This window comes from Porphyrobacter sp. AAP82 (assembly GCF_000331285.1).
Classification (GTDB): Bacteria; Pseudomonadota; Alphaproteobacteria; order Sphingomonadales; family Sphingomonadaceae; genus Erythrobacter.
Genome location: NZ_ANFX01000037.1, coordinates 1 through 54,712, shown reverse-complemented (window position 1 = coordinate 54,712; position 54,712 = coordinate 1). Strand labels below are relative to the sequence as shown.

At 68.0% G+C, this 54,712-nt stretch carries 59 protein-coding genes and 2 pseudogenes; 34 read left to right on the top strand and 27 right to left on the bottom strand.

Annotation, left to right across the window (positions count from 1 at the left end; translation table 11 throughout):
• Positions 1-20: 20 nt before the first annotated feature.
• The 3 genes and pseudogenes from D620_RS0112135 to rplU form a co-directional block, all read right to left on the bottom strand.
• Complete coding sequence (locus D620_RS0112135; RefSeq protein WP_017666088.1) at positions 21-557, bottom strand: GNAT family N-acetyltransferase; 537 nt, start codon at positions 555-557, stop codon at positions 21-23.
• Between the two features lie 213 nt (positions 558-770).
• Positions 771-1,040, bottom strand: coding sequence for a 50S ribosomal protein L27 (gene rpmA / locus D620_RS0112130; RefSeq protein WP_026092181.1), 270 nt, complete (start codon positions 1,038-1,040; stop codon positions 771-773).
• Positions 1,041-1,061: 21 nt separating this feature from the next.
• Positions 1,062-1,433: pseudogene (gene rplU, locus D620_RS0112125) on the bottom strand (50S ribosomal protein L21); the annotation flags it as partial.
• A 235-nt stretch (positions 1,434-1,668) separates the two neighbouring features.
• On the opposite strand from rplU, the gene D620_RS0112120 reads away from it, so the two are divergent.
• Complete coding sequence (locus tag D620_RS0112120; RefSeq protein WP_017666085.1) at positions 1,669-2,172, top strand: hypothetical protein; 504 nt, start codon at positions 1,669-1,671, stop codon at positions 2,170-2,172.
• On the top strand, positions 2,169-2,858 hold the full coding sequence (locus tag D620_RS0112115) for a Crp/Fnr family transcriptional regulator (protein ID WP_017666084.1): 690 nt from the start codon (positions 2,169-2,171) through the stop codon (positions 2,856-2,858). The genes D620_RS0112120 and D620_RS0112115 overlap by 4 nt, the downstream gene beginning before the upstream one ends.
• A 253-nt stretch (positions 2,859-3,111) precedes the next feature.
• Here D620_RS0112115 and D620_RS0112110 read toward each other — a convergent pair whose 3' ends face one another.
• The 16 genes from D620_RS0112110 to coxB all read right to left on the bottom strand — a co-directional run bounded on the left by D620_RS0112110 (position 3,112) and on the right by coxB (position 14,927).
• Positions 3,112-3,549, bottom strand: coding sequence for a hypothetical protein (locus D620_RS0112110; RefSeq protein WP_017666083.1), 438 nt, complete (start codon positions 3,547-3,549; stop codon positions 3,112-3,114).
• 70 nt (positions 3,550-3,619) lie between these two features.
• Positions 3,620-4,066: a molybdenum cofactor biosynthesis protein MoaE gene (locus D620_RS0112105; RefSeq protein WP_017666082.1), complete on the bottom strand. Its 447-nt coding sequence runs from the start codon at positions 4,064-4,066 to the stop codon at positions 3,620-3,622.
• Entirely contained in the window at positions 4,066-4,317 is a 252-nt protein-coding gene (locus tag D620_RS0112100; protein WP_017666081.1) for a MoaD/ThiS family protein, read from the bottom strand. The genes D620_RS0112105 and D620_RS0112100 overlap by 1 nt, the downstream gene beginning before the upstream one ends.
• Before the next feature lie 3 nt (positions 4,318-4,320).
• On the bottom strand, positions 4,321-5,391 hold the full coding sequence (moaA, locus tag D620_RS0112095; RefSeq protein ID WP_017666080.1) for a GTP 3',8-cyclase MoaA: 1,071 nt from the start codon (positions 5,389-5,391) through the stop codon (positions 4,321-4,323).
• Positions 5,384-5,701, bottom strand: a complete 318-nt coding sequence (locus D620_RS0112090; RefSeq protein ID WP_017666079.1) for a Rossmann fold domain-containing protein — start codon at positions 5,699-5,701, stop codon at positions 5,384-5,386. Before D620_RS0112090 ends, moaA begins: the two co-directional genes overlap by 8 nt.
• Before the next feature lie 4 nt (positions 5,702-5,705).
• Entirely contained in the window at positions 5,706-6,077 is a 372-nt protein-coding gene (locus D620_RS0112085) for a dihydroneopterin aldolase (protein WP_017666078.1), read from the bottom strand.
• A 92-nt stretch (positions 6,078-6,169) separates the two neighbouring features.
• Complete coding sequence (locus tag D620_RS0112080) at positions 6,170-7,057, bottom strand: class I SAM-dependent methyltransferase (RefSeq protein ID WP_017666077.1); 888 nt, start codon at positions 7,055-7,057, stop codon at positions 6,170-6,172.
• Positions 7,057-8,469 carry a threonine synthase gene (gene thrC, locus D620_RS0112075; RefSeq protein WP_017666076.1) on the bottom strand — a complete coding sequence of 471 codons (1,413 nt, stop codon included), beginning with the start codon at positions 8,467-8,469 and terminating at the stop codon, positions 7,057-7,059. The genes D620_RS0112080 and thrC overlap by 1 nt, the downstream gene beginning before the upstream one ends.
• A gap of 64 nt (positions 8,470-8,533) precedes the next feature.
• On the bottom strand, positions 8,534-9,136 hold the full coding sequence (locus D620_RS0112070) for an SURF1 family protein (protein WP_017666075.1): 603 nt from the start codon (positions 9,134-9,136) through the stop codon (positions 8,534-8,536).
• Positions 9,133-9,435 carry a DUF983 domain-containing protein gene (locus tag D620_RS0112065; RefSeq protein WP_017666074.1) on the bottom strand — a complete coding sequence of 101 codons (303 nt, stop codon included), beginning with the start codon at positions 9,433-9,435 and terminating at the stop codon, positions 9,133-9,135. Before D620_RS0112065 ends, D620_RS0112070 begins: the two co-directional genes overlap by 4 nt.
• 71 nt (positions 9,436-9,506) lie before the next feature.
• On the bottom strand, positions 9,507-10,376 hold the full coding sequence (locus D620_RS0112060; protein ID WP_017666073.1) for a cytochrome c oxidase subunit 3: 870 nt from the start codon (positions 10,374-10,376) through the stop codon (positions 9,507-9,509).
• Positions 10,377-10,405: 29 nt separating this feature from the next.
• Complete coding sequence (locus D620_RS0112055) at positions 10,406-11,005, bottom strand: cytochrome c oxidase assembly protein (protein WP_017666072.1); 600 nt, start codon at positions 11,003-11,005, stop codon at positions 10,406-10,408.
• Positions 11,005-11,136: a hypothetical protein gene (locus D620_RS16885; RefSeq protein ID WP_017666071.1), complete on the bottom strand. Its 132-nt coding sequence runs from the start codon at positions 11,134-11,136 to the stop codon at positions 11,005-11,007. Before D620_RS16885 ends, D620_RS0112055 begins: the two co-directional genes overlap by 1 nt.
• Entirely contained in the window at positions 11,133-12,059 is a 927-nt protein-coding gene (locus D620_RS0112045) for a heme o synthase (protein WP_017666070.1), read from the bottom strand. The genes D620_RS16885 and D620_RS0112045 overlap by 4 nt, the downstream gene beginning before the upstream one ends.
• Positions 12,060-12,156: 97 nt before the next feature.
• Complete coding sequence (gene ctaD, locus D620_RS0112040) at positions 12,157-13,869, bottom strand: cytochrome c oxidase subunit I (protein ID WP_017666069.1); 1,713 nt, start codon at positions 13,867-13,869, stop codon at positions 12,157-12,159.
• 35 nt (positions 13,870-13,904) lie between these two features.
• Positions 13,905-14,927, bottom strand: coding sequence for a cytochrome c oxidase subunit II (gene coxB / locus D620_RS0112035; protein ID WP_017666068.1), 1,023 nt, complete (start codon positions 14,925-14,927; stop codon positions 13,905-13,907).
• A 247-nt stretch (positions 14,928-15,174) separates the two neighbouring features.
• On the opposite strand from coxB, the gene pyrE reads away from it, so the two are divergent.
• The 11 genes from pyrE to D620_RS0111980 all read left to right on the top strand — a co-directional run bounded on the left by pyrE (position 15,175) and on the right by D620_RS0111980 (position 22,186).
• Positions 15,175-15,756 (top strand): orotate phosphoribosyltransferase, encoded by a 582-nt coding sequence (gene pyrE, locus D620_RS0112030; RefSeq protein WP_017666067.1) that lies wholly within the window; start codon positions 15,175-15,177, stop codon positions 15,754-15,756.
• Between the two features lie 8 nt (positions 15,757-15,764).
• Positions 15,765-16,835, top strand: a complete 1,071-nt coding sequence (locus D620_RS0112025; protein WP_017666066.1) for a serine hydrolase domain-containing protein — start codon at positions 15,765-15,767, stop codon at positions 16,833-16,835.
• Positions 16,832-17,575 carry a pyridoxine 5'-phosphate synthase gene (locus D620_RS0112020; protein WP_017666065.1) on the top strand — a complete coding sequence of 248 codons (744 nt, stop codon included), beginning with the start codon at positions 16,832-16,834 and terminating at the stop codon, positions 17,573-17,575. The genes D620_RS0112025 and D620_RS0112020 overlap by 4 nt, the downstream gene beginning before the upstream one ends.
• 10 nt (positions 17,576-17,585) lie before the next feature.
• Positions 17,586-17,870, top strand: a complete 285-nt coding sequence (locus tag D620_RS0112015; protein WP_017666064.1) for a hypothetical protein — start codon at positions 17,586-17,588, stop codon at positions 17,868-17,870.
• A 124-nt stretch (positions 17,871-17,994) separates the two neighbouring features.
• Entirely contained in the window at positions 17,995-18,399 is a 405-nt protein-coding gene (gene acpS, locus D620_RS0112010) for a holo-ACP synthase (protein ID WP_017666063.1), read from the top strand.
• A 10-nt stretch (positions 18,400-18,409) separates the two neighbouring features.
• A complete protein-coding gene (gene lepB, locus D620_RS0112005) occupies positions 18,410-19,303 on the top strand; it encodes a signal peptidase I (RefSeq protein ID WP_017666062.1) in 894 nt (297 codons plus the stop codon).
• Between the two features lie 2 nt (positions 19,304-19,305).
• Complete coding sequence (locus D620_RS0112000; RefSeq protein WP_017666061.1) at positions 19,306-20,463, top strand: DUF3089 domain-containing protein; 1,158 nt, start codon at positions 19,306-19,308, stop codon at positions 20,461-20,463.
• Complete coding sequence (gene ruvX, locus D620_RS0111995) at positions 20,460-20,933, top strand: Holliday junction resolvase RuvX (protein ID WP_026092177.1); 474 nt, start codon at positions 20,460-20,462, stop codon at positions 20,931-20,933. Before D620_RS0112000 ends, ruvX begins: the two co-directional genes overlap by 4 nt.
• Positions 20,934-21,131: a hypothetical protein gene (locus D620_RS0111990; protein ID WP_017666059.1), complete on the top strand. Its 198-nt coding sequence runs from the start codon at positions 20,934-20,936 to the stop codon at positions 21,129-21,131. It abuts the gene before it with no gap.
• A gap of 172 nt (positions 21,132-21,303) precedes the next feature.
• Positions 21,304-21,786 (top strand): PaaI family thioesterase, encoded by a 483-nt coding sequence (locus D620_RS0111985; protein ID WP_017666058.1) that lies wholly within the window; start codon positions 21,304-21,306, stop codon positions 21,784-21,786.
• Positions 21,787-21,793: 7 nt separating this feature from the next.
• Positions 21,794-22,186 carry a PaaI family thioesterase gene (locus D620_RS0111980; protein ID WP_017666057.1) on the top strand — a complete coding sequence of 131 codons (393 nt, stop codon included), beginning with the start codon at positions 21,794-21,796 and terminating at the stop codon, positions 22,184-22,186.
• 155 nt (positions 22,187-22,341) lie between these two features.
• Here D620_RS0111980 and D620_RS0111975 read toward each other — a convergent pair whose 3' ends face one another.
• On the bottom strand, positions 22,342-24,420 hold the full coding sequence (locus D620_RS0111975; RefSeq protein ID WP_017666056.1) for a transglycosylase domain-containing protein: 2,079 nt from the start codon (positions 24,418-24,420) through the stop codon (positions 22,342-22,344).
• 141 nt (positions 24,421-24,561) lie between these two features.
• Positions 24,562-25,539: a cobaltochelatase subunit CobS gene (gene cobS / locus D620_RS0111970; protein ID WP_017666055.1), complete on the bottom strand. Its 978-nt coding sequence runs from the start codon at positions 25,537-25,539 to the stop codon at positions 24,562-24,564.
• Positions 25,540-25,656: 117 nt separating this feature from the next.
• On the opposite strand from cobS, the gene D620_RS0111965 reads away from it, so the two are divergent.
• From D620_RS0111965 to D620_RS0111955, 3 genes are read left to right on the top strand one after another with little or no spacing between them, the layout of a single operon-like run.
• The gene (locus tag D620_RS0111965) at positions 25,657-26,496 is read left to right on the top strand and encodes an oxygenase MpaB family protein (protein ID WP_017666054.1); all 840 of its coding nucleotides are present in this window, start codon (positions 25,657-25,659) and stop codon (positions 26,494-26,496) included.
• A gap of 23 nt (positions 26,497-26,519) precedes the next feature.
• Entirely contained in the window at positions 26,520-27,155 is a 636-nt protein-coding gene (locus tag D620_RS0111960) for a glutathione S-transferase family protein (protein WP_017666053.1), read from the top strand.
• Positions 27,152-27,592 carry an SRPBCC domain-containing protein gene (locus D620_RS0111955; protein WP_017666052.1) on the top strand — a complete coding sequence of 147 codons (441 nt, stop codon included), beginning with the start codon at positions 27,152-27,154 and terminating at the stop codon, positions 27,590-27,592. The genes D620_RS0111960 and D620_RS0111955 overlap by 4 nt, the downstream gene beginning before the upstream one ends.
• Here D620_RS0111955 and D620_RS0111950 read toward each other — a convergent pair whose 3' ends face one another.
• Positions 27,593-28,186, bottom strand: a complete 594-nt coding sequence (locus tag D620_RS0111950; RefSeq protein WP_017666051.1) for a J domain-containing protein — start codon at positions 28,184-28,186, stop codon at positions 27,593-27,595.
• 79 nt (positions 28,187-28,265) lie between these two features.
• On the opposite strand from D620_RS0111950, the gene D620_RS0111945 reads away from it, so the two are divergent.
• The 4 genes from D620_RS0111945 to D620_RS0111930 are packed head-to-tail and all read left to right on the top strand — an operon-like array spanning position 28,266 to position 30,752.
• Positions 28,266-28,532: a BolA family protein gene (locus D620_RS0111945; RefSeq protein ID WP_017666050.1), complete on the top strand. Its 267-nt coding sequence runs from the start codon at positions 28,266-28,268 to the stop codon at positions 28,530-28,532.
• Complete coding sequence (locus D620_RS0111940) at positions 28,529-28,984, top strand: NUDIX hydrolase (protein WP_017666049.1); 456 nt, start codon at positions 28,529-28,531, stop codon at positions 28,982-28,984. The genes D620_RS0111945 and D620_RS0111940 overlap by 4 nt, the downstream gene beginning before the upstream one ends.
• A gap of 53 nt (positions 28,985-29,037) precedes the next feature.
• Positions 29,038-29,859, top strand: a complete 822-nt coding sequence (locus D620_RS0111935; protein WP_033376786.1) for an SDR family NAD(P)-dependent oxidoreductase — start codon at positions 29,038-29,040, stop codon at positions 29,857-29,859.
• Positions 29,856-30,752 carry an alpha/beta fold hydrolase gene (locus tag D620_RS0111930; protein ID WP_017666047.1) on the top strand — a complete coding sequence of 299 codons (897 nt, stop codon included), beginning with the start codon at positions 29,856-29,858 and terminating at the stop codon, positions 30,750-30,752. The genes D620_RS0111935 and D620_RS0111930 overlap by 4 nt, the downstream gene beginning before the upstream one ends.
• Here D620_RS0111930 and D620_RS0111925 read toward each other — a convergent pair.
• The gene (locus tag D620_RS0111925; protein ID WP_017666046.1) at positions 30,749-31,837 is read right to left on the bottom strand and encodes a DUF2332 family protein; all 1,089 of its coding nucleotides are present in this window, start codon (positions 31,835-31,837) and stop codon (positions 30,749-30,751) included. The two genes, D620_RS0111930 and D620_RS0111925, sit on opposite strands and share 4 nt — an antisense overlap.
• Before the next feature lie 45 nt (positions 31,838-31,882).
• Between D620_RS0111925 and hisG the strand changes: the two genes are divergently transcribed.
• The 9 genes from hisG (at position 31,883) to D620_RS0111880 (ending at position 42,093) form a co-directional block, all read left to right on the top strand.
• The gene (gene hisG / locus D620_RS0111920; RefSeq protein ID WP_017666045.1) at positions 31,883-32,572 is read left to right on the top strand and encodes an ATP phosphoribosyltransferase; all 690 of its coding nucleotides are present in this window, start codon (positions 31,883-31,885) and stop codon (positions 32,570-32,572) included.
• Positions 32,569-33,867: a histidinol dehydrogenase gene (gene hisD / locus D620_RS0111915; protein WP_017666044.1), complete on the top strand. Its 1,299-nt coding sequence runs from the start codon at positions 32,569-32,571 to the stop codon at positions 33,865-33,867. Before hisG ends, hisD begins: the two co-directional genes overlap by 4 nt.
• Positions 33,864-34,331 (top strand): transcription antitermination factor NusB, encoded by a 468-nt coding sequence (gene nusB / locus D620_RS0111910; protein WP_017666043.1) that lies wholly within the window; start codon positions 33,864-33,866, stop codon positions 34,329-34,331. The genes hisD and nusB overlap by 4 nt, the downstream gene beginning before the upstream one ends.
• 23 nt (positions 34,332-34,354) lie before the next feature.
• On the top strand, positions 34,355-35,185 hold the full coding sequence (gene thiL / locus D620_RS0111905) for a thiamine-phosphate kinase (protein ID WP_420705280.1): 831 nt from the start codon (positions 34,355-34,357) through the stop codon (positions 35,183-35,185).
• A 183-nt stretch (positions 35,186-35,368) separates the two neighbouring features.
• Complete coding sequence (locus tag D620_RS0111900; protein WP_026092173.1) at positions 35,369-37,534, top strand: sodium-translocating pyrophosphatase; 2,166 nt, start codon at positions 35,369-35,371, stop codon at positions 37,532-37,534.
• A 278-nt stretch (positions 37,535-37,812) separates the two neighbouring features.
• Positions 37,813-38,895: a GNAT family N-acetyltransferase gene (locus tag D620_RS0111895; protein ID WP_017666040.1), complete on the top strand. Its 1,083-nt coding sequence runs from the start codon at positions 37,813-37,815 to the stop codon at positions 38,893-38,895.
• Complete coding sequence (locus D620_RS0111890; protein ID WP_017666039.1) at positions 38,892-39,770, top strand: cupin-like domain-containing protein; 879 nt, start codon at positions 38,892-38,894, stop codon at positions 39,768-39,770. Before D620_RS0111895 ends, D620_RS0111890 begins: the two co-directional genes overlap by 4 nt.
• 22 nt (positions 39,771-39,792) lie before the next feature.
• Complete coding sequence (locus D620_RS0111885; protein ID WP_017666038.1) at positions 39,793-40,716, top strand: acyl-CoA thioesterase; 924 nt, start codon at positions 39,793-39,795, stop codon at positions 40,714-40,716.
• A gap of 51 nt (positions 40,717-40,767) precedes the next feature.
• Positions 40,768-42,093, top strand: coding sequence for an MFS transporter (locus D620_RS0111880; RefSeq protein WP_017666037.1), 1,326 nt, complete (start codon positions 40,768-40,770; stop codon positions 42,091-42,093).
• Here D620_RS0111880 and D620_RS0111875 read toward each other — a convergent pair.
• The gene (locus tag D620_RS0111875) at positions 42,090-42,908 is read right to left on the bottom strand and encodes a universal stress protein (protein ID WP_017666036.1); all 819 of its coding nucleotides are present in this window, start codon (positions 42,906-42,908) and stop codon (positions 42,090-42,092) included. The genes D620_RS0111880 and D620_RS0111875 overlap by 4 nt on opposite strands.
• Before the next feature lie 151 nt (positions 42,909-43,059).
• Here D620_RS0111875 and D620_RS0111870 point away from each other — a divergent pair, with 151 nt between their 5' ends.
• From D620_RS0111870 to D620_RS0111860, 3 genes are all read left to right on the top strand, one after another.
• Positions 43,060-44,706, top strand: a complete 1,647-nt coding sequence (locus D620_RS0111870) for a carotenoid oxygenase family protein (RefSeq protein WP_017666035.1) — start codon at positions 43,060-43,062, stop codon at positions 44,704-44,706.
• 161 nt (positions 44,707-44,867) lie between these two features.
• On the top strand, positions 44,868-46,688 hold the full coding sequence (locus D620_RS0111865; RefSeq protein WP_017666034.1) for a DUF885 domain-containing protein: 1,821 nt from the start codon (positions 44,868-44,870) through the stop codon (positions 46,686-46,688).
• A 191-nt stretch (positions 46,689-46,879) separates the two neighbouring features.
• Complete coding sequence (locus D620_RS0111860; protein WP_017666033.1) at positions 46,880-47,818, top strand: OmpA family protein; 939 nt, start codon at positions 46,880-46,882, stop codon at positions 47,816-47,818.
• Positions 47,819-47,866: 48 nt separating this feature from the next.
• On the opposite strand, the gene D620_RS0111855 is transcribed toward D620_RS0111860, so the two are convergent.
• On the bottom strand, positions 47,867-48,670 hold the full coding sequence (locus tag D620_RS0111855) for a hypothetical protein (RefSeq protein ID WP_017666032.1): 804 nt from the start codon (positions 48,668-48,670) through the stop codon (positions 47,867-47,869).
• A gap of 45 nt (positions 48,671-48,715) precedes the next feature.
• Complete coding sequence (gene uvrC / locus D620_RS0111850) at positions 48,716-50,689, bottom strand: excinuclease ABC subunit UvrC (protein WP_017666031.1); 1,974 nt, start codon at positions 50,687-50,689, stop codon at positions 48,716-48,718.
• Positions 50,690-50,784: 95 nt separating this feature from the next.
• Between uvrC and D620_RS0111845 the strand changes: the two genes are divergently transcribed.
• Positions 50,785-52,065: an APC family permease gene (locus D620_RS0111845; protein ID WP_233992066.1), complete on the top strand. Its 1,281-nt coding sequence runs from the start codon at positions 50,785-50,787 to the stop codon at positions 52,063-52,065.
• A gap of 22 nt (positions 52,066-52,087) precedes the next feature.
• Positions 52,088-53,293 carry an NAD(P)/FAD-dependent oxidoreductase gene (locus D620_RS0111840; protein ID WP_017666029.1) on the top strand — a complete coding sequence of 402 codons (1,206 nt, stop codon included), beginning with the start codon at positions 52,088-52,090 and terminating at the stop codon, positions 53,291-53,293.
• Between the two features lie 239 nt (positions 53,294-53,532).
• Here the strand turns inward: D620_RS0111840 and D620_RS16670 are convergent.
• A pseudogene (locus tag D620_RS16670) lies at positions 53,533-54,712 on the bottom strand (hypothetical protein); the annotation flags it as partial.

Below are 54,712 nucleotides of genomic sequence, written 5' to 3'. Positions count from 1 at the left end.
AGGCCCCGGTCAGGCCCTGATCAGGCAGCACGGGCGAGCGGTGCCGGGTCCATGTCGGCCTCCAGATCGAGCGCATACTCGACCGAATCGACCATCGCCCCGCGCCCGGTGCTGAACCGCTGGCCGGGCTTGCCGGTGGGCACGAAGCCAAGCTTTCTCAGCACCTTGCCCGAAGCCGGATTGTCCGCAAAGTGCCCCGCAACCACCCGTCGGTGGCCAAGCATCCGCGCAACCGCGAGCACGCCCCTGGCGGCCTCGGTGGCATAGCCGCGCCCCCAGTGCGCGCGCGCGATCCAGTAGCCCAATTCGCCCTCGCCCTGGTGCTCGCCAAGCCCGGCCGAACCGATCACGCCCGCGCCCGGCAGGGTCACTAGGAAATGCGGCAGGCGCGTGTTCTGCGGCAAGGCGGCAAAGCGCGCTGCGTCGTCCGGCGTGTAGGGCCACGGCGCGCGCGCCAGATTGCGCACGATCGCCTCCTCGCCGATGCCTGCGAGAATGGCGGCGCTGTCCTCTGGGAAGGCGGGCCTCAGGAACAGTCTCTGGCTGCGATGGAACACGAGTTCTCCCTTCCTCGCCCCGCGCCTGCCCCTAGGGACGACGCATGACAATTTCATGGCCGCGAAACTTTCGAATTCACGCGGCGCTGGTGAGGGAGAACGCGAAAGGGAGACGGACCCCCTCGGTTGAGGACGGTCCTGTCTCCCTCGGATGGAGGGCCTTGCACCCCCCGGGACCATCCTTGCGGACGATCCCTTCAGCGAATCGTCCGCTTATTCGGCCGCTTCGGCCATGGCGTCGACCGAGACATACTTTCGGCCGAGCTTGCCCGCATGGAATCGCACCACACCGGCTTCAAGCGCGTAAAGGGTGTGATCCTTGCCGATGCCGACATTCACGCCCGGGTACACGCGGGTGCCGCGCTGACGGATGATGATGTTGCCGCCGATCACTTCCTGACCGCCGAACTTCTTGACGCCAAGGCGACGACCGGCCGAATCACGACCGTTGCGCGACGAACCGCCTGCTTTCTTGTGTGCCATGGTTCACCTCGCTCCTTATTCGGCCGATTCCGCCGCGGGGGCGTCTTCGGTCTTGGTCTTCTTGGCGGCGGCCTTCTTCGGCTTTTCGGCAGCAGCCGCGCCGACGGCGGTGATGCGCAGCAGAGTCATCTGCTGGCGGTGGCCGTTCTTGCGGCGATAATTGTGACGGCGGCGCTTCTTGAAGACCACCACCTTCTCGCTCTTGGCCTGGGCGATGATCTCGGCCGAGACGGTCACCGCAGCGGCATCGGCGAGGGTTTCACCTTCGCCGGCCAGCAGGACATCGCCCAGCGTGATCGTATCGCCGGCTTCTCCGCTCAGCTTTTCAACGGCAATCTTGTCTCCGGCGGCAACCCGATATTGCTTGCCGCCCGTGCGCACTACAGCGAACATGGCTTTAAACTCTCTTGTCTGTGCAGTGTCCGGCAGCACGGCTTGCGCCACGAAAACCGAACGGCAATGCGGGGCCTGCGCAGATGCAGCCCCGTAAGGAAGGCGAGCCGTTAGGGGAAAGGCGGCTCCAAGTCAACGCCCTCGCGCGCGGCCCGTCACCAAAAAGTCGGACGAACCGAACAGTCGGGACGCTTTGCCATCGCGAGGTGTCATGGTAACGGGACATGGGATCTCTATGCGCGCACATCTGACAAAATCCGCCATTCTCGCACTGTCCTGTGCAGGCCTTGCCGGCTGCGCGGGCACGGCGGGCGATTACCCTTCGCTGGCAATGCGCCCGTTCGAGGATGGCACCGCGCCGGCCGCGGCCGCTGCGCCGTCCGCCCCGATTCGCCCCGCGGTCAGCCCCGCCCGTCTTGCCGACCTGCGCGCCGCAGCCGCGAGCGCAGACAGCACCTTTGCAGCGCGCGCGCGGGAGGCGGAGGCGCTCGTCCGCCTGGCCGCCGGCCGCCCCTTCGAAAGCGGCGAGCGCGCTGCCGCCATGGCCGCACTTGCCGATCTCGATGTGGCGCGCGGCAGGACCGCTGGCGCGCTGGCCGCGCTCGATGCGCTCGCGGCCGAGGCTGCGGGCGCCTTGAGCCCCGATCCGGCGCTCGCCGCGGCACAGGGCGAAGTCGCCGCGACCCTCGCCCGCGAGGACGCGGCGATCGCGCAATTGTGGGGAGCGCTCGCCTCATGAACCTGGCCTGCGCCACCTGTCCGGTGAAGGAGACCGCCGCCTGCGCGGTGCTCACTCCCGAGGAACGCGACGCGATGGCCGCCGCCGGCCGCACCCGCACGCTGAAGCGCGGCGAGATGCTGTTTGCCGCAGGCGACGAGGATGCGGCCTGCGCCACCCTGCTGACCGGCGCGCTCAAGGTCTCGGCGATCGATGTCGACGGCAACGAGCAGATCCTTGCCCTCGTCCACCCGGCCGGCTTCATCGGCGAGCTGTTCGCGCCTTTCGCGCATCACGACGTGGTGGCGCTGACCGAAAGCCGGCTGTGCACCTTCGCGCGCACCGACATCGAGCGCGCGATCGAGGATTACCCCGCGCTCGCCCGCGCGCTGCTGCGCCGCAGCCAGGCGGACCTGCTGGCGACCCGCAACCTCCTCGAACTCACCGGCCACGCCAGCGCCGAAGCGCGGCTTGCCGCCCTGCTCCACGATTTCGCCGCCGCCGCGAGCGAGAGCTCGTGCCACCTCGCCAGTCATTTCGAGCTGCCCCTGACCCGCGGCGAGATCGCCAACATGCTCGGCCTCACCATCGAGACCGTCAGCCGCAAGCTCGGCGAGCTGGAAGACACAGGCGCGATCCGCCGCGAGGGCAAGCGCGGGATCGCGCTGCTCGATGCGGCGATGTTACAGGCCATTTCGGGACGGTAAGGCCCGCCGCGAAAGCGGCCCACAAGGCTTTTCCCACAAAGAAACAAAGACACAAAGAGGGCGTGCCGGGTAGCGGCCTTGCGCTCTTCATCTTTGTGCCTTGGTGTGAATCAATCCGCAGCTGTGCTGCCTAACCTTTGTGCCAGGTCCGTGCCCAAAGCCAAAATGCCCCGGCGCTTGCGCGAGCCGGGGCAAAGGGTCGGGGCGGCAGCGGGGGAGAGGAGCGGCCGCCCCGCGGGGGGAGCGTGTCGGGTCAGCGCACCAGCGCGGCGATCACCGCGACCGCGAGGCCCCAGACCACCAGCAGCACCGGCAGGATCAGCACCTGGATGGCCGCGTCTTTGGCTGCGAGGCGTCCGGTATTGGTCTGGATGCCCTTCGCCTCGAACTCGCCGAGGGTCTGCGGCGCGCTGCTGTTGCCCGCAAGGCGCGTCCACAGCGCGGGCACGCCGAAGCCGGCGATGATGAACACCACGAAGATCGCCATCGGGATCGCCAGCACCGGATTGGCAAAGGCGCTGCCGACCACCAGCAGGAAGCCGAGATAGCCCGCCACGGTCGCCCCGTAGAGCGCGGTGGGGAGGCCGAAATTGCGGTCGGCCTCGACCTGGTGGCGGACGGGGGCCGCGTCGGGGGCTTCGACGATCCGCGCGTCGCCGCTGGCAAGAAGGTCGTGGACGATGTGGCTCATGGGGTGATCCTTTCCGTTGTCGGAACGGGATTACCCGGTGCGGCCAGCTCCTGCTTTGACCGGAATCAAATCAACCCTGCCAGCGGGCGAGGTCTTCGTGGTCCTGCGCGCGCGGCTCGATCCAGTGCCAGCCGTCGGCGCGCTTCTCGCGCTTCCAGAACCACGCGGCGCTCTTCAAGTGATCCATGCAGAAGTCGACCGCGCCCAACGCATCGCGCCGGTGGAGCGCTGCGGCCGAGACGCAGACGATCGGCTCGCCCGGGCGCATCATCCCGACACGGTGGACCATCAGCAGGCCCATCAGGGTGAAGCGTTCGAAGGCGGCGTCGGCCAGCTGGTGCATCCCGGGCAGCGTGAGCGGCGCGTAATGGCTGAGTTCCAGCGCCTCGACGCCGGTATCGCTGCGGACCTCGCCGACAAAGGTGCACACCCCGCCAAGGCCGGGGTTGGCGTTGCTGAAGGGCCCGATCAGCGCGCCCGGGAAGAACGGCGCATCGAGAAGGCGGATGTCGCGCATCAGCCGCCCGAGACGGGGGGGAGGAGCGCGATCTCGTCGCCCGCACCGGCCTGGAGCTTGTGCTTGTTGGGCACCAGCGCGCCGTTGACCGCGACACGCACGCGCGGGTCCTCGATCGCCTCGGCAAGCATCGCGGGGAGCGCGGCCTTGAGGCCCGCCCAGTCGAGCCCGGCGGCAAGCGGCAGCGGCACCGTCAAGGCCGGCGCGCCGCCGAGGTCGGCGAGCTTGCCGAGGAGGACGACGGTCGCCATCGCTCAGCCGCCCGTCATCGACATGTGCCGCGCCAGCGCCGGGGCGGCCCCGCGCGCGTCCATGCGGAAGTGGTGCTTCTCGGGCTTGATGCGCAGCGCCTCGTCGAGCGCGGCGGCGAGTTGCGCCTCGGGATCGTCCGAACGCAGCGCCGCGCGCAGGTCGACCCGCTCGCCGCCGCCCAGGCACGGGAAGAGCTGGCCGGTGGCGGTGACGCGCAGGCGGTTGCAGCCCGAACAGAAGTTGCCGGTGTGCGGAGTGATGAACCCGAGCCGCCCGCCGGTCTCGGCGATATTGACATATGTCGAGGGCCCGCCGGTCTTGTGCGCGGAGTCGGTGAGCGTCCAGCGCTGCGCCAGCCTCTCGCGCACGGTGTCGAGCGGGAGATACTGGTCGAGCCGCTCCTCCTCGACATCGCCCAGCGGCATGACCTCGATGAGGGTGACGTCGTGGCCCTGCGCGTGGCCCCAAGCGACAAGATCGGGCAGTTCGTCCTCGTTGACGCCCTTCAGCGCCACCGCGTTCAATTTGACCTTGAGCCCCGCCGCCTTGGCCGCGGCGATCCCTTCGAGCACGGCCCCCAAGCTGTCGCGGCGGGTGAGCTGCGCGAAGCGTGCCGCATCGAGCGTGTCGAGCGAGACGTTGACCCGCCTGACCCCGGCGCTCGCCAGCGCCTCGGCATGGCTCGCGAGCTGCGTGCCGTTGGTGGTGAGGGTCAGCTCCTCGAGGCCCCCGTGTCCCTCGGGCCCGATGCGGCGGCCGAGCGCTGCGAACAGGTCGATGATGTCGCGCCGCACCAGCGGCTCGCCCCCGGTGATGCGGATCCTGGTGACGCCGCGCGCGATGAAGCCGGTGGCAAGATCATGGAGCTCCTCGAGACTGAGCACCTCCTTCTTGGGAAGGAAGGTCATGCGCTCGGGCATGCAGTAGGAACACCTGAGGTCGCAGCGGTCGGTGACCGAGAGGCGCAGATAGGTGATGCGGCGCATGAAGCCGTCGACCAGCGGACGCTGGGCACCGCCGATGCGGATCAGGTCAGGCTGGCGGGCTTCGTGGGGCAGCACGGCATCATTCATGGCATACCAGATACTGCCCTGTCACCCCGGGCGCATCTGCCAAAAAGCGCAAGGTCGCCGACAGCGCCTCGCCGTGGGTGCCCGAGACAATATTGATCCGCTTGGGGGCAGATTCGCGCGCCAGATCGCGGGCAAGCGCAAGCCGCCAGTCGCGGTGGTCGGGGCCGGCGGGCGGCAGGATGATGGTGAGCGCGCTTGCAGCGGGGTCGGCAATCAGCGCGCGCGCAGCTTCGAGATGGAGCGCCATGAAGGCGGTCTGCGCGTCGAGCGCGCTTGCCGGCAGCAGGCCTGTCTCGATCTGCCGCTGCATCGGATCAGCGGCGCTGGCGGTGGAGGGTGATACCGATCTGCTCGTTGCCTTCCGCAATGGCGAGCTTGACGATCTTGACCGTCACCGCCTCGACCTTGGCATCGGCGACGAACAGCGTCTCGCAGATATGATCGGCGACCGCCTCGATCAGCTTGAAGTGGACGCCTTTGGGCAGCCCTTCGGAAGCGGCGAACTTCAGGTCCATGTAGTTCTTCGACGCGTCCAGAGACGTGTCGGGATCATAGCGATCCGCCACCTTGTAACGCGCCGCGATCGAGATGCGCAGCGGCTGGGGCCTGCCGGTCTCCTCGGAATAGATGCCGGTCAGGACATCGACGACGAGATCATTCACTTCAAGGGTCAGGGTGTCGGTCATTGCGGGGCCCGTTGGCAGGATGGGGCGGGTAAGTCCAGCCTTGGCTCGTGCCCACCCCCTCCCGCTTGCGGGAGGGGCCGGGGGTGGGCCCGTCAGCTATTCGACCACCGCGCGAAGATCGCCGTCGGCAGCAGCCTGCCGCCCTCGCCCTCTTCCCGCACCGCAAGGTCGCCATGTTCGATTCTGCCCGGCAGATGCCCGAGCGCCTCTTCCAGCAGCCCTGCAATCGCAAGGCTGCTCATGCGCACCGCATAGACGGTGAGGAACAGGAAGCGGCTCTCGCCATCCAGCAGCCGCGCGCAATCGTGGACAAGGCCGGGCAGGTGCTCCTCGAGCCGCCACACCTCGCCCTCGGGGCCGCGTCCGAACTTGGGCGGATCGAGGATGATCCCGTCATAGCGCTTGCCCCGCCGCACCTCGCGCGCGGTGAACTTGGCGGCATCGTCGGTCAGCCAGCGGACCGGGCGATCCTCCATCCCTGACAGCGCGGCGTTCTCGCGCGCCTGGGCGACCGACTTCTTCGAGGCATCGACATGGGTGACCCTGCCCGCCTGCGACAGCGCCAGCGTGCCGAGGCCGGTGTAGCCGAACAGGTTCATGGTCTCGGCTGCGTCCATCCCGGCGAGCTGCTCGCCCATCCAGTCCCACACCGGGGCCATGTCGGGGAAGAATTGCAGGTGCCGGAACGGCGTCGGGCGGGCGGTGAAGCGCACCTCGTTCCACGCGAGCTGCCAGCCTTCATCGGGCAGGCGGCCGGAAAACTGCCAGCGCCCGCCGCCGTCCTCGTCCGAACCGGGGATGAACTCGCCCGCTGCCTGCCAGTGCTCGCGGCGCGGCTGCCACAGCGCCTGCGGCTCGGGGCGGATGAAGCTGTAGGGGCCGAAGCTTTCCCACTTGCGCCCCGCCCCGCTGTCGAGCAGGCGATACGAATCCCACCCCTCGCAGACCATCACCAGCGGCTGCTGGACGAGGGCCGCCATCAGGCCTGCCCGGCGTGGCCGAGCACGTAATCGCGGGTGGCGGCGTAATCGCCGGCGATCTCGACGTAGCTTTCCTCGCGCCCGAACAGGTCGCCGACCCGCGCCGGCAGCGCCGGGCGCATGCCGATGGCGCGCTCGACCGCATCGGGGAACTTGGCCGGGTGCGCGGTGGCGAGGGTGACGACCGGGACGCGCAGATCGATCGAATCGTCCTTCACCGCATCGCGCGCAGCAGACAGGCCGACGGCGGTGTGCGGATCGATGATCTGCCCGCTCGCCTGCCAGGCCCATTGCATCGCCCGGGCGGTTACGATCTGGTCCGCGCGCAAGGCGGTGAACAGCTCCCGGATGCCGGTGCCCTGGGCATTGGTGAGGCGCATCGCCTTGCTCGCCTCGAAGCTGCGCATCTGCTCCGCCAGCGCCGCCGCGTCGCGCCCGCCGGCATCGAACAGCAGGCGTTCGAAGTTGGAGGAAACCTGAATGTCCATCGACGGGGTGATCGTGGGGGTCACGCCGCCGGCCGAATAGTCGCCTTCATTGATCGCGCGGCGCAGGATGTCGTTGACGTTGGTGGCGACCACCAGCACCTCGATCGGCAGGCCCATCTTCGCTGCGACATAGCCGGCGAAGACATCGCCGAAATTGCCGGTCGGCACGCTATAGGCGACCGTGCGGTCGGGCGCACCGAGTTGCAGGGCGGAGGCGAAGTAATAGACCACCTGCGCCATCAGCCGCGCCCAGTTGATCGAATTGACCGCGCCGAGGTTGAGCACGCCCGTCACGGCGCCATCGGTGAACATCCGCTTCACGTGGGCCTGTGCGTCATCGAAGCTGCCTTCGATCGCGAGGTTGTGGACATTGGGGCTAAGCACCGTGGTCATCTGGCGGCGCTGCACGTCGCTCACCCGGCCCTTGGGGTGGAGCATGAAGATTTCGGTCCGGCGGCGCCCGGCCACCGCGTGTATCGCCGCCGAGCCGGTGTCGCCGCTGGTCGCCCCGACGATGGTGAGGCGCTGGTCGCGGCGTTCGAGGAAGGTCTCGAACAGCCGGCCGAGCAGTTGCAGGGCGATGTCCTTGAAGGCGAGCGTCGGCCCGTGGAACAGTTCGAGCAGCCAGTGCTGCTCGTCGAGCTGCACCAGCGGCGTGATGGCGGCGTGGGCGAACTGGCCGCCATAGACGCTCGAGCAGATGTCCCCGAGCTCCTTGTCGGTCAGGCTGTCGCCGACGAAGGGGCGCATCACTTCCCATGCGATCTGCCAATAGGCCGCGCCGCGCAGGTCCCGGATCTGATCGGGCGTGAAACGCGGCCATTCGGCGGGGACATAAAGCCCCCCGTCGCTGGCGAGCCCTGCGAGGGTGACCCCTTCGAAATCGAGCGCCGGTGCGCTGCCGCGTGTCGAGACGTATTGCATATGCGAAGGCGCCTAGAGCGATTTCAAGGGAAATGGAACATTCCTGACTCGGAAATCGCGGCCATCAAGAAATGCGCCCTCGCCGCCGCAATGCCAGCACGTAGATGACCAGCGCGGTCAGCGCGAAGAAGAACCATTGGACGGCATAGGCCAAGTGGTTGTTGGGGAGGTCGCCGGGATCGGGGGGGGCGTTGGGTTCAAGACCCGCGAGCGGCGGGTCGGCGACAAGCCGTGCGAAGCCTTCCGAATTGGGCACGATCCACCCGCTGACCGGCCCGCCATCCCACTTGGGCGCGGCGGGGTCGCGCGACCATCCGACCTGCACATAGGCGGTGCGATCGCGTTGCGGCGGCCCTTTGTCGATCCCGCACAGCACGATGTGGACGAAGCCGCTCTGCCCGCTGGCGTTGCGACCCGAGATCGACCGCCAGTCTCCGCTGGTGAAGGCGCACTCGATGGTGCTGCGGCGATAGAGCGCCGCGTCGACCGCCGTCTGCGATGCGACGGGATAGGTGACCGGCTGGGGGTTGCTGACCGCGGCCTCATAGCGCACGATCAGCGCTTCCTTCTCGGCCTTGCGCTGGAGCTGCCAGATGCCGAGCCCCACCATCGTCATCGCCGCAGCGATCACCACAATGGTCGAGAAGATCGGAATGCGGCGGGTCACGGCTGGCTCTCTTCGTATTGGTGATAGACCCACATGGTCTTCCAGAACCGCAAGGCGAAGACGACGCTCGCCACCGTCACCGGCCCCCAGAACAGGAAGGTCGCCCACAGCGGCGGGCGCAGCCATTCGTCCACGCCCAGCGCAGCGAGGATCAGCACCAGCGCCAGCAGCATCGTCACCACGCCCACGAACCGCCCACCGCGCTCAAGGCTGAGGATGTTGAGGCCGCAGGCCGAGCATTCCTCCGCCAACTGCGCGGCCCCCCCGAACAGCGTGTGCGCCCCGCAGCGGGGGCACAAACCGGAAAGGGCAGCCGAGACCAACCCCGGCTGCCCCTTGTTTTGCTCAGGACCGGAAGGCCCCGCACTCATCAGTGGTATTCGGCGCCCCAGCCGCCCCAGACGTAGATGGCGACGAACAGGAACAGCCACACCACGTCGACGAAGTGCCAGTACCACGCCGCCGCCTCGAAGCCGAAGTGCTGGCGCGGGGTGAAGTGGCCGAGGTACGCGCGGTAGAGGCACACGGCGAGGAAGATCGTCCCGATCAGCACGTGGAAACCGTGGAAGCCGGTCGCCATGTAGAAGGCGCTCGAATAGGTGTTCCCGCCGAAGCCGAAGGGCGCGGCGGAATATTCGTAGGCCTGGATCGCGCTGAACAGCACGCCCAGCGCCACGGTCGCCCACAGGCCCTGCTTGAGGCCCTCGCGGTCACCGTGGATCAGCGCGTGGTGCGCCCAGGTCACCGTGGTCCCCGAACACAGCAGGATCAGCGTGTTGAGCAGCGGCAGCGCGAAGGGATCGAGCACCTCCATGCCTTCGGGGATGAAGGCCGCCACGGCGCCCTCGGTGCCGAACAGGCTGGTGGTCGCGCCGGTGGCGTGGTCATATTCGAGCGCGGTCGGGAACAGCGCGAAATCGAAGAAGCTCCAGAACCAGCCGACGAAGAACATCACTTCGGACGCGATGAACAGGATCATCCCGTAGCGCAGGTGCAGCTGCACCACCGGGGTGTGATCGCCGCGCTGGGCTTCGATCACGATGTTGCGGAACCACATGAAGAAGGTCGCGATCAGCCCGGCAAGGCCGAGGCCGAGAACGATCTGGCCGCTCTGCCCGAACACGTCGGGATGGAAGCTCAGCACCATGCCGCTGGTGAAGGTCAGCGCCGCGATCGAGCCGACCAGCGGCCAGATATCGGGTTCGAGAATGTGGTAATCGTGGTTTGCCTTGCCAGCCATGTGGATGTTCCCGTCCCTGGGTTAGCGGATCAATCGGTGCTCCGGGGAGCCGCGTCCTGCGGCGCCTCGGCGCGGTGGAAAGTATAGCTCAGCGTGATCTGCTCGACACCCTTCATGTTGGGGTCCTCGAGCATCGCCGGATCGACGAAATAGAGCACCGGCATGGTCACTTCCTGCCCGGGGGCGAGGGTCTGCTCGGTGAAGCAGAAGCACTGGACCTTGTTGAAATACTTGCCGGCCTGTTCGGGGGTGACGTTGAAGGTGGCAACCCCGGTGATGGTGTGTTCGGAATTGTTGCGTGCCACATAGGTCGCGATATCGCGCTCGCCGATGGTGACGGTGTCGGTGGCCTGCGCGGGCGTGAAGGTCCACGGCATGCCCATCGCGGTGGTCGCATCGAAGCGGATCGAGATCGTCTGGCCCGTTGCCGCCGCGGCTGCCGCTGCCGCCTTGCTGTCGGAGGCGATCATGGTCGTGCCGCCGAAGCCGGTGACCTGGCAGAACAGGCGGTAGAGCGGGACCGAGGCATAGCCCAGCCCCAGCATCGCCAGCGCGCCGGCCAACGCCATCGCACCCGTGCGCAGGTTGCTGCGCGCGGTATCAGGCGAAAGGGGCGCGGCCGATGCCATCAGTGCTGGCCTCCGATGCGCACGATGGTGATCGCGTAGAACAGCACGACGAAGAAGATCAGCGTGCCCGCAACCACCAGATTGCGGGCCTTGCGGCGGCGGAGGAATTCGCGTTCCTCGTCCGGGGTCATGCGATGACCCCCTGATAGGCCGCGAGCCGGTCGGCCACCAGCGCGGCGAACAGCACGAAGAGATAGACGATCGAGAACTTGAACAGCGTCTTCTCGGGCGTCATCGCGTCCACTTCGGCGCGCATGCGGGTGAAAACCGGCAGGGCGAGGATCACGAACAGCGCCGAGAGCACCACCGCGACCGAACCGTAGATCCAGCTCGTGGCCCCGATGGCCCACGGCGCGATGGCGATGGGGGCGAGCAGCAGCGTGTAGAGCATGATCTGGCGGCGCGTCGCGCGCTCGCCCGCGACCACGGGCAGCATCGGGATGCCGACCTTGGCGTAGTCCGATTGCACGAACAGCGCGAGCGCCCAGAAATGCGGGGGCGTCCAGAAGAAGATGATCGCGAACAGCAGCAGCGGCATCGCGGTGATATCGCCCGTCACCGCCACCCAGCCGATCAGCGGCGGAAAGGCGCCCGCGCCGCCGCCGATGACGATGTTCTGCGGGGTGCGCGGCTTGAGCCACATGGTGTAGATGACGGCGTAATAGATGATCGCGCCCAGCAGCAGCGCGGCGGCGAGCCAGCCGACACCAAGCCCCATCAGCACCACCGAGACCGCCGACAGGAAGATCCCGAAATCGCGGGCATCCTCGCGCCGCATCCGGCCACCGGGGAGCGGACGGTTCATGGTGCGCTTCATGCCGGCGTCGATGTCGGCTTCCCACCACATGTTGAGCACCGCCGACCCGCCAGCGCCCATCGCGATGGCAAGGATCGCGGTGAAGGCGATCACGGGGTGGATGGTCCCGGGCGCCGCCAGCACGCCGCAGATCGCGGTGAAGATCACCAGCGTCATCACCCGCGGCTTGGTGAGCGCGAGGAAATCGCGCCACTCGGCGGGCATCATGGCGGTGGTCGAAGGCGCGGTGCTTGCCATTGTTCCTAGCGGTTCCATTGCGAAGGAGCGCGGCCTCGGACCGCGCTCCCCCTCGTTCATTGCGCTCCGGCGAGGGAGCCGATCAGACCCGCGCCCCTCAGGCGGTGGCGGGACGGTGATCGTGGTAGTCGTGCGCATCCGTGATGACGGGGAGCGTTTCGAACTGGTGGTAGGGCGGCGGGCTCGGCAGGGTCCATTCGAGCGTCGTCGCGCCTTCGCCCCACGGGTTCGCCTCGGCCTTCTTGCCGGCCATCAGCGCGTAGAGGATGTTGACGAAGAAGAACAGCATCGAGCCGGCCATGATGTAATAGCCGTAGGAGCTGATCTGGTGCCAGAAGTGGTAGGCTTCGGCGTAATCCGGATAGCGGCGCGGCATGCCCTGCATCCCCAGGAAGTGCTGCGGGAAGAAGATCACGTTCACGCCGACGAAGAAGGTCCAGAAGTGGATGTGGCTGAGGAGCTCGGAATGCATCCGCCCGCTCATCTTCGGGAACCAGTAGTAAAAGCCGGCGAACATCGAGAACACCGCACCCATCGACAGCACGTAGTGGAAGTGCGCGACGACATAGTAGGTGTCGTGCAGGTTGTCGTCGATCCCGCCATTGGCGAGCACCACGCCGGTCACGCCGCCCACGGTGAACAGGAAGATGAAGCCCAGCGACCAGACCATCGGCGACTTGAAGCTGAGGCTGCCGCCCCACATCGTCGCGATCCAGCTGAAGATCTTCACGCCGGTCGGCACCGCGATCACCATGGTGGCGGCGGTGAAGTACATCTTCGTGTTCACGTCGAGGCCCACGGTGTACATGTGGTGCGCCCAGACGATGAAGCCGACCACGCCGATCGCGACCATGGCGTAGGCCATGCCGAGGTAGCCGAACACCGGCTTCTTCGAGAAGGTGGCGACGATCTGGGAGATCATGCCGAAGCCCGGCAGGATCATGATGTAGACTTCCGGGTGGCCGAAGAACCAGAACAGGTGCTGGTAGAGCACCGGATCGCCGCCGCCGGCCGGGTTGAAGAAGGTCGTGCCGAAGTTGCGATCGGTCAGCAGCATGGTGATCGCCGCGGCGAGCACCGGCAGCGCCAGCAGCAGCAGGAAGGCGGTGACCAGCACCGACCACACGAACAGCGGCATCTTGTGCAGGGTCATGCCCGGCGCACGCATGTTGAAGATGGTGGTGATGAAGTTGGTCGCCCCCAGGATCGAGCCCGCGCCCGCAAGGTGCAGCGAGAAGATCGCGAAATCGACGGCGGGGCCCACCGAACCGCTGGTCGAAAGCGGCGCATAGACCGTCCAGCCGGTGCCCGCGCCGGGGCCGGTGCCGCCCGGAACGAACAGCGAGAACAGGAGGCTGAAGAAGCCCGCGACGGTCAGCCAGAAGCTGACGTTGTTCATGCGCGGGAAGGCCATGTCCGGCGCGCCGATCATCAGCGGCACGAACCAGTTGCCGAAGCCGCCGATCATCGCCGGCATGACCATGAAGAACACCATGATCAGGCCATGCGCGGTGATGAACACGTTCCACATGTGCAGCGCGGTGTTCAGATCATTGCCGCCGCCCATGAACTGGGCCCACCATTGCAGGTACTGGATGCCCGGCTCCTGCAACTCGACCCGCATGATGCCCGAGATGGCACCCCCGACGATCCCCGCGATGATCGCGAAGATCAGATACATCGTGCCGATGTCCTTGTGGTTGGTCGACATGAACCAGCGGGCGAAGAAGCCCGGCTTGTGGTCCGCGTGATCGTGGGCGCCATGCCCGTGATCGTGGTGGATGTCGAAGCCTTCAGCGGTGGTTGCCATGATCAGCTACTCTTCTCAGGTCAAATCTGGTGGGTTCAGCCGGCGGTGGTGGCGGCGGCAGGCTCGGCGGCGGCGGCAGCCGGGGCCGCGGCGGCTTCCTCGCCGGGCATGGTGCCGCCCTGCGCCTTCACCCAGGCGGCGAATTCGGCCGGCGGCAGCGCTTCGACGACGATCGGCATGTAGCCGTGACGCGCGCCGCACAGTTCGGAACACTGGCCGTAATAGACGCCCGGCTCCTTGATGGTCAGCAGCTTTTCATTGAGACGGCCCGGCACCGCGTCCATCTTGAACCACAGCGAGGGCACCGCGAAGGCGTGGATCACGTCGCTCGCGGTGGTCTGGATGCGCAGCGGCACGCCGGCGGGCACCACCATGCGCTTGTCGACCGCCAGCTGGTGCGGCTCGCCCGCCTTGGCGGCGACGGCCTCGTCCAGCATGTTCGAGACAACTTCGAAATCGCCATGGTCGGGATAGGTGTAGCCCCAGTACCACTGGTAGCCGGTCGCCTTGATGGTGACGGCGTTGGCGGGCGGGGTTTCGTACTGGCGCGCCAGCAGCGTGATCGAGGGGACGGCGATGATCACCAGGATGATCACCGGCAGGATCGTCCACACCACTTCGATCATGGTGTTGTGCGTGGTCTTGGAAGCGACCGGATTGGCGCGGCGGTTGAAGCGCACCACCACATAAAGCAGCAGGCCCAGCACCAGCAGGCTGATGATGGTGATCACCGGCAGCAGGATCACGTCATGCATCCACAGCGCATATTCGCCATTGGCCGAATACTGGTCCTGGAAGGTCAGGCTCTTCATCGCGTCGTCTTCGTAGGACGTCGGCATGCCCTTGCCCTTGGTCGGGGCCATCGGGGTATAGGTGCTCGCTTCCGCGGCTGCGGGGGCTGCCGGAGCGGCGGCGGGCGCGGCAGGGTCAGCGGGAGCCGCAGCCGGTGCCTGGGTGGCCGCCACCGGTGCTGCGGGGGCGGCGTCCTGCGCCGCGACGCTCAGCGGCGTCAGCGCCGCGAGCCCGGCAGCAACGACTGCCAGGAGTGCATTTTTCATACGGGTGTCCCTCTGACCCATGAGACTGTGTCCAAGTGGTTCGAATCTGATCCCATACTGCCCACAGCGTCCGGCCCCCTCGAGACCCGCCGCAGACAGCGTTTGGCCAGCCCTCGGGCCAGCTTCATCGTCGCCCTTAGCCGTGCTTGCCGAGGGCCTCAAGCGCTTCTAGGGAGAAAATTATGCATGGGCCCGTGCCGCGCGCGCAAGTCGGTGCCGACACGTAAGCTTTCCAAGGAGTTCGCCTGTGAATCAAGAGCAAGTTCTGGCCGAGTTCCGCGCCTCGGGCGCACTGCTCGAAGGCCATTTCAAGCTCTCTTCGGGCCGCCACAGCGGGCATTACCTGCAATGCGCAAGGGTGCTGATGAACCCCGCGCGCGCCGCACGGATTGCCGAGGCGGTGGTCGCGGGGCTGCCTGCCGATGTGCGCGCGGCCATCGACGTGGTGGTCTCCCCGGCGATGGGCGGGATCATCATCGGCCATGAGGTCGGCCGGGCGCTGGGCCTTGACGCGCTGTTCCTCGAGCGGCCCGAGGGCACCTTCCATCTGCGCCGCGGCTTCGCGATCGAGCCGGGCGCCAAGGTGCTGATGGTCGAGGATGTCGTCACCACCGGCCTTTCCAGCCGCGAAGCCATTGCCGCGGTCGCGCGCGAAGGCGGCGAGGTGATCGCCGAATGCGCGATCATCGACCGGTCCTGCGGGTCGGCCCAACTGGGCGTGCCTTTCTACCCGCTGCTCGCCATCGATTTTCCGACCTATGACGAAAGCGACATCCCCGAGGCGCTGGCGGCCTTAGAGGTGACGAAGCCCGGCAGCCGCAAGGAATAGCGCCCCCGATGATCCGCACCCTCGCCCTCGCCCTCGCGGCACTTGCGCTTCCGCAGGGGGCGATGGCCGACGATTTCGATGCCGAACGCGTCAATGCGGTGATCGAACAGGCGAAGTTCGACGGTGACATCGCCATCTCGACCCGCGTCGAGGACAGTGAATTCTACCGCTACGGCTATACCGGCCTGCTTCCCGAGCCCGCACGGTCCGACGCGGACGGGCTGACCTGGCGCTGGGCCTCGGTCACCAAACAGATGATCGCGATCCTGGTCATGCAGCAGGTGGAGCGCGGCAGGATCGATCTCGACAAGCCGGTTTCCGCCTATCTCCCCCCCTTCGGCTCGGCCAATGCGGGCACCGCGACGATCCGCAACCTGCTCCAGCACCGCGCAGGCCTGCCCAACCCGGCTGACACGCCCGCCTTCCACGAGCCCGGCTTCACCGGCAGCCGCGACCCCGTCACCGGTTTCTGTGCCGGCCCGGTCACCGGCCCGGCGGGCGGCAGTTGGGCCTACAACAATTGCGATTACATGGTGCTGGGCGCCGTCCTGCAAGCGGTGACAGGCGTCGCCTGGGACAAACTGTTCGCCCGCGACATCGCCGCACCGCTCGGCCTCGACACCCCGGGCGCCTATCCGGGCGAGGCGTGGACGCGCTGGGGGTTCATCGACGGCGAGCGCGAGCCACGGATCGACCTTTCGACCTATGGCGCATCGGCGGGCCTCTATGGGGGCTTGCGCGACATTGTCACCATCGACAACGCCCTGATGCGCGGGGAACTGCTGGGCCCCGAGGCGCTGGCCGAAATGTGGCGGGGCGATCCCGCGCTGGGCTCCATGGCGCTTGGCCAATGGGCATTCGAAGTGCCGCTGAAGGGCTGCGAGGGCCCGGTGAAGATCGTCGAGCGGCGCGGCGATGTGGGCGCAGTGCAGGTGCGCAACTTCATCCTGCCCGACCGCAAGATCGCAGTCGTCGCCTTCTCGCAGACCAAGCCCTTCGATTTCGGCGAAGTGTGGCAGGGGAGCGGCTTTGCCCACGATCTTCTCGCCGCGGCCGCCTGCCCGCAAGGAACCCCATGACCCCTTCCCACCTCCGCCTCGGCGTCAATATCGACCATGTCGCCACCATCCGCAACGCGCGCGGGGGCGACCATCCCGATCCGGTGCGCGCGGCCGAGATCGTCGCGGCTGTCGGCGGGGACGGGATCACCGCGCACCTGCGCGAAGACCGCCGCCATATCCGCGACGAGGACTTGGCGCGCATTCAGGCGGCGACCAATCTGCCGCTGAACCTCGAAATGGCGGCGACGGCGGAAATGCTCGCCATCGCCTTGCGCCACAAGCCGCATGCCGCCTGCATCGTCCCCGAAAAGCGCGAGGAGCGCACCACCGAGGGCGGGCTCGATGCGGCCGGGATGCACAACACGCTGGTGCCGATCTGCGAGGCACTGCGCGAGAGCGGCATCCGCGTCTCGCTGTTCATCGAGGCGGACGAGCGCCAGCTGGACGCCGCGCTGCGGTTGGGCGCGCCGGTGGTGGAATTCCACACCGGCGAATATGCCCACGCGTTCCTCGACAACGATGCCGAGCGCGTGACCCGCGAGCTGCGCCGCATCTCCGACATGGCAGCGCTGGCCGCCAAGAACGGGATCGAGCCCCACGCCGGCCACGGCCTCACCTTCGACAACGTCCAGCCAATCGCCGCCATCCCGCAGATCGCGGAATTGAACATCGGTCATTACCTCATCGGCGAGGCGGTGTTCGTCGGCCTCGAGAACGCGATCCGACGGATGCGCGAGTTGATGGACGCCGCAAGGTGAGGGGGGCGCGGTGACCGAGCCTGACCTTCCGGCGCTGACCGGCGAACAAAAGCGCTGGGCCTTTGGCGCCGCCGCGCTGTTCCTGCTGGCGGTGGGCTTCCTCGGCTTTGCCTTGAGCCAGAAGGTCATGATGGTCTTCGCGGTCGGCTGGCTCGCGCTGATGATCTTCGGCTTCGTCGGCGCGATCCGCGTGGCGAAGGGCGACTTCGCGCATCCGCTGTTCAAGGCGCAGGTGATGCTCCACGTGGTCGCGCTGGGCCTACTGGTAGCGGTCATTATCAGGGCGTTTCGTTGATTGCGCTCGCCCTCCGGCGAGCGATATCCTCGCTCATGCGACCTGAAGGTCGCGTCGCTGCGGGCGGCCGTTCGGCCTTGCGGTCGCTCCGCGCCCGAACCAGCGCATTCATTGGAGTTGCCTCGTGATCATCGGCATGGGCAGCGACCTCTGCAACATCGAGCGGATCGCCAACTCCCTCGCGCGCTATGGCGAGCGGTTCGAGAACCGCGTCTTTACCCCCGTCGAGATCGCCAAGGCCCGCCGGCGCCCCTTCACCATTGCCGGCACCTATGCCAAGCGCTTCGCCGCCAAGGAGGCCTTCTCCAAGGCGGTCGGCACAGGGTTCAGGCGCGGCGTGTTCATGAAGGACATCGGTGTCGTCAACGCGCCCTCGGGCGCGCCGACCCTTGCGCTCACCGGCGGCGCGGCTTTGCGGCTTGAAGAAATCTGCCCGAAAGGCCATGAGGCGCGCATTCACCTCACCCTTACCGACGATCACCCCTGGGCGCAGGCCTTCGTGATCATCGAAGCCATCCCCCTGCGCTAGGCCCCCCGCCATGGCTACCATCGAAAGCCCGCCAGTGACCGACAGCGAAACGCCCGACAAGATCAACTGGTTCGCCGAAATCCGCGGCCTTGCGCTGATGCTGCTCGCGGTGCTGGCATTCCACAGCCTGGTCGCCAAGCCCTTCTACATCCCCTCGACCTCGATGATGCCGACCCTGTGGGTGGGCGACCGGCTGGTGGTGAGCAAATATCCCTACGGCTGGTCCTGGGCCTCGGCGAGCTTCCACCTGCTGCCGCGCTCGGGCACCCGCATCTGGCCGGCCACCCCCGAATATGGGGACATCGTCATCCCCGTCCACCCGATGCGGGACGAGGACTACATCAAGCGCGTCGTCGCCCTGCCGGGTGACACCATCGAGGTGCGCGGCGGCCTCATCATCCTCAACGGCAACCCGATCAAGCGCGAGGTCGTGCCCGCGGTGCGCCTGCCCTTCGAGCCTGACCTGATGTGCCAGGACGACGGCGGCCAGCACCCCTGCCTCGACAATTACGAGGAGTTCCGCAAGACCGGCCCGGACGGCAAGGACTACTTCGATCCGCCGACCTGGCGCGAGACCTTCCCCAACGGCGCGACCTTCCTTACCATCGACTTCATCAACCAGGAGCTCGACAGCTTCGGCCCCTACAAGGTGCCTGAAGGCAGCGTGTTCGTGATGGGCGACAACCGCGATTTGTCCGCCGACAGCCGCGCCGCCCTGCCGCGGGGCTTGGGCGGGGCGGTGCCGCTCGCCAATATCGGCGGGCGCGCGGAGTTCATCACCTTCAGCCTCGACGGATCGACCACCTGGAACCCTGCAAGCTGGTGGACCAGCCTGCGCGGCGACCGCGCGTGGACCACCCTCAGGCCCGCCCTTGCCGAGACCAAGGGCGCGGCCGCCAAGTAAATATGGCACGCAAGTTCCTCTATGTCTTCGCCTTCTGCATCATTCTGGTGATCGCAGGCTCGTTCCTGCTGGCGCGCTTCCCGGCCGAGCTGACGCGGCTGGCGATGGTGCCCACGGCGGCCTTCACCCCGGTCACGCCGCTTTCGGCCAATGCCTATGAAGACCCCGGCCTGTGGTATTCGCGCCCCGGCATCGGGGTGAGCGACCCGGCGCGCTGGCAGCCCGCCTATGCCGACCCGGCCGCAGCGCCCCCAGCTCCGGGCTCCGCCCCGGCCAAGCGCGCGCGCGCCTTCGCGGTGTTCTTCGTCCACCCCACCAGCTACGTGAACCGTTCGAGCTGGAACGCCCCGCTCGCAAACGGCGGCGATCCCGAGGCCGAGCGGATCGCCCGCATCTATCTGCGCGGCATGGCGAGCCCCTTCAACGCGGCCAGCGAAATCTGGGCCCCGCGCTACCGGCAGGCGACCTTCGGCGCCTTCCTCACCGACGCGCCCGAGGGCAGGAAGGCCATCGACGCCGCCTTTGCCGACGTGCGCGAGGCGTTCCGCTTCTTCCTCTCCACTGTCGATCCGGGCACGCCGATCGTGCTTGCCGGGCACTCGCAGGGCGCGCTGCACCTGAAGCGCCTGATCGCCGAGGAGGTGAAAGGCACCCCCCTCGCCGCGCGGCTGGTCGCGGCCTATCTGATCGGCTGGCCGGTCTCGCCGTTGCATGACCTGCCCGTCATGGGCCTGCCCGCCTGCACCGCCGCCGACCAGACGGGCTGCGTCATCAGCTGGTCGAGCTTTGCCGAACCGGCCGATCCTTCGCTGGTGCTGGAAGCCTACGAAAGCGCCCCCGCGCTCGACGGCAAGCTGCCGGGCACCGAGCCGATGCTCTGCACCAATCCGCTCACCGGCCTCACCGGCGGCGCGGCGCCTGCCAGCGCCAACCTCGGCACGCTGGTGCCCGAGGACAGCATGGAAAAGGGCGCGCTTGTCCCCGCCCTCGTCCCGGCGCGGTGCGACAAGCGGGGCCTCTTGCTGATCGGGCCGCCGCCCGAAATGGGCAGCTATGTGCTGCCGGGCAACAACTACCACGTCTATGATCTGCCGCTGTTCTGGGCGAACACGCAGGCCGACGTGATCCGCAGGGCGGGCGCGTGGAAGGCCGCGGGTTGATTTTCGAGGACGCGCGCGGCTTTGCCGAGGCGGTCGGCGAGGCGGGCGGCGTGCTGCTCGGGCTCGACCTCGGCACCAAGACTATCGGCACCGCGACCTGCGATGCCGGATGGCGCTTTGCCACCAACGGCACCACTATCAGCCGAGGCAAGTGGGGGCGCGACCGCGAGACGCTCGCCGCGCTTGTCAAAAGCCGCAACGTGAAGGGCATCGTCCTCGGCCTGCCGCGCAACATGGACGGCACCGAAGGCCCGCGCGCGCAGGCCTCTCGCGCCTATGCCCGCAACTGCGCCGAGGCCTTCGTCCTGCCCGTCCTCCTGTGGGACGAGCGCTGGTCGACCCAGGCCGCCGAAGCCGCGATGATCGGCCAGGACATAAGCCGCGCTAAGCGCGCCGCCGCGATCGACAGCCATGCCGCCGCGGTAATCCTGCAGGGCGCGATCGACCGGCTGGCGGGGGGCGTGCTGTAGATGGTCGAGGACGGCATCGGCGAGGTTGTCGGCGATGTCGCCGAGACGGCCATCGACCTGCTGGCCGACATCGGCGCCGATGCTGCCGTCGACGCCTTCGCTCCCGACCGACGCCGCCGACGGGGCTGCTGGCGGCTGTTCCTGATCGTGCTGGTGCTGGCGCTGATCGTGTGGGGCGTCGCGGTGCTTTTCGGGTGACCTGCTAGCCCCTCCCCTTCAGGGGAGGGGTTGGGGTGGGGGCTTTCCCCGAACTGCATCGCTTGCAGGACGTCCCCACCCCCTGCCCCTGCCCTGAAGGGGAGGGGAGACAAGAGTGCCCTCGAAATTCCACCATTGCGCGCCGCCCTCCCCTCGCCCTATGCGCTCCCCCATGAACACGCCTGCCACCCCCCGGTTCGACGCGCGCGAGGCCTCCAAGTGGTTCTTCCGCCATGGCCACACCGGCTGGCTGGGCCTCAGGTTCACCGAACAGGGCGACAACTGGGTCGAGCTGGAACTGCCGTGGCGCGAGGACCTGATCGGGGATTCGAGCCGGCACGTGCTCGCCTCGGGCCCGATCATCAGCCTGATGGACATGGCGAGCGGCATGGCGATCTGGCAGACGCGCGGCACCTTCCAGCCTGTAGCGACGCTCGACCTCAGGGTCGATTACCAGCGCCCCGCGCGCGAGCGGGCAAGCGTGCGCGGCCGGGTCGAATGCTACCGCATCACGCGCTCGGCCGCCTTCGTGCGGGGCATCGCCTATGACGAAAGCCCGGATGATCCGGTCGCGCATGTCGCGGGCTGCTTCATGACCATCGGCGCCGATCCGCGCGAGGCCAATCCGGCATTGCAGGGGGGCGGCGATGCCTGAGGCGCCCATGACATTCGGGGAACTGCCCGCCTATGCCCGCTCGCTCGGGGTAAGGCTGACCGGCGAGGACGAGGGCGGAATGCCGGTGCTGACGGTCGATTTCGGGCCCGTGGTCGAAGGCCGCCCGCAGCACTTCCACGGCGGGGCGACCGCAGGCCTGCTCGAGAATGCGGGCTATGCCGCCTTGCGCACCGCGCTGGTCGCGGCAGGGCGCGATCCGCTCTTGAAGCCGATCAACATCACCGTGCAATATCTCGCCGCGGGCAAATCCGAGGCGAGCTTTGCGGTGGGGCGCATCACCCGGCTGGGGCGGCGCAACGCCAATGTGAGCGTGGAGGCGTGGCAATCGGACCGCGCCCGGCCGATCGCCACGGCGGTCATGAATATCCTGATGGTCTGAAGGGATTTTCCTACATCGCCCGCGCCTGTCAGGGTGGCGGTCATGACGAGTCGCACCGCCCTTTTGCCTGCTTTGGAGAGGGCCTGCGCAAGCCCCGGATTTCCGCCCCTGGACAGTGTCTCATGTGTCTCCAACACGGCCCAAGCTGAACGGCGTTACGGCGGCGACGTGGGCGCGGCGGCGGGTCTGACCACCACCCCGCCTTCGTCGACCCGCACCTCGACCGGCACGCCGTCCTGCCTGAGCGAGACGCCGTTCTCGTCGACCTTGAGGCTGGTGCCATCCTGGCCGAGCGGGATCTCGCCGCCCTCGATCACGTCGAGCGGCTGGACCGGGCCTTCGGGATCGGGGGTGTCGGCAGGCGCGGGCGCGCCCTCGATGCGCAGCGCGCCGGACATGAAGTCGCGCCAGATGCGCGCCGGCAGGCTGCCGCCGGTGACGCCGGCAAGGGGCGTGTTGTCGTCCTTGCCGATCCACACCCCGACCACCAGGTCGCCCGCATATCCGACGAACAGCGCGTCGCGGTAGTCCTGGGTGGTGCCGGTCTTGCCGAAGTTGGCGATGGGCAGCGCCGCCCTGCGCCCGGTTCCGCGGTTGATCGCGGCGCGCAGCATCCCCTCGAGGTCCTCGTGGGTGGCCGATGACATCGACTTGGAGGGCGTGGTCATCCACTCCCACCAGCTCCGCTCGCCGCGCGGGAAGGCGTGGGGCTCGACCGGGTAGGCATTGGCGGCGATCCCGGCATAGGCCGCGGTGAGCTCCATCAGCGTCATCGAGGTCGTGCCGAGCGCGAGGCTCGGGTCGCCCTCGGCCATCGGGGCGGTGATGCCGAGGCGGCGCGCGGTGCGGATCACCTTGTCGCTCCCCACCGCCTGGAACAGGCGGAAGGCGGCGACATTGGAGGAGGAGGCGAAGGCGTCCTCGAGCGTGATCTGGGCCGAGTACTGCTCGCGCGCGTTCCCGGGGCGGTAGGAGCCTTGGGTGACGGGGGTGTTGGGGATGGCGTCGTCCGGCTCCCAGCCTTCCTCAAGGGCGGTGAGGTAGACGAAGGTCTTGAAGGTCGAGCCCGGCTGGCGGCGGGCCTGGGTGGCGCGGTTGAAGGGCGACTTGGCGTAGTCGCGCCCGCCGACCATCGCCACCACCTCGCCGTTGCGCCGCATCGCCACCAGCGCGACCTGCGCGCCCCCCAGCGGCGCGCGCGCAACGATGCGGCTGGCGAGCGCCTGGAGCTTGGAGTCGAGCGTGGTGGTGAGCACCTGCTGCGAGTAGCCCGCCTCCAGCCCCTCGCGCGCCAGCGGCAGCGCCCAGTCGGCGAAGTAGGTGCCGGTCGGCAGGTTGTCGTCGCGGGTGCGCACGTCGATGCGCGGATCGGGCAGCGCCCTCGCCTCGGCGGCGGTGAGGTAGCCCTCGTCCACCATCGACTGCACCACCAGCTCCATGCGCTTCTTCGCCTTGTCGTAATGCTTGGTGGGCGCATAGCGCGAGGGCGCCTGGAGCAACCCCGCCAGCATCGCCGCCTGCTCGGGCCGGAGCTTCTCGGGCTGGCGGTAGAAGTAGTGCAGGGACGCAGCGCGAAGCCCGTACTGGTTGTCGCCGAAATAGGCGTTGGACAGGTAGCGTTCGAGGATCTCGTCCTTGGTCAGCCAGCTCTCCAGCCACAGCGCGATCAGCGCCTCGCGGGCCTTGCGGGTGAGGCTCTGCTCGGGGGTGAGGAAGGTGAACTTGGCGAGCTGCTGGGTGATCGTCGAGCCGCCGCCATAGCCCGTCCACGCCGCCCGGGCGATGCCGCGCGGGTCGATGCCCCAGTGGCTGTAGAACCGCCGGTCCTCGATCGCGATGAAGGCCTCCACCACGTGCGGCGGCAGGTCGGAAACCTTGACCGGCGCCTCGACGATCGCCCCCTGCCGCGCGATCGGGGTGCCGTCGCTGGCGAGCAGCGTGACCTGCGGCGGGGCGATGGGTTCAAGGCTCTTGGAGAGCGGCGCGGTGACGGTCAGCCAGCCGACCAGCAGCGCGAGGATGGCGAAGCTGGCGAGCAGCCCCCGCCCCGACCACCACAGCTTGCTGCGCTTGCGCCAGTAACCGCGCTGCCACCACCTGAGGCGCTGCTTCTCGGCGCCCGCCAGCACCTCGTCGACCAGGCCAAGCTTGGCGTCCCAGTCGTCATAGGCAGGCGTCCCCGACACGCGCGGGCGGGGGAGATCGTCGTCGTCATCCTCGTCGAGGGGACGCATGGATTCATAGGTCGGGAAATACCCGGCAGGCACGCCCGCCCGCTCGTCTGCGCGAGCGCGGGAGCCTTTCCGGAATCGGTCGAAGAACGCCATGGTGAAAGCTGTGTTACCAGCCTAGCACACTGGCGCGCAAGCGAGCGATTAGCGCTTCTTCCCCGCCCCTTCGGGCAGGTCTTCGCCAAACACGCGCTGGTAATACTCCGCCACCAGCGTGCGCTCGGCCTCGTCGCACTTGTTGAGGAACGAGAGGCGGAAGGCAAAGCCGGTCGAGCCGAAGATCGCCGCGTTCTGCGCCCAAGTGATGACGGTGCGCGGGCTCATCACGGTCGAGATGTCGCCGTTCATGAAGCCCTGCCGGGTCAGTTCGGCGACCTTGACCATGTCGGCGATCAGCTTGTCGTCCGCCATCGGCGTCTTGGACTTGACGATCTGCTGCTCAACCTCGGGCTTCAGATAGTTGAGCGCGACGACGATGTTCCAACGGTCCATCTGCGCCTGGTTGATCGCCTGCGTCCCGTGATAGAGCCCGCTGGTATCGCCGAGGCCCACGGTGTTGGTGGTCGCGAACAGGCGGAAGAACGGGTTGGGGGTGATGACGCGGTTCTGGTCGAGCAGGGTCAGGCGGCCATCGAATTCCAGCACGCGCTGGATCACGAACATCACGTCGGGGCGGCCCGCGTCATACTCGTCGAAGGTCAGCGCGACCGGGTGCTGGAGCGCCCAGGGCAGGATGCCTTCCTTGAACTCGGTCACCTGAAGCCCGTCCTTCAGCACGATCGCATCGCGCCCGACGAGGTCGATGCGGCTGATATGCGCATCGAGGTTGACGCGGATGCTCGGCCAGTTGAGGCGGGCGGCGACCTGTTCGATATGGGTCGACTTGCCGGTGCCGTGATAGCCCTGCACCATCACCCGGCGGTTGTGCGCGAAGCCTGCAAGGATCGCCAGGGTGGTGTCGGGATCGAAGACATAGGCGCCGTCGGTCTCGGGCACGTGCTCGTCGCGGGTGCTGAAGGCGGGGACCTGCCAGTCGACATCGATGCCGAAGGTCTCGCGGACATCGACGGTGGTATCGGGCTGGGTGGGCATGGCGCTGGCGCCGGAGGGGATCTTGGTCATTGCGGGCGGACGGTTAAACGGCATGGGCCGAGCCTGCAAGCGGTGGTTTTTCATGTCCGGCCTCGCAATTTGACGAGCGCGCCTTTCGCCCCTGCGGTTCGCGCCTATATTCGCTTCATGCCCGATCCGGTCGAATCGCTGCGCCTGAAACTGATATCGCAGGTGCGCGGGGTGTTTCACGATGCGAGCGCCGGGCAGACGCCGACCCCGCCTTCGGACGAGGCGCTGTTCGTCCGCGATACGCCGATCCGGCAGGTCCATGCCGATATCGTCGGCATGATGACCGGCGGGGTGCGCGCGCTGCTCTTGCAGATGCTCCACCCCCATGCGCTGCAAGGCGTGCTCGATCATTCGAACTTCCGCGAGGACATGCACGGGCGGCTGCGGCGCACCGCGCGGTTCATCGCGGTCACGACCTTCGGCCACCGCGACGCGGCGCTGGGGGCCATCGACCGGGTCAACCGTATCCATGCCAGGGTCGGCGGGGCGCTCCCTGACGGGACGCCCTATCAGGCGACCAATCCGAGGACCCTCGCCTGGGTCCACGTCACCGAGGCGCAAAGCTTCCTTGCAGGCTATATCCGCCACGTCCGCCCCGCGATGCCGGTGGCCGAGCAGGACGAATATTACCGCCAGTTCGCGGTGATCGCCCGGATGCTGGGTGCCGATCCGGTGCCCGAGACCCGCGCCGAGGCCGACCGCATCTTCCGCGAGTTGCGCCACGATCTGGCCACCTCGAAAGAGGCGCGCGAGGTCGCACAGCTGGTGCTCTCGCAGCGCCCGCCCGGCACGCCGCTGGCCGTGCAGACCATGATCACCGCCGATGCCGTCGCCATGCTGCCCGGCTGGGCGGCGGCGATGCTGAACCTGCACCGCCCGGTGCTCACCGCGCTTCCCGCACGCGCCGCCACATGGGGCATGGGCCGCACCTTGCGCTGGGCGTTCCGGCAGGTTTGAAGGGTTCAAAGGGAGAGGGAACCATGGCCGAATTCACCTTCTACACCGTCGCCATGAGCCGCGGGCAGATTGCGCGCTGGGCGCTGCACGAGGCGGGCGCGGATTACGAGCATGTCGTGTTTGACTGGGCGACCCGGCCCGACAGCTTCAAGACCATCAACCCGATGAACAAGGTCCCCGCCCTCGTCCACCACCACGGCGCTCACGACCACATCGTCACCGAATGCGCCGCGATCAACCACTACCTTGCCGAAATGCATCCCGACAAAGGCCTGCTGCCCGACGCGCACGAGAAGGCCGCCTATTTCCGCTGGCTGTTCTTTGCCAACGGGCCGCTGGAGCAGGCGGTGGTTGGCAAGGCGATGGGCTGGGAAGTGCCCGAGGGCAAGCAGGGCATGGCGGGCTTCGGCAGCCTCGATCTTGCGCTCGATGCGCTCGACAGCTGGCTTTCGGCCCATGATTTTGCCGCCGGAAGCCGCTTCACCATGGCCGATACCTATGTCGGCAGCCAGTTCGTGTGGGGCCTGAGGTTCGGCTCGATCCCGGAACGCCCCGCCTTCCGCGCCTATGTCGAACGCATCACCCAGCGCCCCGCCTATGCCGAGGCGAACGCCATCGACGCCGCGATCATCAAGGCGGCGCAGGGGGCCGGACAATGAACGAACTGAGCGTCACCCGCCTCATCGCGGCGCCGCCCGGCATGGTGTGGGACGCGATGGTCAACCGCATGAACGAATGGTGGTGCCCCCGCCCGTGGCGCGCCGAGGTGGTCGCACAGAACCGCGTCCCCGGCGGCCGCAGCGCGATGGTGATGATCGGGCCCGAGGGCGAGGAGATGCCGCAGGAAGGCATCTTCCTCGCCTGGGAGGAAGGCCGGATGTTCGCGGTCACCGACGCGATCACCAGCGATCTCCAGCCGTCGGGCCCCTTCATGATCGGCATCTGGGAAGTAGCGCCCGAGGGTGACGGCACCCGCTACACCGCCCGCGCGCGGCACTGGTCGCAGGAAGCGCGCGACCAGCACGAGGCGATGGGCTTCATCCAGGGCTGGGACGCGGCGGCCGCGCAGCTTGCAGCGCTGTGCGAGGCACGCTGATCAGGCGAAGGCGGCGCTTTTCTTGAGCAGCTGGTAGGCATCGACCACGGCGGTCAGCTGCGCCTCGTGCGCGCGGTCACCGCCGTTCCTGTCGGGGTGGTAGCGGCGCACCAGTTCGGAATAGCGCCGCCGCAGGCGCGTCCGGTCGGTGTCCGAGCCGAGACCCATCACCTCGAGCGCGGCGGCTTCCTCCTTCGAGAACCGCCCGGACATCGCGGCCCTCGCCTCGCGTTCGGCGCGCGACCTGATGCCGCGGGCGCGGGCGCTGATGGCGTCCAATGGGTCGGCATAGTCGGCCCAGCGCGGACCATCGGCGATACCGGCGGTGGGGCGGAATACCCGGCTTTCGGTCTGCCAGCCGGCGATCGGCGACTGCGCGCGCAGGATTTCTTCCGCGCTCATGCCTTCAAACCAGTCATATCCGGCGTTGAATTCGCGCACGTGATCGAGGCAGAACCAGCGCCACTCGCCCGGCCCGTCTGCCCTGTGCGGCCGCCGCCCGGGCGCGCGGAATTCGCCCGCCTCGCGGCAGCCCGGGGCTTCGCAGGCGCGCCCGGGGCTCTCGACGCGGCCGTGGAATCGTGGTGAAGGCATAAGCGTGCTGAATGGCGATTGCCGCCCCAAGTTCCAAGACCCAACCCGCCGCGCAAGCTTGCAAAGAAGGAAAGACCCGATGTCCCTCGCCGAGGAAATGCATGCGCTCCTGACCCGGGCCTTCGCGCCCACCCGGCTCGCGATCATCAACGACAGCGCCAAGCATTCGGGCCACATGGGCGACGATGGCTCGGGCGAATCGCATTTCACGGTGGAGATCGAGGCCGCCGCCTTCGCCCCGATGAACCGCCTCGCCCGCCAGCGCGCGGTGATCGCGGCGCTGGGAGACATCGTCGGCCAGCGGGTGCATGCCGTGGCGATCAGGGCGAGCGTGCCGGAGGCATGACGGGTCTCGATCCCGCCCTGCGCCTGCGCCCGGCCGCACGGCTGATCGTGCTCGACCCCGAGGGCCGCGCGCTGATGTTCCGCTATGATGTGCCCGGCCGCCCGCCCTTCTGGGTGACGGCCGGAGGCGAGGTCGATCCGGGCGAGAGCTTCGAGGATGCCGCGCGGCGTGAGCTGTTCGAGGAGACCGGCATCACCGCCGATCCGGGCGAGCAGATCGCGCGGATGACGCCGCAGTTCGTCACGGTCGAAGGCGAACCGGTGCAGGCGGACGAGCGCTTCTTCCTCGTGCGCGTCGCCGACACGCAGGTCAGCACACAAGGCCACACCGCGCTCGAACAGGCGCTGATGACGCAGCACCGCTGGTTCACGCTCGGCGAGCTGGAGAACTGGCACGAGGCGGTCTATCCGGTGGAACTGGCCGCGATGATCCGGTCTGCAATCGCAACCTGATTGCGCAGGGCCCGCACGCCCGCTAGCCTCTCGCGCAAACGGGAGAGAACATGATGGACTATGCAGGCAAGGTGGCTTGGATCACCGGGGCATCCTCGGGGATCGGCGCTGCGCTGGCGCGCGAGCTGGCCGCAAGGGGCGCGCATGTGGTGCTGTCGGGCCGCGATGCCGCGCGGCTGGAGGAGGTCGCGGCGGATTGCGGCGCCAAAGGAACCGAAAGCCTGATCATCGCCTTCGACGTGCGCGATGATGCTGCGCTGGCCCAAGCCACAGCCAAAGCCATTGCCTGGAAGGGCCATGTCGATATCGCCTTCGCCAACGCCGGCATTTCGCAGCGCAGCCGCGCGCTGAAAACCGCGATGCAGGTCTACCGCGACATCATCGAGGTCGACCTCGTGGCCCAGATCGCCTTCACGCAAGGCCTGATCGGCCACATGGCGGAGCGCGGATCGGGCGCATTGGGGTTCATTTCATCGATCGCGGGCAAGGTCGGGGTGCCGATGCGCACGGCCTACTCGGCCGCCAAGTTCGGCCTTGCCGGCTATGCCGACGCATTGCGGGGCGAGCTGTCGATCAACGGCGTCAGTGTCCACACCATCTACCCCGGCTCGGTCGCCACCAATGTGTCGAGGAACGCGCTCAATGCCGACGGCACGCAGCGCGGGCGCAGCGACAAGGCGATCGACGAGGGCATTCCCGCCGATGTCGCCGCGCGCCAGATGCTCGATGGCATTGCGGTAGGCGAGCGCGAGATCATCGTTGCCGAAGGCGGCGAAAAGATGATGGGCGAGCTGCGCCGCACGCCCGAAGCCCTGTTCGATCAGGTCGCAGACATGGTCGCCAAGGGCTACATGGACAAGCTGGAGCAGCAATGATGAGCTTTGATCTGAAACGCGTCCATCTGCCCAATGGCATCCACCTCGACATCGTCGACGAAGGCCCGGTCGATGCGCCGGTGCTGATCTTTCTGCATGGCTTCCCGGAGAGCCACCGGACGTGGCGGCACCAGATCCGCCATTTTGCAGGCCGCTTCCGCTGCATCGCCCCCGACCAGCGCGGCTATCGCGGGTCCTCGAAGCCGCAAAACGTCGAGGCCTATGCCCCGGCCAATCTGATCGGCGACATCTTCCTGCTCGCCGACACGCTGGGGATCGCGCATTTCACCATCGTCGGGCACGACTGGGGCGGCGCGATTGCCTGGGGCGTGGCGCTCGGCGGGCAACATGCGCGGGTGAACAAGGCGATCATCGCCAATGCGCCGCATCCGGTGATCTTCCAGCGCCTGCTCTACACCCACCCCGTCCAGCGCGAGGCGAGCCAGTATATCCGCGGCTTTCGCGATCCGGCCAATGACGCGCTGGTCAAGGAGCACGGGCTCACCGGCCTGCTGCTCAAGGAAGTGAAGTGGGACCGCCCCTCCGCAATGGAGCCCGAGGAACGCGACCAGCTGCTCCTCGACTGGCAGAACCGCGATGCGGCCTTCGGGATGCTCAACTATTACCGCGCGAGCCCCATCGACGTGCCGGTGATGGATGCGCCTTTCGCCATTCCCGAAGGCTGGACGCCCCCGGCGCTCCCCAAGCTGACCATCCCTTGCCTCGTGATCTGGGCGCTCGACGATCTCGCCCTGCCGCCCGAAAATCTCGACGGGCTGGACGAGATCATCGACCCGCTGACCATCGTGCGCGTGCCCGATTGCGGGCATTTCGTGCCGTGGGAAGCGCCGGATGCGGTGAATGCGGCGATCGAGGCGTTTCTGGCGGCTTAGCCCGCCAGCCACTCCACCCACGCGCCATGCGGGTGGGCGTGGGAGAGCAGGTGCTCCTCGCCGTGATGCTCTGCGCCGTCCCACAGGCGGACGCGCAATTCGTGGCGGAAGGTGGCGGGATCGGTCTCGAGCGCAATCCAGCCGAGCGGCGTTTCGGGTGTCGCCGCCGCACCCTCGGCCGCGAAGGCGGCGGTGATGCCGCTTTGCGTGGCGGCGGGCATGTATTGCCACATGATCGAATGGAACATCACCCGCGCCGTGCCCGGCTCGCGGGGGCGAACCAGCATGGCGGCGGCGAAATCGCCCGCATCGGCGGCGACCAGAGCGGGCGGCTGCCGGGCCGCCAGCGCAATCGCGGCGTCGATCCGCGCCATGCGCATGGCGGCATCGGGCCAGACATAGGCCTTGAGCCGCAGCGCCGCCGCGGGATCGGCGAGGTCGATCGGGGCGATGTCGCAACCCTTCACACCCGTGATCGCGAAATCCGCAGGCGGCGCAGGCGGCGCGGCCCCCTTCCATTCCGGCACGATCCGCATCGGCGAGGCGCAAGGCCCGACCTCGGTATCGCCCAATCGGAAGAAATAGCGGTCCAGCATCGTGTTGACCCCCGCGCTCGCGCCCAGTTCGAACAGATCGAACCGGGTGACACGCACCCGCTGCGCCAGCCACAGCAGCCCTGCCATGATGCTGGCAGAGCGCCCCGCCTCGTTGGTCTGCGGCGGGCCGTCGAGCCACGGCAGCAGCCGCGCATCGAACCTTTGCGCCAGATCGAGCACCAGCGCATCGACCTCGTCCTGATCGGTGATGTCGCCCGAGTAGACCGCCGCCAGCCGCGCGTCGGCGCCGGTCAGCAGCAGATGGTGAAAGCCGCCTGCAATCCTGAGCGGCATCGCGTCCTTCAGCGTCAGGCCCTGCCACCCGGCGATCCGCCGTCCGGTCGCGGTGTCGCTCGCCCGCACTCCCGCCAGCGCGCGGATCACGCGGGCCGTGGCGGGAGCACCGTTTTCCTCGGCATGGCGGGCCTGCCATTCGAGCGCGGCGGTAAAGTCCTCGAGGCCCATGATTCCCGCCTCGCCCGCCGCCATTGCCATTGCCCTTTTTCCCGTCCGACCCTAAGTGCGCCCGCGATCATGACCACCATCGGCCTTCCCGACAATACCGGACAGCTCACCTTCGCTGTCCCCAAGGGGCGCATCCTCGACGAGGCGCTGCCGGTGATGGCGCGCGCCGGGGTGGAGCCGGATGCGGACTTCCACAATCCCAAGAGCCGCGCGCTGGCCTTCGCCACCACCCGCCCCGACATGCGCCTGATCCGCGTGCGCGCCTTCGATGTCGCGACCTTCGTCGCCCACGGTGCGGCGCAGGTGGGGATCGTGGGCTCGGACGTGATCGAGGAATTCGACTACGCCGATCTCTACGCGCCGGTCGATCTCGGCATCGGGCTATGCCGGCTTTCGGTGGCGCGCATGGCGTCGGACACCGACGAGGCGGGCAGCATCAGCCACCTGCGCGTCGCGACCAAATACCCGAGCCTCACCCGCCGCCATTTCGAGGCCGCTGGCGTGCAGGCCGAATGCGTCAAACTGAACGGCGCGATGGAGCTGGCCCCCTCGCTGGGCCTCGCCCGCCAGATCGTCGACCTCGTCTCGACCGGGACCACCCTGCGCGAGAACGGCCTCGTGGAGACCGCGGTGATCCTCGAGATTTCCGCGCGCCTGATCGTCAACCGCACCGCCCTCAAGACCGACCGCCGCGTCGCCGCGCTGGTGGATGCCTTCCGCCGCGAGGCCGAGGACCGCGCCGAGAAAGCCGCCGCATGACTGGAAAGCTCCTCTCCACGCTCGATCCCGATTTCGAGACGAAGTTCGCGCGGATCGTCGATGCGCGGCGCGAGACCGACAGCGATGTCGCGGGGCAGGTCTCGGGCATCCTCCAGGCGGTCAAGGGCCGCGGCGATGCGGCGCTGGTGGAATACACCCAGCGCTTCGACGGCTATGCGCTGGTGGACGAGAGCGACTGGGTGATCACCCGCGAGCGCTGCGCGCAGGCCTATAACGACCTCGACCAGACCTTGCGCGAGGCGCTCGAACTCGCCGCCGCGCGTATCCGCGCCTATCACGAGGCGCAGCTTCCGGCGAACCGCGACTATGTCGATGCGGCAGGCGTCAGGCTGGGCGCGATCTGGCGGGCGGTCGATGCGGCGGGGCTCTATGTGCCGGGCGGGCGCGCGGCCTATCCTTCATCGCTGCTGATGAATGCGATCCCCGCGCGGGTCGCGGGGGTCGAGCGGCTGGTGGTCGTTACCCCCACGCCCAAGGGTCAGTCGAACCCGATGGTGCTCGCCGCCGCGCATATCGCGGGCGTGGACGAGATCTGGCGCATCGGGGGCGCGCAGGCGGTGGGCGCGCTCGCCTATGGCACGCAGCGCATCCGTGCCGTCGATGTCATCACCGGCCCCGGCAATGCCTGGGTCGCCGAGGCCAAGCGCCAGCTTTACGGCGTGGTCGGCATCGACATGGTGGCGGGCCCGTCGGAAATCCTCGTCATCGCCGACGGCAGGAACGATCCCGACTGGATCGCCGCCGACCTCCTCTCGCAGGCCGAGCATGACCCGACCTCGCAATCGATCCTCATCACCGACGATGCGGGCTTCGCGCGGCAGGTGGAAGATTGCATCGACTTGCAGATCACCCAGCTTGCCACCGGCAAGACCGCGCGCGCATCGTGGGATGCGCATGGGGTTATGATCGTCGTCAACGACCTGCTCGCCGAAGCCCCCGCCCTCGCCAACCGCCTCGCCGCCGAGCATGTCGAGATCGCGGTCGATGACCCCGAGCCCTACCTTGCCGCGATCCGCCATGCGGGGAGCATCTTCCTTGGCCGCATGACGCCCGAGGCCGTGGGCGATTATGTCGCCGGGCCCAACCACGTGCTGCCCACGGGGCGCCGGGCGCGCTTTTCGAGCGGGCTCTCGGTGCTTGACTTCATGAAGCGCACCAGCTTCCTCGGCCTCGATGCCGCCGCCTTCGCGCGCATAGGCCCCGCTGCCGCCACCCTCGCCCATGCCGAGGGACTGCCGGCCCATGCCAAATCCGTTGAATTGAGAAACCGATGAACCACCCCGCCCGCTCGCAAGCGCGTTCCGCAGCCCGGCTCGCCGCTGTCCAGGCGCTCTACCAGCAGCACATGGAGGGCACCGCGCTCGCCCGGCTGCTCGACGAATTCCACCAGCATCGCCTCGGCCGCACCATCGACGACGAGGATTTCGACACGGCCGAATATGCCGATGCCGAAGTGCCGTTCTTCGATGACGTGGTGCGCGGCGTCGCTGCGCGCCGCGAGGAGATCGACGCGCTGGTGGCGGGCAAGCTCGCCGCCGGATGGAGCCTCGAACGGCTCGACAAGGCGATGCTGCAAGTGCTGCGCGCAGGCACCTACGAGCTGATCGCCCGCGCCGATGTGCCGGCGGCCGCGGCGATCAACGAATATGTCGAGGTCGCCAAGGCCTTCTTCGACGACCGTCAGGCCAAGTTCGTCAACGGCATCCTCGATGCGGTGGCCAAGGACGCGCGGGGCTGAACGAGCCCGGTTTCATCGCCGCCCTGCGCGCCCTGCCGCTCCATCCGGGCGCGCGCGGGCTTTTGGACGATTGCGCGGTGCTGGAGATCGGCTCCGAAACCCTCGTCATCACCCACGACATGATGGCCGAGGGCACGCACTTTCGCGCCGATGCGGACATGGCCGACGTCGCATGGAAGCTGGTCGCCACCAACCTCTCCGACCTTGCGGCGAAGGGCGCCGAGCCGGTGGGCGTGCTGATGGGGCACATGCTGGGGCGCGATGATGCGCGGTTTCTCGAAGGGCTGCGCGCGGCATTGGCCGACTTCGCCACTCCCCTGCTCGGCGGAGACACCATCGCTGCCGCCGGCCCGCGCGCCCTCGGCCTGACGGCCATCGGGCGGGCGACTTGCACTCCGGTTCCCGCAAGGAGCGGGGCGCGGGCGGGCGACGGGGTGTGGATCACCGGGCCCGTGGGCCGCGCGATGCTCGGTTTTGCAGGCGACCCCGCCCACCGCGCCGCCTTCGACCGCCCCGTCCCGCGCCTTGCCCAAGGCCGCGCGCTCGCGCCGCTGGTCAGCGCGATGATGGACATCTCCGATGGCCTGCTGCTCGATGCCTTCCGCATCGCCGAAGCAAGCGGGATGACGCTCGCGCTCGACCGCGAGGCGATCCCCGTCGCCGATCCGGCGCAGTTCGAAAAATGCCTGCGCTGGGGCGATGATTACGAGCTGCTCTTCACCGCCCCGCCCTCGGCCGTCCTGCCTGTCCCTGCCCACCGGATCGGCACAGTGCAAGCCTCTGGCACAGCACCGCTTTTGCTCGACAGCAAGCCCCTCGGCGACCCGGCAAGCCTCGGCTACCGCCACGGCTGAGCGGGCGCGCACGCCTCCTAAAAACGCTGAAACCGGCGCAAAACCGGCCTTGGCACTCTCCCTGAGGCTTGCCAGCCCCCGGCAAGCCCCTATGACTGTGGCCCCCGCGCCCACGGGATCAAACGAGGCGCGCCGGGCTCCCCCACGGGGGGGCACCATAAAAAAGACGAGAGGGGATTGCTCGTGAATCTATTGCTCATTTCGATTGGGCTGGGGGTGCTTGCCATTGTCTATGGCATCGTCACCAGCAGCCAGGTGCTCGGCGCAAGCGCGGGCAATGCGCGGATGCAGGAAATCGCCGCCGCCATCCAGGAAGGCGCGCAGGCCTACCTCAACCGCCAATACACGACCATCGCGATCGTCGGCGTCGTCGTCGCGGCGATCGTCGCCTTCGCGCTCGGCACGACCGCGGTGATCGGCTTTGTCACCGGCGCGGTGCTTTCGGGCGTTGCGGGCTATATCGGCATGAATATCTCGGTGCGTTCGAACGTGCGCACTGCCGAGGCCGCCTCGCAGGGGCTCCAGGCGGGTCTCACCCTCGCCTTCCGGGCGGGCGCGATCACCGGCATGCTGGTGGCCGGCCTTGCCCTTCTCGCCATCGCGGTGTTCTTTGCGGTGATGATCGGGCCGATGGGCCTTTCCCCGTCGAGCCGCATGGTGATCGACGGGCTTGTCGGCCTTGCCTTCGGCGCCTCGCTGATCTCGATCTTTGCCCGGCTTGGCGGCGGGATCTTCACCAAGGCGGCCGATGTCGGCGCGGACCTTGTCGGCAAGGTCGAGGCCGGCATCCCCGAGGATGACCCGCGGAACCCCGCGGTGATCGCCGACAACGTCGGCGATAACGTGGGCGACTGCGCCGGGATGGCCGCGGACCTGTTCGAGACCTATGTCGTCACCGTCGGCGCCACCATGGTGCTGACCGCGCTGCTGCTCACCGACCTGGGCGACATGCTGCTGCCGATGATGGCGCTGCCGCTGCTGATCGGCGGTGTGTGCATCGTCACCTCGATCCTCGGCACCTACTTCGTGCGCCTTGGCGGCGGGACCAACGTGATGGGGGCCATGTACAAGGGCTTCATCGTCACCGCGCTGACCTCGATTCCCGCCATCTACGGCGTGATGACCTATGCGCTGGGCGACATGAACACGGTGCTCGGCGGGGCTGCCGAAGCGGTGGTCGCGCAGATCGATCCGGCCACCGGCGAGGCGGTTGTCGCGGCTGCGGCCACGGCGGGCTTTAACGGCATGAGCCTGTTCTGGTGCGCCCTGCTGGGCCTTGCCATCACCGGCCTCATCATCTGGATTACCGAGTATTACACCGGCACCAAGTACCGCCCGGTGCGTTCGATCGCCAAGGCCTCGGAAACCGGCCACGGCACCAACGTGATCCAGGGCCTCGCGATCAGCCTTGAGGCAACCGCGCTGCCGACGCTGGTGATCGTTGCCGGCATCATCATCGCCTATGGCCTCGCCGGCCTCATGGGCATCGCCTATGCGGCGACCGCGATGCTGGCGCTGGCCGGCATGGTCGTGGCGCTCGATGCCTACGGCCCGGTCACCGACAACGCCGGGGGCATCGCCGAAATGGCGGGGCTTGATGACAGCGTGCGGGAAAAGACCGACCTGCTCGACGCGGTCGGCAACACCACCAAGGCGGTGACCAAGGGCTATGCGATCGGCTCGGCGGGCCTCGGCGCGCTGGTGCTGTTCGCGGCCTACACCACCGACCTTCGCACCTTCTTCCCGGATGCGAATGTCGACTTCAGCCTCGAAAATCCCTTCGTGATCGTCGGGCTGCTGCTCGGCGCGCTGCTGCCCTATCTGTTCGGGGCGATGGGGATGACCGCGGTGGGCCGTGCGGCGGGCGACGTGGTGCTGGATGTGCGCAACCAGTTCCGCGAGAACCCGGGGATCATGGAAGGCACCAGCAAGCCCGACTATGCCCGCACTGTCGACCTTGTCACCAAGGCGGCGATCAAGGAGATGATCATCCCCTCGCTGCTGCCCGTGCTGGCGCCGGTGGTGGTCTATTTCGTGATCACCGCGATCGCCGGACAGGACAACGGCTTTGCGGCGCTGGGCGCGCTGCTGCTGGGCGTGATCGTGGGCGGGCTGTTCGTCGCGCTCTCGATGACCGCCGGCGGCGGGGCGTGGGACAACGCCAAGAAGTACATCGAGGACGGCCACCACGGCGGCAAGGGCTCCGAAGCCCACAAGGCCGCGGTGACCGGCGATACGGTCGGCGATCCCTACAAGGACACCGCCGGGCCTGCGGTCAACCCGATGATCAAGATCACCAACATCGTCGCCCTGCTGCTGCTTGCGGCGCTGGCACACGCGGCGGCTTAAGACCCGCCCGGCCCTCAAGCCCTCAAGTAGCAAAGCGGTAGGGCCGCAAAGACTCAACCCCGCCGGGCCGCCCGCCCGGCGGGGTTTATCTTTGCCCCCGTCCCTGTCCCCGCATCGGACAGCCGCCCCCCGCGCTGAGGCTTTCTTAATCGCCTTGTGGCATTTCACTCCCGGGACGCACCGGGAAGCGCGGCAAGGCAGGGTTAACGATCATGGACATGGGGCGCGCGGACAGTTTTCGAACCCGGAGCGGGCCGGGGGCCGCAGCGCCGGGCGCCGTGCGCCTGCTGAACCTTGCCGACCTCGCAGCCCCCGCCACCCTTGCCGCCTGGGAACGCCTCGCGCTGCGCGCGGCCGAGCCCAATCCGTTCTTCGAACCGTGGTATCTCCTCCCCTCGCTGCGCCAGTGGGGCACAGGGGTCAAGGTCGCCGCCTGGTATCACGAGGGGCGGCTGGCGGGGCTCCTGCCGCTCGCCCGCTCTGCCGATTATTACGGCCACCGCGTGCCCCATGCCGCCGGCTGGCTCCATGCCAATGCCTTCTGCGGCGTGCCGCTGGTCGCCGGCGGTCACGAGGCCGCCTTCTGGCAGGCGCTGATCGCGCATCTCGATCGCCGCGCCGGGGTCGCGCTGCTGCTGCATCTGCCCCAGCTCCCCGCCGATGGCGCGGTCTTCGCCGCGCTCGAGACCGTTCTCGCGCGGACCCGCCGCGCCCATTACATCGCCGCGCGCGAGGCAAGAGCGATGCTGACCGGCGAGACCTCGGCCGCCGCCTATCTCGAAGCCGCGATGAGCGCCAAGAAGCGCAAGGAGCTGCGCCGCCAGCACAATCGCCTCGCCGAGGAAGGGGCGCTGACCTTCGAGCGGATCGAGGGCGAGGAGGCCTTGGAGGCGTGGACCGCCGAATTCCTCGCGCTCGAAGCGGCCGGGTGGAAGGGCGAGGCCGGCTCCGCGCTCGCCAGCGCGCCCGATACGCGCGCGCTGTTCACCGAGGCGCTGCGCGGCGCGGCGGCGGCCGGAAGGCTCGAACGGCTCGCGCTCAGGCTCGATGGCCGCGCCATCGCGATGCTGGCAAACTTCATCACCGCGCCCGGAGCCTACAGCTACAAGACCGCCTTCGACGAGGCCTATGCGCGCTTTTCCCCGGGGATGCTGCTGCAACTGGAGAACCTCGCCCTGCTCGAACGCGGCGGCATCGCCTGGGCCGATAGCTGCGCGGTGGAGGGCCACCCGATGATCGAACGCCTGTGGCGCGACGCGCGGCGCATGGCGAGCGTCAACATCGCCATCGGCGGCATCGCCCGCCGCGCCGCATTCGGCCTGCTCAAGGCCTATGAAACCCGCTCGAGGAGCCCAGCATGAACGCCCCCGCCCGCTTCACCGATGCCCTGCCCGCGGCCGTCTTCGATGCCCCCGCGCGCGCGAAATTCGCCCGCCATTATCCCGAACAGCCGCACATCCTCGCGCATGGCCTCACCAGCCACCCCCTGCTCGAGATCGAGGCGCTGGCCGGTCTGGCCGGGCAGCTCCCGCCCGCGAGCGTCGAATACAACCGCGGCGATCTGCCGATCGGGGTTGATGGCAAGCCGGGCGCGAACGGCATGACCATCGCCGAGACCATCCGCCGCGTCGCCGAGGCCGAAAGCTGGGCGGTGCTCAAGAACATCGAACAGGTGCCGGCCTACCGCGATCTGCTGCTCGGCCTGCTCGAGGAAATTCGCCCCGAGATCGAAGCCGCGACCGGCGCGATGCTGACCCCGCAGGGGTTCATCTTCGTCAGCAGCCCCAATTCGGTGACCCCCTACCACTTCGATCCGGAACACAACATCCTGCTCCAGATCCGCGGCACCAAGGTGATGACCCAGTTCCCGGCGGGCGATACCCGCTTCGTGCCCGACACGGCGCACGAGACCTACCATTCGGGCGGGCCGCGCGAGTTGAAGTGGGATGATGCGATGCTCCCCCACGGCACCCAATTCGCGCTGTCGCCGGGCGAGGCGCTGTTCGTGCCGGTGATGGCCCCGCATTTCGTGAAGAACGGCCCCGCGCCCTCGGTGTCGCTCTCGATCACCTGGCGCAGCGAATGGTCCTACCGTGAAAGCGACGCGCGCATCTTCAACGCGATCCTGCGCTCGCGCGGCTTCAGCCCCGGGGCCCCGGGCCGCTTCCCGCACCAGAACTATGCCAAGGCCTATGCCTTCCGCGTGATGCGCAAGCTCGGATTGACGGGAGCGTAAACCCGCAGCATGGCGGCAAGCCATGACTGACACGCCCACCAATGCAGAACTCGTCGCCGGCCTCGTCCGGCTGCTGACGGTCGAAAAGCGCGCCGCCGATGTCTATGCGGGCGCCGCCCAGACCGACGGGATCGGGCGGGTGTTCGGCGGGCAGGTGCTGGCGCAGGCCTTGCAGGCGGCGCAAGGCTCGGTCGCGGACGCCAAGGCCGCGCATTCGCTCCACGCCTATTTCCTGCGCGGCGGGCGCGAGGGCGCTCCGATCGAATACCGCATCGCACGCGATTTCGACGGGCGCAGTTTCGCCAACCGCCGGGTCGTGGCGAGTCAGGAGGGCGAGGACGGTATGCCCGTCCCCATCCTCAACCTCACCGCCAGCTTCCAGCTGCCTGAAGAGTGCCTCGAACACATCGATTCGCCCATGCCCGATGTCGCTGCCCCCGATACGCTGCGCCCCGACATGGACCAGCGCCGCGAACTTGCCGAAGCGCTGGGCGACCGGATGAGCGAACAGCAGCGCCGCTTCCTGCTGCGCCCGCGCCCGGTCGAGATCCGCACCACCGATGCGCTCCACTGGATGAGCCGCGAGCCGCGCGCGCCGCGCGCCCATTCGTGGTTCCGGGTGGTCGCCCCGATCACCGGCGCGGCCGACACGCCCGAACTTCACCGCGCGATCATCACCTATGCCAGCGACTACACCCTGCTCGGCACCAGCGCGCTGCCGCATGGCCTCAGCTGGATGCGCGGCGAGCTGGTCGGCGCGAGCCTCGACCATGCGCTGTGGTTCCACCGGGAAGCGCGCCCGGACGAATGGCTGCTGTACGCCACCGACGCGCCGTGGAGCGGGGGCGGGCGCGGGTTCAACCGCGGACGTATCTTCAACCTCGCGGGGGAGCTGGTAGCCAGCGTCGCGCAGGAGGGGATGATGAGAAAGAGGGTGAAGGCGTAACCACCGCCCGCGCCGCTTGCCGGGCGGGGGGCGGCGGGGGATAAGCGGCCAATGCCCCGGATCGACCCGTTCCACGCGATTCTCGCCAACAACCTCTTGCAGAACGTGGTCAATTTCACGGTCTGGTTCGCGCTCGTGTTCTGGGCCTATCTCGAAACCCAGTCGGTGTTCGTGACGGGCATGATCGGCGGCATCCATCTGCTCTTCACCGGCGGGTTCGCCATATGGTTCGGCTCGCTGGTCGATCACCACCGCAAGAAGCCGATCATGCTCGGCTCGAGCGCGGCCTCGCTGGCGCTCTATGCGGCGGCGCTCGGGGTCTATTGGGTCACGCCCGAAGAGGCGATGGCACAGACCGCAAGCTGGCCGCTGTGGGGTTTCATCGTGCTGGTGATGCTGGCGGTGATCGCGGGCAATATCCGCATGATCGCTCTGTCGACGCTCGTCACCCTGCTGATCCCACCCGAGCGGCGCGACAAGGCCAACGGGCTGGTGGGGATGGTCGGCGGCCTCGGGTTTCTGGTGACCTCGGCGATCAGCGGCTTTCTGGTCGCGTGGGACGGCATCCGCGGCCCGCTGGTGCTGGCGATCGGCTTCAGCGCGCTCGCCATCGTGCATCTGCCGCTGGTGCGCTTCGAGGATCCCGTGCCCGACACGGCCACGGAAAGCGGACGCAAGGAGATCGACCTCAAGGGCACCATCCGCGTGGTGGCGGCGGTGCCGGGGCTGTTCGCGCTGATCCTGTTCGCGACCTTCAACAACCTTCTGGGCGGCGTGTTCATGGCGCTGATGGACGGCTACGGCCTGTCGCTGATGAGCGTCGAGGACTGGGGCCTCTTGTGGGCCATCACCTCCTGCGCCTTCATCGCCAGCGGCATCGTGATCGCCCGCGTCGGTCTCGGCCGCAAGCCGCTGCGTACGCTGCTGCTGGTCAACCTTATCACCTGGACGGCGGCGAGCCTGTTCACCGTCCAGGCTTCGATCCTCCTGCTGGCGGTGGGCTGCGCGGTGTGGATGTTCTTCGGCCCCTTCGCCGAGGCCGCCGAGCAGACCACGCTGCAACGGGTCGTCCCCTACGAGCGGCAGGGGCGGGTGTTCGGCTTTGCCCAGTCGGTCGAGCAGGCCGCCTCGCCGCTCACCGCCTTCCTGATCGGGCCGCTGACGCAGTTCATCGCGATCCCCTTGATGACCGACGGCGCGGGCGCGGCGCTGATCGGCGGCTGGTTCGGCACCGGCCCGGCGCGCGGGATGGCGCTGGTGTTCTGCATCACCGGCCTGTTGGGCGTGGTGCTGACCCTCGCCGCCTTCGCCTCGCGCTCCTACCGGCTGCTGTCCGAGGCCTATGAGGCGGCCCCGGAGGAGACCCCGCGCGCCTAGTGCGCAAGTAGCACGGGCATCGCCGGCTCGCTCAGCATGTGGCGCGTCACCCCGCCCAGCACCAGTTCGGTCAGGCGCGAATGGCCATAGGCGCCCATCACCAGCAGCGAGCATTCGCGCAGCTGGGCCGCCGAGAACAGCGTATCGGCGATCTTCGCTTCCCCGCGCGGGATCTCGACGATCTCGCAGGGGATGCCGTGGCGGGCGAGGTATTTCGCGCCCTCGGTGCTGGGCAGATCGAAGCGTTTCCCCTCCCCCGTCTCCTCGACCACGCAGGCGAGCGTCACCTTCACCGAGCACGCCAGCAGCGGCACCGCGGCGCGCAGGGCATGGGCGCTTTCGGCCGAGCCGTTCCACGCGACCAGCATCGGCGCGCCGACATCGAAGCTCGTCATCCCTTGCGGAACCACCAGCACCGGCACGGGCGCGCGGGTCACGACATCGCCCACCAGCGCCGAGGGGCCCTTGCCGTCCATCCCCGCTTCGGCCGGGCCCATGATGACGATATCGGCGAGCGGCGAGGCCTCGATCAGGCGCTGGCCGGCGACGCCATATTCGAAGCGCCAGTCGAAGGGCACGCCTTCATGGTCCAGCTCGCGCTCGATCCTTTCACGCAGGCGATCGGCATTCTCGCGGATCACCGGCAGCGCCGCGGCGATCGCCGCGCCGTAGAAATCGCCCGGCATGAACACGTCGTAACTCACCGCCTGAAGGCAGGTGATGTGGCCATTGGTCGCGCGCGCCATATCGAGCGCGACTTGCAGGCGCGCCTCCATGGCGGGGTCTTGATCGATGTGCAGCAGGATCGATTTCATGGCGTGTCTCCCATTCATGATGAGAATGATCGCCCCGGAAACCGCGCTGTGCCTTGACCCGGATCAATTTTGTCAGGCCGCGCGTGAGGGCTGCATAGCACCTTGCCAGACAGAAAGCGCGCGCTCATTCTGCCGCCCGAGGGAGAGACCGATGCAGATCACGCGCCACCCGCCGGTGAAGACGAGCCTCGAGCCGTCGAACCACCCCTATCTGACAGGGCCGTGGACGCCGCTGCACGAGGAAGTGGACGTTCCCGAGCTGACCGTGCTTGCGGGCGAGATCCCTGCCGATATCGACGGCATTTACCTGCGCAACACCGAAAACCAGGTGCACCAGCCGCTCGGCCGCCATCACCCCTTCGATGGCGATGCGATGATCCATCAGGTCAATATCAGCCGCGGCAAGGCGAGCTACCGCAACCGCTTCGTGCGCACCCACTGCTTCGAGGCCGAACAGATCGCGGGCCGATCCCTGTGGGGCGGGCTGATGGACCCGTGGGGCACGAGCGTGCGGCCCGGCTTCGGCGCGCATGGGGGGCTCAAGGATACCGGCAGCACCGACATCATCGTCCACGCAGGCACGGCTTACGCGACGCTTTACCAGTGCGGCGAGGCATGGATGCTCGATCCGGTCACCCTCGCCAGCCGCGGCAAGGCGCCGTGGGTGCCCCTGGACGGCATCTCGGCCCACCCCAAGGTCGACGAGGGGACGGGGGAGATGATGTTCTTCAACTATTCAAAGCATGCCCCTTTCATGCATTACGGGGTGGTGGATCGCACCGGCGCGCTGGTGCACTACGTCCCCATTCCCCTCCCCGGCCCGCGCCTGCCGCACGACATGGCGATCACGCCGAACTGGTCGATCCTCAACGACATGCCCCTGTATTGGGACGAGGAGCTGCTCGGGCGCAACATCCACGCCGCGCGGCTGCACGAGGGCGTGCCGACCCGCTTCGCGCTGATCCCGCGCCATGGCAGCCCCGCGGACATCCGCTGGTTCGAGGCCGCGCCCACCTATGTGCTGCACTGGACCAACGCGTATGAAGTCTCTGGGTCAGAGGGGGATGAGGTGATCCTCGAAGGCTATCACCAAGCGCGGCCCATGCCCGATCCGCTCGAGGAAATGGGCCGCTACAGCCACATGATGGCCTATGTGGACGAACACTCCTTCCAGAGCCGCCTCCACCGCTGGCGCTTCAACCTCAAGACCGGCGAAACCCGCGAGGAGCGGCTGTCCGAACGCATCGTCGAGTTCGGGATGATCAACCCCGCCTACGCGATGCACAAGAGCCGCTACGTCTGGTCGACCACCACCCGGCCCGGCTGGTTCCTGTTCAACGGCTATGTCCGTCACGATACCGCAACCGGCGAGGAACAGGTCTACCGCCTGCCCGAGGGGGTCTATGCGAGCGAAAGCCCGATGATCCCGCGCAAACCCGCCTCAAGCAGCGCAGCGGCAGGCGGGCGAGAAACGGCCTCAAGCAGCGCAGCGATAGGCGGGCAAGAAACGGCCTCAAGCAGCGCAGCGGTAGGCGGGCAAGAAACGGCCTCAAGCAGCGCAGCGGCAGGCGGGCAAGGACTCTCCGAGGATGACGGGTATCTGGTCACCTTCCTGATCGACGAGAACACCGGCACTTCCGAATGCGCGATCCTCGACGCATCGGACATCGCCAAGGGGCCGATCTGCCGCCTTGCGCTGCCGCACAAGATCTGTTCGGGCACCCATTCGGTGTGGGTCGAGCACGACCAGCTGCGCAAGGATGCCGCCTTCTTCCGGCAGCGCTACGCCCCCAACTGACTCCGGCGCCTGACTCTGGCGCCTGACGCTGGCGCCCGACGTCACGGCGTCATGCTCCCGGTCGATGCGCCTGTTACGCTCGTCGCCCGCATCCTTGCGCGCGCCCGCCCCCGGGAATAGCGCCCCGCGATTGCAGAACGATCCCCGGGGGACCCACGAACATGACCTTGCGCCTTGCCCTTGCAGCCTCGAGCGCGCTGCTGCTCGCGCTCGCCGCGCCTGCGTTTGCCGAAACCGCCGCACCCGAGGCCGCCGCCGCCACCCCCCAGTCCGAACACGACAAGCTCTTCGCCCTGTTCGAGGATGCCGACGCGCGTGAGTTGGCGCTCAATCCGCTCGGCCGGCTGTTCCGCGGCGATGACGAGAACGCCGACCGCCTCGGCGATTTTCTCACGGATTCGAGCTTTCTTGCCGGGCGCACCGATACCAAACTGAACCTCGCCCTGCTCGCCCAGATCGACCGCAGCAGGCTCGATGAGACCGACCAGCTCGCCTATGACGTGTTCCACTACACCCAGTCGCGCGCGCTTGCGGGCGTGACCGACGAGATGCGCGCGCTCACCGAAGTGCGCCCGTTGAACCACTTCTTCGGCTTCCACACCTATTACCCGCAATTCGCCAGCGGCACCGGCGTCGCCCAGTTCAAGACCCTCGGCAATTACGAGGACAACCTCAGCCGTCACAACGATTACATCGCCTTCATCGACCGCGCGATCGCCAAGTTCCGGCAGGGGATGAAGAGCGGCGTGGTCGAGACCAAGCTGACGGTCGGGATCATGGTCACCCAGCTCGATACGCAGCTGGCAACGCCGATTGCGGATTCGCAGTTCATGGCGCCCACCAAGGCCTTCCCCGAAGGCATTTCCGATGCCGACAAGGCGCGGCTCACCACGGCCTACGAGGCCAAGACCGCCGAGCTTTACGCCGCCCACACGCGGCTCAGGGATTTCCTGCGCGACGAATACCTGCCCGCCGCGCGCGACAGCATCGGCCTTTCGCAGATGAAGGGCGGCGACACGCTTTATGCCCGGTTGGTCGAGGATTCGACCACCCTGCCGCTCACCCCCGAAGCGATCCACCAGCTTGGCCTGTCCGAAGTCGCACGCATCAAGGGCGAGCTCGTCAAGCTCCAGCGCGAGGTCAGGTTCAAGGGCACGCTCACCCAGTTCTTCGACTATGTCCGCACCGATCCCAAGTTCCAGCCCAAGACCCGCGAGGGGCTGACGCAGAACTTCTACGACATCGGCAAGCAGGTCGACGGCAAGATCGGCGCGCTGTTCTCGCATCTGCCCAAGTCGAAGCTGGAAATCCGGCCCTATGACCCCTCGACCGAAAAGTTCGAGGCGGGCGGTTCGTACCAGTCGGGCTCGCCCGATGGCGAACGGCCGGGGATCTTCTATTTCAACGCCTATGACCTGCCCAGCCGCCTGACGCCCGGCAACGTCACGCTCTACCTCCACGAAGGCGCGCCCGGGCACCACTTCCAGATCAGCCTCGCGCAGGAGAACGAGGCCCTGCCCGCCTTCATGCGCTATGGCGGGACGACCGCCTATGTCGAAGGCTGGGCGCTCTATGCCGAAACGCTGGGCTACGAGATGGGCTTCTACAAGGACCCGTGGAACCGCTATGGCACCTTGCAGGACGAAATGCTGCGCGCGATGCGGCTGGTGGTGGATACCGGCATCCACGCCAAGGGCTGGGGCCGCGACCAGGCGATCGATTACATGCTCGAAAACTCCGGCATGACCCGCACCGAGGTGGTGGCCGAGGTGGACCGCTACATCGCCATTCCCAGCCAGGCGCTCGCCTACAAGATCGGCGCGCTCAAGATCCAGGAGCTCAGGAAGCGCGCTTCGGACAAGCTGGGGCCGAAGTTCGACATCAAGGCCTTCCATGAGGAAGTTCTGAACACCGGCGGCCTGCCGCTGACCGTGCTTGAGGCCAAGATCGACCGCTGGATCGCGGCCCAGGCGGCCCGATAGACGCGCGTGGCCGGGCCGCTTGCGGCTCGGCTCGTCTTATCCGCTGCCCCGATTGCCCGCTCCTGCGGCATCGGGGGTCTTGACGTTCACCTGCGAGCAAGGTCTGGGGCAACACCTCGGCCCTCGCGCAGAACGCCAACAACACGGGCCCACACGGGATCGCGGGCCCGCACCGCAGGAGCATAACCACTGTGACGACCACCATCCATAGCCGCCGCAGCCTCGCGCTGCTTGCCCTTCTGGGCGCCGCGAGCGCTTCGGGCCTTGCCGCCCAGACCCAGCCCCAGATCGAGCCGCGCACCCTGCCATCGCCGACGATCAGCGAAGAGGACGGGGTGACCACCACCACCGTCTACGGCGCCCTGCCGCCGCTCGCCGAGCTGGAGGAAGGCCCGAAGGTTTCCGGGATCATTTCGGCCCGCAAGGGCTCGCGGCTCCAGATTACCGCCGATGACGGCACCGTGCAGCTGGTGACGCTTCACCCCGAAACCGAAATCCGCACCCGCGGCGGTTTTCTCGGCATCGGCAACAAGACCCTTGACCAGAACGCGCTGATCAACGGGCTGTCGGTGGTTGCCAAGACCGCGCGCTATGGCGAAGGCCTGGTGGCAAGCGAGGTGCGCTTTACCGCCGACGACGCGCAGATCGCCCGCATGATCCGCGGCGGCACCCAGCAGCAGTTCGGCGAACAGGGCGCGGCGATCCAGGCCAATGCCGCCGCCACCGAAGCGCTGCGCGGCCGCCTCGGCGATATCGACAAGTATAACCTCAAGGGCACCACCAACGTCTATTTCGACACCGGCAAGGCGATGATCAGCCCTGCGGCGAAGGCCGAACTGTGCGCCGCCGCGCAGTCCGCCGGGCAGAACGAGAATTCGCTGATGCTGGTGCTTGGCTACACGGATTCGACGGGTTCCGAGGAAGTGAACCAGGCGCTGTCGGAAAAGCGCGCCGCTGCGGTGGTCAACCACCTCCAGCAGGTGTGCAAGTGGAAGCCCTACCGCATGCTCACTCCCACCGGCATGGCGACCGCCGATCCCGCCGCCGACAACACCACCCCCGCCGGCCGCGCACAGAACCGCCGCGTTTCGGTGAACGTGCTGGTGAGCCGGGCGCTCGACGGACAGTAAGTCTGACCGGCCGGCAAGGGCGGTGCCCCGGGTCGCACCGCGCTTGCCTCACAGCCCCGAAAACTGCGTGGGCTCGCCCGGCGGGTGGGGCAGGCCCAGCACGGCATTGACCGAGCGGCGCAGCGGGTTGGTGCAATAAGCCGGCCCGCCGCGATAGCGCACCGATCCGGTCAGTGTGCCGGGCACCCCGCCGCGCCGCAGCAGCACCCAGCCCTTGCTCCCGTCATCCTCCGCGAGGGCCGCCGGATCGCAGGGCCTGAGGTCAAGGCCCCTGCCCCCTCCCCGCTCATGGATCGCAGCGCATACCAAGCGCTCGCCATCGACCGCGGTGCTCCAGGGGCCGCCGGGGCGCGCCGGCGGGACATTCTGCGCACCCGCGTGGTTCTTCACCCGCTGGTCGAGCGCGCCCGGGGCGATCGATACCTGCTCCACCGGAATGTCGTAATAGCGCGCGATCTGCGCCGCCAGCGATCCGCGCCAAGGCGCGCGGTCGAACCACTGGTCAAGGCGCCCGGGCGATCCGAAATCGAGATCGAGCGACCAGCGCACCTGGTTCGACCAGCAATCGCCCAGCCGGTCGCCCTTCTGGCCGCGGATCGCGATATCCTCGGGCACCCCCAGCCCTGCGCCGATCAGCGCGCGGCCATCGCCGAAGAACGCGCCCTGCGCATCGATCACCATCGTCGCCACCGGCAGACCGACCGCGCCGAGCACCGCCGCGGTGCCCGCGATGCGCACCGGGGGGCGGCGCAGGTCCTGCGCGGACAGGCCCTTGGAAAGCAGCACCGCGACCGCGACCAGCACCATCGGCACGACCAGCATGGTCAGGATGACGAAGTGATTGACGTCCATGCCGCCGCCATAGCGCGGCAGGGGTTAAGGCGGGGTTGGGGCCCCCTATCCGCCCGCGTGGTAGAAATCATAGACCTTGCGCGCCACTGCGGCGCTGACGCCGGGGGCGCGTTGCAGGTCTTCCAATGCCGCCGCGCGCACCTTGCTCGCCGTGCCGAAGTGCAGCAGCAGCGCGCGCTTCCTTGCCGGGCCGATGCCGGGGATCTCGTCCAATGGGCTCGCGGTGATCGCCTTGGAGCGCTTCGCCCGGTGCGCGCCGATGACATAGCGGTGCACCTCGTCACGCAGGTTCTGCAAGTGGAACAGCAGCGGCGAATTGACGGGGAGCAGCTTCTCGCGCCCGTCGGGGAAGTGGAACACCTCGCGGCCCTCGCGCCCATGGTGCGGGCCCTTGGCGATGCCGATCACCGCGATATCATCCGCGATCCCGATCTCCTCGAGCACGCGCATCACGCTGGACAGCTGGCCCTTGCCGCCGTCGATCAGGACAAGATCGGGGAGCGTCGTCTCGTGCCCGCCCGCCTTCGGCGCTGGGGGGGCATCGGGGTTTTCCTCGCCTTCCGCGAAGTTGCGGAACCGGCGCGCCATCACCTCGCGCATCATCGCGAAGTCGTCGTTCGATTGCGCCTCGCGGATGTTGAACTTGCGATACTGGCCCTTCTCGAAGCCCTCGGGCCCTGCGACGACCATCGCGCCTACCGCCTTGGTGCCCTGGATATGGCTGTTGTCGTAGACCTCGATCCGCTGCGGCGGGCTGTCCAGCTCCAGAAACTCCGCCAGCTCGCGGTTCAATCTCGCCTTGGTGCCGGTCTCTGCCAGCCGCCGTTCGAGCGCTTCGATAGCATTGCGCTGCGCCTGCGCCATCAGCTTGCGCCGGTCGCCGCGTTCGGGGACCGAGAGCCTGACCTTGCGCCCCGCGACTTCCGAGAGCGCGGCTTCGATCAGCGCGGCCTCGGGCAATTCGCGGTCCACCAGAATGGTCGGCGGCGGCGGCACTTCCTCGTAGAATTGCAGCATCACATCGGCGAGCACCTGCGCCTCGTCCACCTCCGCCGTGTGGCGCGGGAACAGCGCGCGGTGGCCCCAGTTCTGTCCGCCCCGGATGAAGAAGGACTGGACGCTCATCTGCCCGTTCTTGGCGGCGAGCGCGAACACATCGGCATCGCCCAGCCCCTGCGCATTGATCGCCTGCGAGCCCTGGATGAAGGTCGCCGCCCGCAGCCGGTCGCGCAGCATCGCCGCGGTCTCGAAATCGAGGTTCGCCGCGGCCTCGGCCATCTGCCGCTCCAGGTCAGCCTGCACCGCCCCCGATTTGCCCGACAGGAAATCCTTCGCCTGCCGCACCAGCGCGTCATAGCCCGGCTCGTCGATCCGCCCCACACAGGGCGCCGAGCAGCGCTTGATCTGGTAGAGCAGGCACGGCCGGTCGCGGTTGTTGAAGAAGCTGTCGGTGCAGGACCGCAGCAGGAACAGCTTTTGCAGTGCATTCAATGTGGTGTTGACGCTGCCCGCGCTGGCGAAAGGCCCGTAGTAATTGCCCTTGGCCCGCCGCGCGCCCCTGTGCTTCTGGATGCGCGGGTAGGCGTGATCGGCGCGCAGCAGGATGAAGGGGAAGCTCTTGTCGTCGCGCAGCAGCACGTTGAACGGCGGGCGGAAGCGCTTGATGAGCTGCGCTTCCAAGAGCAGCGCCTCGGCCTCGGAATTGGTGATGACGATTTCCATGCTGCGGGTCTGGCTGACCATGCGCTGCAATCGTCCCGAAAGCTGGGCGATCTGGGTGTAGTTCGCCACCCGCGCCTTGAGCGAGCGCGCCTTGCCCACATACAGAACCTCGCCCCGCGCGTCGCACATGCGGTAGACGCCGGGGACGGGCTTCAACACCTTCACCGTCTCGCGGATCGCCCGCACCCCGCCTTCGAGATCGGGCTGGGCCGAGGCGACCGTCTGCGCCGCGCGCGCCTCGTTGAAGCGATCGCCCCCTCGCGGATCGTGGGGAGTGCCTGCGGGAGTTCGGGCCATGGCGGCGGAGATAGGAAAGCCGCGCGCATTTGGCAAAGCTTGTGCTGGCCGGATGGCGGGCTAAGGTGGGCAAAAGCAGCCGGGGGGCGCAGATTTTGGAAAAACAGGCAGAACTGCCGCGCACGGTCGGCTTCTGGGGCGCGGCGCTGCTGCCGGTCAACGGCATGATCGGGGCCGCGATCTTCGCCCTGCCGGCCTTGCTTGTCGCCGGAGTGGGCAGTTTCGCGCCGTGGATGATGCTGGTCGGCGCGCTGCTGGTACTGCCGATTGCGCTGGTGTTTGCCGCGCTGGCAGGGCGCTTCGAGGCGCATGGCGGGCCGGTGCTCTACGCGACGCAGGCCTTCGGTCCGTTCCTCGGCTTTCAGGCCGGCTGGTCGCGCTACGCCTCGGGCGTGGTGTCGGTCGCGGCCAATTCACACGTCGCCATCGCCTATCTGGCGGTGCTGTTTCCGGTGCTGGCCGACCCGCTCATCAAGACCGCTGCGGCGGCCGGTTTCATCATCTCGATCACCGCGATCAATCTTGTCGGGATGCGGGCCTCGGTGGGCGTGCTCGGGCTGATCACCACCGGCAAGCTCGTGCCCCTCATCGGCCTCGTCATCTTCGGCCTTGCCACGCGCGATCCGGCCATCGGCTTCGCTCTGCCCGAATTCGGCGATCTCGAGAGTGTGGTGCTCTTGTCCTTCTATGCCTACACCGCCTTCGAGAATGCGACCTTCGCAGCGGGCGAGACCAAGGACCCGCGCCGCACCATCCCGCGCGCGCTGATGACAACGCTCGCAGCGGTCACCGCGTTCTACATGCTGGTGATCTGGGCCTATCTCGCGATCGGCCCGGTCTCCGGCGAGGGGGAAAACGCCCTCGCCGCCGCGGCGCAGGTGCTCGCAGGGCCTGCCGGAGCGATCGCGCTTGCCGTGGCTGCGGTGTTCTCGATCGCGGGCAACACGCTGGGCGGCGGGATCGTTATTCCGCGCATGACCTATGGCATGGCCGAAAGCGGCCTGCTGCCGTCGGTCTTCGGACATATCTCGCCGCGCTTCCTCACGCCGGACGTGTCGATCCTGTTCTTCGGCGCAGTGGCGGTCGGCTTCAGCCTTTCGGCCGGTTTCGCAACGCTCGCAGTGGCGAGCACCTTGTCACGGCTGATTACCTACCTGCTCACCGCCCTTGCCCTTCCGGTGCTGGACCGGCGCGAGACAAGCCCTGCACCTGTATGGCACCTGCCGGTTGCAGCGCTGGCCGTCATCACCACCTTGTGGGTGGCAAGCCAGGCAAGCGGCGAGGCCTATCAGATCCTCGGCGTGCTGCTGGCCTTGGGCTGCGGCCTCTTCTTCCTTGCCCGGCGGGGCGTGGCACGGGCTGGACAAGTCGCCTAGAAGCGACCACGCGCGCCTCTCAATGGAGCAGCATGACGTCATCATCCTCGGCGCAGGCGCGGCCGGGCTGTTTGCCGCGGGGCAAGCGGGCCAGCGCGGGGTGCGTGTGGCGCTGCTCGAGCGGGCCGAGGCGCCGGGCAAGAAAATCCTGATCTCGGGCGGGGGGCGCTGCAACTTCACCAATCTGGGCGCGGGGCCGGGAAATTACCTCAGCGCCAACCCCCATTTCGCCAAGAGCGCGCTCGCCCGCTACACCCCGGCGGACTTCATCGCGCTGGTCGATCGCCACGGGATCGCGTGGCACGAGAAGACGCTGGGCCAGCTGTTCTGCGACGGGTCGGCCAGGCAGATCGTGGCGATGCTGCTGGACGAATGTCCGCCGGACCGCGTGACCCTCACCTGCGGGGTCGACATCGCCAGCGCGGCGCGCGGCGAGGACGGCATGTTCACCATCGCCGCTGCCGATGGCCGCGCGTGGGAAGCGCCCGCGCTGGTGATCGCCACCGGCGGGCCCTCGATCCCGAAAATGGGCGCGAGCGACTTTGCCTATCGCCTCGCGCGGCAGTTCGGCCTCAAGGTGGTCGAGCCCCGCCCCGCCCTCGTCCCGCTGACGCTCGGCGGCGCGGACGCATTGTTCCGCGACTTGTCGGGCGTCGCCGCGCCGGTGCTGGCGCGCGCGGGGCAGGCGGAATTCGCCGAGGCGGCGCTGTTCACCCACAAGGGGCTATCGGGACCGGCGATCTTGCAGGTGTCGAGTTACTGGCGGCACGGCGATGAGGTCGGCATCACCTTCCTCCCCGAGGCCGCCTCCGACTGGCTGCTGGAGGCCAAGCGCGACCGCCCCCGCGCCTCCTTGCGCACCCTGCTGCGCGAGCGCCTGCCGGACAGGCTGGCCGATGCGCTGGCCGACCGGCTGGGGCTTGATCGCGAACTCGGCAATTGCGGCGACAAGGACCTGCGCGGCGCACAGGCGATGCTTGCCGACTGGCGCTTCGCTCCCAATGGCACCGAGGGCTATGCCAAGGCCGAAGTCACCGCCGGCGGCATCGCCACGGCGGAACTTTCCAGCCGCACCATGGAGGCGGTCAAAATCCCCGGCCTCTACGCCATCGGCGAGGCGGTCGATGTCACCGGCTGGCTCGGCGGCTACAACTTCCAGTGGGCCTGGGCGAGCGGCCATGCCTGCGCCGAGGCGCTGGCCGAAACGCTCGCCCGGGCGCGCGGCTGAAAGGAAACGGGCATTTTCCTACACCGCCGCGGCGCGCTATGCTGGCGCCCGCTCTTTGCCATCGTCCGCAACGCCCCCCGCGCCCGTCATCCGGCGCGACATCGCCGCCCGGGATGCGGGCGCGAACGCGAAAATATGTGTGAACTTCGGTTTTGCCCCTCAATTGCCTGATATCAGATGATAATTCCTGTTGAATTGCAGATTTTGCAATGTGAACTTCGTGAACTTCGCCGGGCGCCTCAGAACAGCTTTCTGAGGTCGATCCCGACATAGAGCCCGAGCGGGTCGATCACGAAGGCGTTGTAATTGACCGGTGTCACGCCGTTCGAATCCCGCACCTGCCGCTGCGCGTCGAACAGGTTGTCGGCGACAAGGCTGATGCGGAAGTCCTTCCACAGCCCCTCGTTCTTCCCCGTCACCTCGCCCATATTGGCAAAGACGCGCAGGTTGAAGGTGACGATGTCGTCGAACAAGATGTCGCTGGTGCCGACCGCGCCGTCGAGCCGGGTCTCGCCGGTGTAGATGCCCGACAGGCGCATGCCCATGCCCTTGCCGAACAGGCCCGCCTCAAGACGGCTCGAATGGCGCGGCTGGCCGAACGCGCCGGTCGCCTGCCCGTCAAGCTGGTCGAGCGGCTGGAGGCCGGGCGCGATCAGGATCTCGTTCTTCAGCTCGAGCGTGTGGGTGAGGTTGAAGAAGTAGCGGAAGCCCTGGAAGTTGCGCCCCGCAAGCGGGTTGAAGGCCGGGCCGCCCGCAGGCGCGCCGCCGTCCGGTGCCCCGCCGCCCGGCGCGCCCGGCGCCCCTTGCGGTGCTGCCGCGCAAAAACGCTGCTGGAACTGCGCGATCGCCTCGGGCGGGACCGTGCCGTCGGGCAGGCGCGAACGGTCGAGCGCCATCTTGATGAAGGCCGGGTCGACGCCCGGAAGCTCGGCCGAGACATCCTCGCCGCGGTCGATTTTGGCGATCAGCGCGGCGATGGCGGCGTTGCCATCGGGCCCGCAGGCGCGTGTCCGGAAGGCGGCGAATTGCGGGTTTGCCGCCATCCCGCCGCCCGGCGCGCCGCCGCCGCCGCCCAGCAGCGCCGGGTCGATGGCGCAGATGCGCGACCGGAACTGCGTCAGCCGCGCCGGATCGACCGTGCCGTCCGCGCCGCGCAGGCGGGCGAGCATCGGCGCGAGGCGCGCCGGGTCGATGCCGGGATATTGCGCGGAGATATCCGCCCCGCTGTCGATCGCGGCAACGAGCTGTTCGAGGAAGGCCTGCCCGTCATCGGCGCAGGCCCGCGCGCGGAAGGCCATGAACTGCTCGCGCTGCTCGGCCGTGGGCGCAAAGCCGGCGCCGGGGCCGCCAGCCGGAGCGCCCGGCGCAGGCGCAGGGCCGGTGGAGGGCGGTGCGGCCCGGGCCGGAGCCGCAGGCGCG

Bases quoted from the DNA above. Each gene is read 5' to 3' on its own strand.
- D620_RS0111965 (WP_017666054.1), top strand. From the start codon at position 25,657: ATGCCCGATCCGGTCGAATCGCTGCGCCTGAAACTGATATCGCAGGTG.
- D620_RS0112105 (WP_017666082.1), bottom strand. From the start codon at position 4,066: ATGCGCGACATCCGCCTTCTCGATGCGCCGTTCTTCCCGGGCGCGCTG.
- D620_RS0111945 (WP_017666050.1), top strand. From the start codon at position 28,266: ATGTCCCTCGCCGAGGAAATGCATGCGCTCCTGACCCGGGCCTTCGCG.
- D620_RS0111840 (WP_017666029.1), top strand. From the start codon at position 52,088: ATGGAGCAGCATGACGTCATCATCCTCGGCGCAGGCGCGGCCGGGCTG.
- D620_RS0111990 (WP_017666059.1), top strand. From the start codon at position 20,934: ATGGTCGAGGACGGCATCGGCGAGGTTGTCGGCGATGTCGCCGAGACG.
- D620_RS0111980 (WP_017666057.1), top strand. From the start codon at position 21,794: ATGACATTCGGGGAACTGCCCGCCTATGCCCGCTCGCTCGGGGTAAGG.
- D620_RS0111870 (WP_017666035.1), top strand. From the start codon at position 43,060: ATGCAGATCACGCGCCACCCGCCGGTGAAGACGAGCCTCGAGCCGTCG.
- coxB (WP_017666068.1), bottom strand. From the start codon at position 14,927: ATGAAAAATGCACTCCTGGCAGTCGTTGCTGCCGGGCTCGCGGCGCTG.
- D620_RS0111875 (WP_017666036.1), bottom strand. From the start codon at position 42,908: ATGAAATCGATCCTGCTGCACATCGATCAAGACCCCGCCATGGAGGCG.
- nusB (WP_017666043.1), top strand. From the start codon at position 33,864: ATGAACCACCCCGCCCGCTCGCAAGCGCGTTCCGCAGCCCGGCTCGCC.
- D620_RS0112120 (WP_017666085.1), top strand. From the start codon at position 1,669: ATGCGCGCACATCTGACAAAATCCGCCATTCTCGCACTGTCCTGTGCA.
- D620_RS0111885 (WP_017666038.1), top strand. From the start codon at position 39,793: ATGACTGACACGCCCACCAATGCAGAACTCGTCGCCGGCCTCGTCCGG.
- D620_RS0112055 (WP_017666072.1), bottom strand. From the start codon at position 11,005: ATGGCATCGGCCGCGCCCCTTTCGCCTGATACCGCGCGCAGCAACCTG.
- D620_RS0112090 (WP_017666079.1), bottom strand. From the start codon at position 5,701: ATGCAGCGGCAGATCGAGACAGGCCTGCTGCCGGCAAGCGCGCTCGAC.
- lepB (WP_017666062.1), top strand. From the start codon at position 18,410: ATGGCTACCATCGAAAGCCCGCCAGTGACCGACAGCGAAACGCCCGAC.
- D620_RS0112060 (WP_017666073.1), bottom strand. From the start codon at position 10,376: ATGGCTGGCAAGGCAAACCACGATTACCACATTCTCGAACCCGATATC.
- D620_RS0111985 (WP_017666058.1), top strand. From the start codon at position 21,304: ATGAACACGCCTGCCACCCCCCGGTTCGACGCGCGCGAGGCCTCCAAG.
- D620_RS0112025 (WP_017666066.1), top strand. From the start codon at position 15,765: ATGATCCGCACCCTCGCCCTCGCCCTCGCGGCACTTGCGCTTCCGCAG.
- D620_RS0111930 (WP_017666047.1), top strand. From the start codon at position 29,856: ATGATGAGCTTTGATCTGAAACGCGTCCATCTGCCCAATGGCATCCAC.
- moaA (WP_017666080.1), bottom strand. From the start codon at position 5,391: ATGAATGATGCCGTGCTGCCCCACGAAGCCCGCCAGCCTGACCTGATC.
- thrC (WP_017666076.1), bottom strand. From the start codon at position 8,469: ATGCAATACGTCTCGACACGCGGCAGCGCACCGGCGCTCGATTTCGAA.
- D620_RS0112045 (WP_017666070.1), bottom strand. From the start codon at position 12,059: ATGGCAAGCACCGCGCCTTCGACCACCGCCATGATGCCCGCCGAGTGG.
- D620_RS0111940 (WP_017666049.1), top strand. From the start codon at position 28,529: ATGACGGGTCTCGATCCCGCCCTGCGCCTGCGCCCGGCCGCACGGCTG.
- D620_RS0111950 (WP_017666051.1), bottom strand. From the start codon at position 28,186: ATGCCTTCACCACGATTCCACGGCCGCGTCGAGAGCCCCGGGCGCGCC.
- D620_RS0111960 (WP_017666053.1), top strand. From the start codon at position 26,520: ATGGCCGAATTCACCTTCTACACCGTCGCCATGAGCCGCGGGCAGATT.
- D620_RS0111880 (WP_017666037.1), top strand. From the start codon at position 40,768: ATGCCCCGGATCGACCCGTTCCACGCGATTCTCGCCAACAACCTCTTG.
- D620_RS0111890 (WP_017666039.1), top strand. From the start codon at position 38,892: ATGAACGCCCCCGCCCGCTTCACCGATGCCCTGCCCGCGGCCGTCTTC.
- D620_RS0112085 (WP_017666078.1), bottom strand. From the start codon at position 6,077: ATGACCGACACCCTGACCCTTGAAGTGAATGATCTCGTCGTCGATGTC.
- D620_RS0111975 (WP_017666056.1), bottom strand. From the start codon at position 24,420: ATGCGTCCCCTCGACGAGGATGACGACGACGATCTCCCCCGCCCGCGC.
- D620_RS0112110 (WP_017666083.1), bottom strand. From the start codon at position 3,549: ATGAGCCACATCGTCCACGACCTTCTTGCCAGCGGCGACGCGCGGATC.
- D620_RS0111925 (WP_017666046.1), bottom strand. From the start codon at position 31,837: ATGGCGGCGGGCGAGGCGGGAATCATGGGCCTCGAGGACTTTACCGCC.
- cobS (WP_017666055.1), bottom strand. From the start codon at position 25,539: ATGACCAAGATCCCCTCCGGCGCCAGCGCCATGCCCACCCAGCCCGAT.
- hisG (WP_017666045.1), top strand. From the start codon at position 31,883: ATGACCACCATCGGCCTTCCCGACAATACCGGACAGCTCACCTTCGCT.
- rpmA (WP_026092181.1), bottom strand. From the start codon at position 1,040: ATGGCACACAAGAAAGCAGGCGGTTCGTCGCGCAACGGTCGTGATTCG.
- D620_RS16885 (WP_017666071.1), bottom strand. From the start codon at position 11,136: ATGACCCCGGACGAGGAACGCGAATTCCTCCGCCGCCGCAAGGCCCGC.
- D620_RS0111955 (WP_017666052.1), top strand. From the start codon at position 27,152: ATGAACGAACTGAGCGTCACCCGCCTCATCGCGGCGCCGCCCGGCATG.
- D620_RS0112080 (WP_017666077.1), bottom strand. From the start codon at position 7,057: ATGGCGGCCCTCGTCCAGCAGCCGCTGGTGATGGTCTGCGAGGGGTGG.
- D620_RS0111935 (WP_033376786.1), top strand. From the start codon at position 29,038: ATGGACTATGCAGGCAAGGTGGCTTGGATCACCGGGGCATCCTCGGGG.
- D620_RS0112115 (WP_017666084.1), top strand. From the start codon at position 2,169: ATGAACCTGGCCTGCGCCACCTGTCCGGTGAAGGAGACCGCCGCCTGC.
- D620_RS0111865 (WP_017666034.1), top strand. From the start codon at position 44,868: ATGACCTTGCGCCTTGCCCTTGCAGCCTCGAGCGCGCTGCTGCTCGCG.
- ctaD (WP_017666069.1), bottom strand. From the start codon at position 13,869: ATGGCAACCACCGCTGAAGGCTTCGACATCCACCACGATCACGGGCAT.
- hisD (WP_017666044.1), top strand. From the start codon at position 32,569: ATGACTGGAAAGCTCCTCTCCACGCTCGATCCCGATTTCGAGACGAAG.
- D620_RS0112020 (WP_017666065.1), top strand. From the start codon at position 16,832: ATGACCCCTTCCCACCTCCGCCTCGGCGTCAATATCGACCATGTCGCC.
- D620_RS0112000 (WP_017666061.1), top strand. From the start codon at position 19,306: ATGGCACGCAAGTTCCTCTATGTCTTCGCCTTCTGCATCATTCTGGTG.
- D620_RS0111855 (WP_017666032.1), bottom strand. From the start codon at position 48,670: ATGGACGTCAATCACTTCGTCATCCTGACCATGCTGGTCGTGCCGATG.
- uvrC (WP_017666031.1), bottom strand. From the start codon at position 50,689: ATGGCCCGAACTCCCGCAGGCACTCCCCACGATCCGCGAGGGGGCGAT.
- D620_RS0112100 (WP_017666081.1), bottom strand. From the start codon at position 4,317: ATGGCGACCGTCGTCCTCCTCGGCAAGCTCGCCGACCTCGGCGGCGCG.